The sequence below is a fragment of the Microbacterium sp. genome, assembly GCF_047607465.1.
Lineage (GTDB): Bacteria > Actinomycetota > Actinomycetes > Actinomycetales > Microbacteriaceae > Microbacterium.
Window position 1 is genome coordinate 1 of the sequence record NZ_JASGCY010000015.1, and the last position, 49,599, is coordinate 49,599.

A 49,599-nucleotide genomic window follows, 5' to 3' on the forward strand; every position below is an offset into this window, starting at 1 on the left:
GACGCCCCACCTGGCAGACGTCGCTCAGGTGGGGCGTCGCGGCGCAGATGGGGCGTCGGCAGCTCGGGGCGGGGGCGAGGGGGCGAGGGGGCGAGGGGGCGAGGGGGAGGGATGCGCGAAGGCCGCCGCCCGGAGGGGCGACGGCCTTCGTGAGGACGCGGTCTTACTTGACGGCAGCCTTGAGCTTGGAACCAGCGGTCACCTTGACGCGCTTGCCGGCCGGGATCTTGATCTCGGCGCCGGTCTGCGGGTTGCGGCCGGTACGAGCGGCGGTGGCGACCTGCTCGAACGAGATCCAGCCCGGGATCGAGACCTTGCTGCCCTTGGCAACGGCGTCGGAGACAGTGCCGAACAGGGCGTCGAGGACACCGGAGACGGTGGCCTGGCTCTGGCCGGTGGCGGAAGCGATGCTCGCGACGAGCTCGGTCTTGGTGATGGACTTGTCAGCCATGTCATCCTCCAGCGACGAGGATTTCGTCGCATTGTCGTGTGGGTCGGAGCGGATGCCCCTGGTCGAGTGACCGCCTTGAATGTACCAACGACCACCCGCATTTCCGCGTCATTTCGCGGGTTTTGGTGTTTTGGGCGGCGTGTCGCGTCACATTCGTCACTCCCGTCACAGATTCGGGGCGTCGCGGGCGCGTCCCGGAGGAGACCGAACGGCATGAAGGAGCGGATGCTGGAGTCGTTGCCTTCCGCGCGCGAGAAGTCCTGCAGAGCGCCCGCGGCGCCCCGGGGACGCGAAAGGGGCGGGGCTCCGAAGAACCCCGCCCCTTTCAGGGACTGCTTACCAGCTCGACTTGGTCACGCCGGGCAGCTCGCCGCGGTGCGCCATGTCACGGAAGCGGACACGCGAGATGCCGAACTTCGTGAGGACACCACGGGGGCGACCGTCGATGACGTCGCGCGAACGCACGCGAGCCGGCGACGCGTTGCGCGGCAGCTTCTGCAGACCGACGCGTGCGGCCTCGCGGGCCTCGTCGGTGGCGTTCGGGTCGACCAGGGTCTTCTTCAGCTCAGCGCGGCGCTCCGCGTAGCGCTCGACGATGACCTTGCGCTGCTCGTTGCGAGCGATCTTGCTCTTCTTAGCCATGGATCAACGCTCCTCTCGGAATTCGACGTGCTGACGGATGACCGGGTCGTACTTCTTGAGCACGAGACGGTCGGGGGTGTTGCGGCGGTTCTTCTTGGTCACGTAGGTGTACCCCGTGCCCGCGGTCGAACGCAGCTTAATGATCGGACGGATGTCCTGTGCCTTCTTGGCCATTAGAGCTTCACACCCTTCGCCTTGAGGTCGGCGACGACCTTCTCGATGCCGCGCGCGTCGATCACCTTGATGCCCTTGGCGGACACGTTGAGCGTGATCTTGCGACCGAGCGACGGAACGTAGTAGGTCTTCTTCTGCACGTTCGGGTCGAAGCGGCGCTTCGTCCGGCGGTGCGAGTGCGAAACGTTGTGACCGAAGCCGGGAACAGCACCGGTCACCTGGCACACTGCTGCCATGATGTGACTCCTTCTATACCGTGAGGCCGGACGGCCTCACCCAAGATCCCTTGTCTGCGCGCCACCGCTCCCTCCGATCGCTCGGCCGAAAGGGTGGCACACGAACTGCGCACAGGAGCGTGCGCAGACAATCGACAAGCCTAGCACAGCCCTCCGGAAGGGACCGAACGCCCAGTTGAGCGGGATTCAGTTGAGCGTGATGTTGTCGAGTTCCGCGTAGCCGGTGCCGCCAGGGAAGTACGGCGACCCCTTCGCGAGCCGGATCACGTTGTACCCCGCGTTCAGGTTGACGGACACCGTCGTCGAGGCGAACTGACCCCACCCTCCGGTCGGCGCGTACGACACGCTCGACCACGCGGAGCCGTTGTAGGCGAGACCGTGCGTCGAGGTCGCCCCCGTGCCGTTGGCGTAGCGGATGCTCATCGCATAGGTCTTCGTCGTCGGCACGTTGACGATGAAGTCGACGAACGAGGCGTTGCGCGCATTGCCGGTGCCGTCGATCTGGCCGACGTACCACCCATTGCCCGCATTGGCCGAGGCGAAGCGGTTGGCGTTCACGACAGTCGCGTTCTCGGCCTCATAGACCTTCTGCCAACTCGAGGTCGGTCCCGCCGCCGGCGTCACGACGATCTCGTAGGCGCCGAGGTAGTCCTGGTTCTCGATCGGCACCGTGATCGATCCGTTCGCGACCGCGTAGGTGGTGCTCGAGAGCTGTGTCGGCGCCTGGACGTTCGCGTGGCGACCCGAGTTCGGCGTGTAGTTCACAGTCACCTTGACGCTCGAGCCGAAGCCGCCCAGCCCCTTCACCTGCACGTGATTGGTGCCGTAGACGCCACCGACGATGGCGGTGACGATCTTCCGACTCGAATCGTAGGAGGCGAGCCCGTCGAAGTCACCTGAGGCGGTGGTCTGCACCATGTTCCCTGACATGTCGCCGTACCACTTGTAGGTCCAGTAGCTGCCGGTCGGCTGGTTGTTGTGGAACAGTCCGCCGATCGTTCCAGGCTCGTACCAGTAGGCGCGCTCGGCATCCTTGATGCCCGTTCGCTCGAACTGGGCGAGGTAGTGCACCTGGACGCTGGGAATATCGACCTGGTTCGGCGAGCCGTACTCGTTGATCGAGATGGGCCGTGGCGAGATCCCCAGCGACTGCTCGATCGCCCGGTAGTCGGCGACGTGCTCGTCGATGCTCGCCCAGGTGCCGTCCTCGAGCTCATGCCAGCAAGCGACATCGGGTACCGTGTTCGACGCCTTGGCCGCAGTCATGAAGCTGAGCATCCAATTGTGGTCGTACAGCGCATAGCTCGGGCCCACGATCGGGGTGATCGAATCGAGCGATCGCACCTTGTTGAACGTGCGCGCCCAGCCGGAGGTGAAACTGCCGGCCTTCGCGGTGTCCCAGGTCCAGTCCGGTTCGTTCCACAGCTCCCAGCCGTTGATGCTCGTGGTCGAGGCGGCGTTCAGGCGTGCCGTCACCATCGTGGTGATCTTCGACTCCCAGTCGGCCCAGCTCACCCACTTGTAGGGGAAGTCCTTGTAGATGTCGGGCATCCGCACGTAGCTCTGCGCGCCCGCACCGATCGTCGAAGGCGCCACGACGAGCACATCGCCGCTCGGAACCGTCGCGCCATTGCCGAGCTGCTGCACCCCGGGTGCCGGCTGCGTGAGCTGGTTGAGATGCAGCGGCTTGAGCAGTGCCGGATCGGGTGTGGTCGTCGTCGCCAGGGCGTAGAGCCCGCCCGCTCCCACGTGGGTGACGGGGCGGATGGCGACGGATGCATCGATCACAAGCGTGTTGTTCGCCGCCGTGGCGCTCGTGGTGGGCACGAACGCGGCGATGAGCGCCGCCATCGCCACGAGGGCGACGGGGATCCTGCGGTTTCTCATGAAAAGCTCCCTTGCTTTCCGATGGTGATGCGCCTCGCCGGGGTGGCCGGTGCAGACCCGGCGGGGGCCGGGACGTCTCGTCAGCGCGCGGTCGGGATCCAGACGCGCATGGTCGAGGGCCCGCGATTCGCCCAGTCGGCATAAGGGCGCAGACGCGCAGGGACGGGGCCGTCGGGCGCCGTCGCCAGGTCGGAGTCGACACGGATGCGCAGCGTGGCCTGCGCACCGTCGTCGGTCGCGACGAGCGGCGCATCCGCGTCGAGCTCGACGTGCTCGACATCGACGCCGACCGGTAGATCGACGTCTTCCAGGGCGAGCACGAGGGGTCCCCGTTCGACCGCCAACTGGCCGCGAACGGCATCCACGCGCGGGTGCGGGGCCGTGAGCCGCGGCTCGAGAGGTAGGGTCAGGACGAGTTCGTCACCCGGCGCGAAGATGCGGCGCGTGACGGCGAGGCCGGGGGACGCCGGTGCCGCACCCCCGCCCGCGTCGAGCGTGGCGCCGGTGGCCCAGCCGGGCACGCGCACGCCGATGCCGACCTCGACGTCCGGCGCCTCGAGCACGGTGATGCGCACGACACCGTCGCGCGGGTACGCGGTCTCAACGCGCACGGCGAGTATGCCGGCATCCAGTTCGGCCCTCAGTTCGCATTCGACGAGCTGATGCAGGTGAACACCAGCGCCGTCGGTCGTCGCGACGTAGCCGGCGAGCGAGGCGAGAGTGCGCGCGACGTTGGTCGGGCAGCAGGAGACCTCGAACCAGGGCGCGCGCATGCTCGCCTCGGCACGCTCGCTCAGCTCGTCGTCGGCGTTCGGATGCGTGCACGTGCGCTGGTGAAGCGTGTTGGCGTAGTAGAACGCGCGGCCGTCGTGGCGCGGTGAGACGAGAACGGCGTTGAGCAGGGTGCGCTCGATCTGATCGGCGTAGCCTTCGTCGGCGGTGCGCAGCAGCAGGCGCCAAGCGACCATGAGCGAGCCGATCGCCGCGCAGGTCTCGGCGTAGGCGCGGTCGGCCGGCAGCTCGTAGTCGTCGCCGAACTCCTCGTTCTGGTGGTGCGACCCGACGCCTCCGGTGAGGTAGCTTCGGCGCTCGATCGTGCGACGGTACTGAGCCTCGACGGCGTCGGCGAGCCGGTCGTCGCCCGTCTCGTCTGCCACGTCGAGCGCACCCGCCGCGAGGTACATCGCACGAACGGCATGGCCGCGGAGCACGCTCGCCTCCCGCACCGGCATGTCATCGAGGAAGTAGTCGCTGCCCTGGAAGAGGGTCGTGCCGAGGGTGCGGCGTCCGCGGCGCTCGACGAACAGCCGGGCGAGTTCGATCCAGCGCCGGTCCGCCGTGGCCCGTCCGAACTCGGCGAGCGCGACCTCGATCTCGGGGTGACCGCAGATCGCATCCCGCCCCTCTGGGCCGAACTCGGTCCACAGATGCTCAGCCAGGCGGCGGGCCACGGCCGGCAGCTCGTCGTCGTACCCCGTGCGCAGCCGGGCCACGGCCGCCTGCAGCAGGTGGCCGTGGCAGTAGAGCTCGTGCCCCCACTCGAGGTCGCTGTAGCGCGGGCGCTGTCCTGGGTGGCCGAAGCTCGTGTGCAGGTAGCCGTCGGAGTCCTGGGCGGCGGCGACCCGGTCGACGAGCCCGGCATAGCGCTCCGCGAGGGGGGCGGCAGGGCGGCGACCGAGCTCCCACGCCATGGCCTCGAGCAGCTTGTAGACCTCGGAGTCGACGAACTCGATGCCCTCGTGGTCACCGGATGCCGTGCCGGCTATGCGGTCGAAGTTGCGGATCCAGCCGATGCGGTCCATCCAGCCGAGGCAGTGGTCGATGACGGCGTCTGCGCCCAGCTCCTGCAGCGCTCCCCAGGAGCCCCCCGTGATGCGCACCTCGTCGAGGCCGAGGGGGCGGAGGGCGCCGCGGGAGGGGGCGACCGGCCCGCTCGCGGTGCGGCGGACGACGGTGTCGGGGAACTCGTTCACGGGTGCCTATCGATCGAATGCTGATTCGTGACCGGGAGGACTTGCGAAGGTCGAACCGGTTCGATTATGGTAGCGTCCGAACGAAGGGTCTTCAACCCCGATTCCGTCTGAGATTCGACATATGAGTCGCATTCGACGACAAAAACGGGCAAACTTCCCTTCAGAAGCATCCAAAAGTGTTCGAACCGGTTCGAAGGAGAACGAGCGTGACAACCATCGGCGACGTGGCGAAGGCTGCAGGAGTCTCCCGCAGCACCGTCTCCTACGCGCTGTCGGGCAAGCGCACGATCTCGGACGAGACCCGCGAACGCATCGAGCTCGCCATCCGCGACCTCGGCTTCACGCCCAACGCCGGCGCCCGCGCGCTCGCGACGAGCCAGACGATGGTCATCGGGCTGCTCGTGCAGTTCTTCCGCGACGAGTTCTCGCCCGCCATGCTGCAGTACGTCCTGCCGATCTCAGACGCCGCCCGCGAAGCCGGCTACGACATCCTCATGGTCACCGAGGACGACGGACCCCGCGCGCTGCGCCGCATCACCGATTCCGGCATGGTCGACGGCCTGGTGCTGCTCAACGTCGCCCACGACGACCCCCGCGTGCCGCCGCTACGTGCCGCCCGTCAGCCGGGGGCTCTGGTCGGACTCCCGCGCGACACCGACGGTCTCGACGTCTTCGATCTGGACTTCGGCGAGGCCGCCCGCATGCTCGTCGACCATCTGCAGGAACGCGGTCACCGCGAGATCGTGCTCATCTCGCCGAACGAGCACGTCATCACACGCGGAGGCGCCTACGCGTGGCGCTTCCGCGATGCCGCCCTCGAGCGCGCCGCCCGCTACGGCCTGCGGATCCACCCGTACTACGGCGACACCGAGCAGCCCGCGATCACCGAGACGTGGAACCGCATCCTCGACGAACGCCCCACCGCCACCGCGGTGATCGTGCACAACGACGCGATGGTCGCGGCCCTGCCGCCCGTGCTGAACGCGCGCGGCGTCGAGGTGCCGCGCGACCTCTCGGTCGTCGGCATCTTCTCCGAGGACTTCGGCCGACTGTTCTCGCTGCCCTACACGGCCATCGAAACGTCGCCGGACAAACTGGGGCGCGCTGCGGTCCAGGCACTCGTGCAGCGGATGCAGGGCGGCGACGGCGTTGGCGATCCCGTCGTCCGGTTCATCGCACCCGAACTGACAGATCGAGGCAGCACCCGCTGACTCGCGCTCGTGCGGGCGGCGTGTCCGTCGGCGCGCTCATCGAACCGGTTCAACAATCACCATCCGCACATCGATACCGAATCAATCAATCCCGAATCAACAACACACCGCACCACACCGCACCATTCAGAGAGGAATACCGTGGACAAGAACCGCACGGCCCGCATCATCGGCGCCACCGTGCTCGGCAGCGTCTTCGTCGCCACCGCGCTCACCGGATGCTCCAGCACGCCGAGCGACGACAGCTCGTCGGGCTCGACCGAGTACACCCTGTGGGACCCGTACCCCGACCGTGATGCCTCATCGGACTGGGCGAAGGCGATCGACGCCTGCGCCGCCGAGATCGGCATCACGATCAAGCGCAACGCCGGCAACACGGGCGATACCGTCAAGGACCTGACGACCGCCGCTGCGGGCAAGCTGCCCGACATCGCGATGGTCGACAACCCCAAGGTCTCCACGCTCGCCGACGCCGGCCTGCTCACGACGACCGACGACAACGGTCTGGACGTGTCCGACATCCAGGAGAACATCCTGACCGCCGGTCAGATCGACGGGAAGACTTACGGCGTCCCCGTTGGTGCCAACACCCTCGGCCTGTACTACAACCCCGAGGTGCTGGAGGCGGCCGGCGTCGACATCGCCTCCGTCACCGATGGCGCCTCGCTCACGGCGGCGCTCGAGAAGATCGTCGCATCCGGCAAGAAGGGAATCACCTTCTCCGCCGTCGGCACCGAGGAGGGCTCGTTCCAGTTCCTGCCGTGGTTCTGGGGTGAGGGCGCCGACCTCACCGCGCTCGACTCCAGCGAGGCGGAGTCGGGCCTGGCGCTGTGGACCGACTGGGTCACGAATGGGCTCGCCCCGCAGTCCGTGCTGCAGAACACGCAGGGCACGAGCTGGGACGAGTTCCTCACCGGCGAGTTCGGCTTCGCCGAGAACGGATCCTGGTTCAAGTCCGCTGCGGACGAGGCCGGATACCAGGTCATCCAGATCCCGGGCGCGGATGGCAAGGCGGCGCCTGCACCCACGGGCGGCGAGTTCATCACCATCCCGATCCAGAAGGACACCGCGCGCTATGCGACGTCCGTCAAGATCGTGAAGTGCCTCACCGAGGGCAACACCGGCGCCGACTCGCTCGGCTACATCGCACCGACCGCCGAAGGACAGAAGGCCCAGCTCGCGGCCGACCCGAGCCTCGAGTTCTGGGTCACCGCCGTCGGCGACGCGAAGCCCCGCACGGCCGACAACCTCGGCATCTCCTACGGGATCATCTCCGAGCAGCTCTACACCGCGATCCAGAACGCGCTCTCCGGCGGGTCAAGCCCCGCCGACGCCCTTGCGGCAGCGCAGAAGGCCGCATCAGAGAAGCTCGGCTGACCCGTTCGGCCCGTACCCACGCCACCCCTGAAGGACGCACCATGACAGCGATGCAGACAGCACCTCGAACCGGTGCGGGCGAGGGTACGGGCCGAACCCGGCGGGCGGTGTCGGCATCCGACGTCACCCGCCGGGCCGAGCGCGATCCACGCCGCCGCAAGCGGCACCTGCGCGAAAAGCTGATCGCCTGGGGGTTCATCGCCCCCGTCGCGATCTACATGATCGTGTTCTACGCGTACCCGCTGGTGCGCAACCTCGACCTGAGCCTGCGCGACTACACGCTCGCGTCGTTCATCACGGGCGAGGCCCCGTTCGTCGGCATCGCCAACTACCTCGAGGTGATGCGCAGCGCGACCTTCTGGCCCGCCCTCGGGAACACCGCCGTCTTCACCCTCGGCTCGATCGTCGTGCAGTTCGCACTCGGGCTCGCGCTTGCGCTGTTCTTCTACCGCCGCTTCCCCCTCGCCACGACCCTGCGCGCGCTCTTCCTCGTCCCATGGCTGCTGCCGCTGCTCGTGTCGGCGTCGATCTGGGGGTGGATGCTCAACTCCGACTCCGGCGTCGTCAACGCCGCCCTCGCCGTGTTCGGCATCCCCCAGGTCAACTGGCTCACCTCGCCGCAGACCTCCATGATCGGCGTGCTCATCGCCAACATCTGGATCGGCATCCCCTTCAACCTCGTCATCATATATTCGGGCCTGCAGAACATACCCGCCGAGGTCTACGAGGCCTCCGCGCTCGACGGGGCGAACGCGTGGCAGACCTTCTGGCGCATCACCTTCCCGATGCTGCGTCCCGTCTCGGCGATCACTCTCCTGCTCGGCCTGATCTACACGCTCAAGGTCTTCGACATCATCTGGATCATGACCCGCGGCGGGCCGGGCAGCTCATCGACGACCTTCGCGATCTGGTCGTACCAGCTCGGCTTCGGCGGCGGCTCACCGGATCTCAGCCCCGCGGCGGCGGTCGGCAATCTGCTCATCGTCATCGCCTTCATCTTCGGCATCATCTACATCCGCACCCAGCGCAGCACGGAGGACGAGTCGTGAATTCCCGCATGAAGCGCATCCTGACGAGCCTCGTCGGCGTCGTCCTCACCGCGATCATGCTCTTCCCGCTCTACTGGATGATCAACGTCTCGCTCACCCAGCCCGATCGGCTGCGCAAAGACCCGCCCGACCTCTTCCCGGTCGATCCCACCTTCGACGGCTACGCGCGAGTCCTCCAGGACCAGCTGCCGTACCTGTTCACGAGTCTCGTCGTCGGCCTCGGCACGGTCGTGCTCACACTCGCGCTCTCGGCACCCGCAGCGTACGCGCTCGCCAAGCTCCGGCCCCGCGGCGGACGGGTGGTCGATTTCATCATGCTCATCGCGCAGATGATCCCCGGCATCATCATGGCGATGGGGTTCTACCTCATCTTCTTCAACTGGGGTCTGCTCGATTCGGTGCCTGGTCTCATCCTGGCCGACTCGACGCTCGCCGTGCCGTTCGGGGTGCTCATCTTCACGGCCTTCATGTCCGGCATCCCCGACGAGCTCATATCGGCGGCGAAGATCGACGGCGCGAACGCCTGGCGCACCTTCCGCTCGGTCGTGCTGCCCATCAGCCGCAACTCAGTCGTGACGGTGTCGCTGTTCACGTTCCTGTGGTCGTGGTCCGATTTCCTCTTCGCCTCGACGGTCAACCGAGGGGGAGAGCTGCAGCCCATCACGATCGGCATCTACCGCTATATCGGCAACAACACGCAGGACTGGAACGCGATCATGGCGACCGCGGTCGTCGCCTCGATTCCTGCGGCCGTGCTGCTCGTGATCGCCCAGCGCTACGTCGCGGCCGGCGTCACGGCGGGTGCGGTGAAATAGCGGCGCGCAGGGATCAGTAGTTCGGCGCGGTGGCGCACCAGGACGCGTCGAAGCCGGTGAGGGCCACGAGCTCCTCCCCCGTGCGCAGATCGAACAGGTGGGTCTCGATCTTCTGCGGCAGCGGGAGCACGAGCTGGTCGTAGGCGTTGTTCACGAGGTCGGGGGCGATCGCCACCGCGGCGTACTGCCCGCTGGGCGACGCGCACGCCTGCAGGATCGAGTCGCTCGATCCGACCTGCACGAGAGAGGTCGCAGCGCCGTCGTCGTCGACGCGGATGATCGCCTGGCCGGCCGGGAACCCGGTCTCGTCGAGCGAGACGACATGGCGGAGGGTGCCGCCGGGGAACGGAACGATCGAGATCGCGCTGCCGTAGTCGGGGTCGGATGCGGCGAGCGGCTGCTCCGCGCCGTCGGTGAGGTTCAGCTCGACGACGCTGCCGTCGACGCGCTCGATGACCGCGGTGTACGTGCCGCGCGAGACGCCCTGGATGTTCGCGGCGAGCCCGAGGGACTGCACGTCGCCGCCGGCGGAGTGGTCGATGAGCGACAGCGCGCCGTTGAAGTCGATGAACAGCATGGCGGCCGAGTCCGGGACGAACTGCCAGACGAGAACGCTGGTCTGCTCGCCGCCGACCTCGGCGATCTTCGGCTCGTCGGCGCCGGAGAGCGACTGGGTCACGAGCACGCTGGCGCGTCCGGAGTCCTCGGTGATCTTCTCGTCCGAGAACGTGTATCCGACGAGGCCGCCGCGCTCGGACACCTGGATCGAGCCGATAAAGCCGGGGCCGGGGAGGGGGAGCTCACGCGGATCGCTGCCGTCGAGCCCCATGACGAGGAGCTTCGACAGGTCGTCCTCCTCGGTCGAGACGACGAGCTGCGTCGACGTCGCCCGGAAGTCGTCGATCCTGTCGGCGCTGTACACCGCGACCGCCTTCTCGCCGCTGAGGTCGGTGAGGAAGATCGTGTCCGCACCCTCGGCATCGCGCCGAAGGAGGAACATCGTGGAGGCCGGGGTGGTGAAACTGGTGGTCAGCGTCGCGCTCGGGCCTCCCCCGTTTCCCTGGGCGCCGGCGATCGTGATGGTGTACTCCGTCGCATCATCGAGGGGGACGGTGAAGCGGATGCCGACGCCCCGGCCGGCCGCGTCGAGGGTGAACGGCACCGCGGGCTCGACAGTGACCTGCGAGGGGTCGATCGCGGCGAGCGACCGGTTCGCGGTGAGGATCACCCGGCTGCCGCTGGACTCGATCGCCTGGCTCGCGTCGACCTGCACGCTCGTGATGCGGGGTCCCTGCGTGAGGCTGGCGAATCCGAGGGCGGCGCCGGCGAGCACGAGCACGCCGATGACCGCGAGCAGTGTGAGGCCGAAACGCCGCGGGCGAGGATGCTCGTCCTTGTCGGCGCGGCGCGGCGCGGCGTCGTCGGATGCGGGGGATGCGGGGGCGCCCGCGGATGCGGCGGCACTCTCGGATGCGGGGGATCCGTCGAATGCCGTGGCGGCGCCGACGGGGAGGCCGGCGAGCGGGACGTCGTTGCGCGGGGTCGCGGGGGCGGCGGATGCGGTGGCGGGAGCTGCAGCGGATGTCGGGGTTGGGGCCGGAGATGCCGGGCTCGACGCCGAGGCCGGGGATGCTGCGGTCGATGCCACCGCCGGGGATGCGTCGGCCGACGATGCCGGGGGCGAGGATGCCGAGGTCGAGGATGCCGGGCTCGACGCCGAGGCCGAGGATGCTGAGGCCGTGTGACGCGCAGCCGTTCCGGCGGCGCGGGCCACGCGCGGCGGAACCCGCGGAGTCGAGGGGGCTGCGGCCTGGCGCGCCGCCTCCTCCGCTGCTGCCGCGGCCTCGAACATGGCCGCGCGTATCGCCGCCTCGCGCGGGTCGACGGGCTCGCCGACAGGCACGTCTGCGGACGCGGCAACAGACTCGGCAACGGGTGCGGCAACGGACTCGTCAGCGGCGTCAGCCCCCGACGTGACAGGGAGTTCCGTGACAGCGGGTTCCAGGTTGGCAGCGGCCTCGGCGGCGCGCAATTCGGCGCGCGTGCGGGGGACGGGGGTCTCGTCAGTACTCATACGGATCCCCCGGCTCGGCGACGGCCTCGACCGTGGTCGGTTCGATGTGCAGGGCTCCGTCGGCATCCGCTCTGACGGTTCCGGTGACGCTCACCCACTGTCCCGTCTCGTACTCGCCCGCATCGATCGCGACCGGCAGGCTCGCGGGCTGGGCGTCGATGACGCAGTGCATGATGACGAGGCGGGTGAGGTCGACGCCGTCGTCGGCGGGAGTGATGAAGCCGGTCAGCGTGACGGCCGTGCCGTCGTAGGCCGTCGTGTTCGTCGACGTCGCGAAGACACTGGCCCAGTCGCCGACGCCGAAGGTCGACGTGTCCGCGACACCGAGGGTGATGTCATCCGCTCCGACGAAGAGCGCCGACGACTCCCCTGCCCGGGACATCGCGAGCTCCACCGACAACGAGGCGGGCGGCAGCACGAGGGCTGCCGCGACGACGCCAGAGGCGATCACGCCTCCGGCGACCGTCGCGGCGGTCGCCAGGGCGCCGGACTCGGCGTGACCGTGCTCGTGACCGTGCCCGTGCTCGTGCTCGTGGCCCTCCTCGGCGCCGAGCGGCAGCGTGCACGACCAGATCGCGCCCAGGAGCGTCACCACCGCCGCGGTGCACGCGAACCACACCGACTCGGGGCTGATGTAGAGGGTGAGCTGCCCGGCGAGGCCGAGCACGAGGATCACGACCGACACCGCCGCGGCGAGGCCGATGCCCAGCCAGCGCGATCCGAGACAGCGCAGCCGCTCAGCCAAAGACGTTCACCCCGATCCCGATCGCGAAGGCCGCCAGCAGCACGACGGAGACGATGCCGACCAGGGCCCGCGTGGTGAAGGTGGTGCGCAGCAGCGCGATCATCTTCACGTCGACGAGGGGTCCCGTCAGCAGGAACGCCACGACGGCGCCCGACGAGAACGTCGAGGCGAACGTCAACGCCACGAAGGCGTCGACGTTCGAGCAGACCGCGACGATGATCGCGAGGGCCATGAGCGCGAGGACGGACAGCACGGGGTTGGAGCCGATCGCCAGCAGCACGTCACGCGGGATCAGCACCTGCACGGCTCCGGCGAGCGCCGAGCCGATCACGAGTGCGGGCATCACCGCGCGCAGCTCCGCGAGGAACTGCGCGAGGCTTCGGCGCACTGGTGTGCCCGGCTCGTGATTCACACGCTCGCAGGTGTCGGCGAACCGCTGGGTCAGCAGCGCGTCGGGGGACGGATGCCGGCTGTAGATCCATCCGATGAGATTCGCGATGAGGTAGCCCCCGACGAGACGGGCGACGAGGATGCCCTCGTCGAAGCCGAACGCCGCGTGCGTGGTGAGGATCACGATCGGGTTCACGATGGGCGCGGCGATGAGGAAGGTGAGCGCCTCGGCGGGGGCGAGACCGCGCATCATGAGACCGCGCGCGAAGGGCACGTTTCCGCACTCGCACACCGGGATCAGCATGCCCAGCAGCGACAGCACCGCCCTGCGCGCCCACGCTCGCTTCGGCAGCCAGCGGTGGATGACGTCGGCCGGCAGCCACACCTGCACGATGATCGACAGCAGCACCCCGAGAACAACGAACGGCAGCGCCTCGATGAGCACGCTCAGCGCGAGAGTTAAGCCGTCGGAGAAGCGGTGTGGGAGATCGGCCGTGTACAGCAACGGCAGGAAACGGTCGATGAGGAACAGCGCCGCGACGATCGCGACCCCGATCGCCGCGCCGATCCAGGGGCTGCGCCGGGTTCCCGAGCCGGTCGCCCGCCGGGGCCCGCTCTCCGAGCGCTCGAGAACCGGGTGATGCGAGGTCGCCGGATCCGCAGAAGACCTCACGCGCCCGCTTCCTCGGCGTCCTGTGCGCGCGTCGCCGTGCACTCGGCGCACAGGCCGAAGATGTCGACGACGTGCTCGGCCTGGGTGAACCCGTGCTGCGCGGCGGTGCGGTGCGCCCACTGCTCGACGTCCTTGGCCTCGATCTCGACGGTGAGCCCGCAGGTGCGGCAGATGAGGTGGTGGTGATGTCCCTGGGTCGAGCAGGCGCGGTAGAGCGCCTCCCCGTCTGGACTCTGCAGCGAGTCGGCGTCGCCGGAGGCGGCGAGGCCTGCGAGCGCGCGGTAGACGGTGGCGAGGCCGATGCCGGTGTTGTCCTCGCGGAGCCCCGCGTGCAGGGTCTGCGCGCTCACGAATCCGCGCGCGTCGGCGAGCGCTTCGCGCACGCGCTCGCGCTGCCAGGTGTTCCGCTGAGCCATGCGACGAGTCTAATCGCCGGGGTCCTTCCCCGGGCTGAGAGCCTGGTGCAGGGGCTTCCGCAGGTGCGGGTGCGCAGCGGCATCCGCTGTTCAGGGGTGCGCGATGCGCACGACCCGTTCGCGACGCGCGCCGACCGCGCGGCAGACGAGGTAGATCACGAACGAGATGGAGGTGATATACGGGCTCACCGGCAGCGTCCCCATGATCGCGAGCAGGATGCCGCCCACCGCCGAGGCGATGCCGAAGACGGCTGCGAACACCGGGACGGCGACCGGCCCCGCGGTGAGGCGCAGCGCCGCCGCGGCCGGCGTCACCACGAGCGCCATCACGAGCAGCGCGCCGATGATGTGCACGGCGACGGCGACGACGAGGCCCAGCAGCAGCATGAACGCGAAGGAGACGCCGACCACCGGCACGCCCCGCGCCGCCGCCGACTGCGGGTCGAGCGAGTCGAAGCGCAGCGGGCGCCAGATCAGCAGCAATCCGAAGAGCACGACGGCGCAGATGCCGGCGAGCCAGCCCAGCTGCGCCGACTGCACCGACACGATCTGTCCGGTCAGCAGGCTGAAGCGTCCTGCGGCCCTGCCGTTGTAGAGCGAGAGGAAGAGGATGCCGAGCCCCAGGCCGAACGGCATCAGCACGCCGATGATCGAGTTGCGCTCGCGCGCCCGCGCCCCGAGCCAGCCGATGAGCGCCGCCGCCAGGAGCGAGCCGACGAGGGAACCAGCGACGACGTCGGCACCGATGAGGAGGGCCGCCGCCGCGCCGGCGAAGGAGAGCTCGCTGATGCCGTGCACGGCGAACGCCATGTCGCGCTGCATGACGAACACCCCGATGAGACCGCCGACGAGGCCGAGGATCGCGCCGGCCCACACCGAGTTCGACACGAGCTCGAGGATCTCGCCGTACTGCGAGAGACCGCCGAACATGGCGGATCCGATGTCGTCGAGGTTCACGCCGCGTCCCCCGACTCGTGATGATGGTGGTGCGCCGCCTGCTCGGCATCCGGCGCGCCGACGACGACGAGCCGCCCCCCGGCCTCGAGCACGAAGACCGGAGCGCCGTAGAGCGCGGAGAGGACCTCGCCGGTCAGCACCTCCTGCGGGGTGCCGAGGGTGAACTGCCCGTTCGCGAGATAGAGGATGCGGTCCACGATCTCGAGCACGGGGTTGATGTCGTGGGTGACCAGCAGCACGCCGGCGCCGGTGCGCCGATGCGCGTCGATGAGGCCGACGACCGCCTGCTGATTGGCGAGGTCGAGGCTGGTGAGAGGCTCGTCGCACAGGAGCAGACGGGGGTTCCCGGCGAGGGCCTGACCCACGCGCAGCCGCTGCTGCTCGCCGCCGGAGAGCAGGCCGACAGGCTTGTCCGCGAAGGCGCGGGCGCCGACGGCGTCGATCAGTGCGTCGACGCGCACCCGATCGCCGCGACGCGGGAACGGGAACCCGAAACGGTGGCCGTCGACGCCGAGGGCGACGAGGTCGCGCCCCCGCATCGACGTCTCGGACGGCAGCGGGCGCGCCTGCGGGAGATAGCCGATCTCGCGGTTGCCGTGCCCGCGCACGGCACGGCCGAGGGCCGTGATGCTGCCGGCCGACAGCTGCTGCAGGCCGAGGATGGCGCGCAGCAGCGTCGTCTTGCCCGAGCCGCTCGGGCCGAGCACCGCGACGAGCTCGCCGGGCGCGACGTCGAGGTCGAGGCCGTGCCACAGTTCGCGGTCGTCGCGGCGGATCGCGGCGCCGCGGATCTGCAGCGGCGGAGCGAGCGCGTCAGAGGTCACCTGTCGAGATTACCGGCGAGCACCGCGATGTTGTCCTGCATCCAGCTGATGTAGGTGTCGCCATCAGGGACGAGTTCGGTGACCTCCTGCACGGCGGTGCCTGCGGCCTCCGCCGCGTCGATCACCTGCGTCGTCTCGGCGCCGCCGGTCTGCGCATTGGCGAAGAGCACCTTGATATCGCCGGCCTCGATCAGGTCGAGAGACTCGAGCAGGGTCGCCGGCGGGACGTCCTGACCCTCCTCGACCGCCTCGCTGAAGGCCTCGGGGGTGACGTTGACGAGGCCTGCGGCCTCGGCGAGGTACAGCGGCACCGGCTCGGTGACGAAGATCTTGTCTCCATCGTGCGCGGCCTTGATCTCGGCGAGCGAGTCCTCGAGGCCGGTCAGCTCCGCCTGGAAGGCAGCGAGATTCTCCTCGTAGTCGGCTCGGTTCGCGGCGTCGAGCTCGATGAGCTCCTCGGCGATCGCCTCGGCGACATGCTGGATCGTGTGCGGGTCGTACCAGACGTGCTCGTTGAAGCCCTCGATGTGGTCGTGACCCTCGTGGCCGTCTTCGTCGGCGTGCTCGGTCTCGTCGTGCTCGGCGTCGGTGTCCTCGGCCTCGTCCTCGTCCTCGTCAGTGTCGTCGTCGTGCGGCTCGGCGGTCTCGTCGGTCTCAGCGTCGGCGTCGTCCTCATCGTGGTCGTGCGCCTCGGAGCCTGGGAAGTCGTCCGAGTACTCGACGGCCGTGACGACATCCGCATCGGAGCCGCTCGCGTCGCGCAGCGTCTCGATGAACGCGTCGTAGCCGCCGCCGTTCTCGATGATCAGCTGCGCGTTCTTGACGGTGAGCTGATCGGATGCCGACGCCTCGTATTCGTGCGGATCCTGTGCGAGCGACGCGATGATCGAGGACACCTCGACGTGATCGCCGCCGATCTGCGCGGCGATGTCGCCGTACACGTTCGTGGAGGCCACCACGCGGATGCCGTCGCCCCCGGCATCCGCGCCCCCCTCTCCCGTACCGTCCGCATCGTTCGTGCCGCTGGCGCAGCCGGACAGCGCGAGGACGGCGACGGAGGCGAGGGCGAAAGCGGATGCGGTCCTGTTCATGCCCCCAGCCTAAACGCGAATGAGAACCATTATCAAATCGGATGGCGGGAGGGCGACGTGTTTTCGACCTTCTCCGCCAGCCCACTTGCACGGTCGGGGTACGGATGCACGACCGAAACCGCGTTCCGGTCGTGCATCCGTACCCCGCTCGTGCATCTGTGCCCCGGGAATGTCACGGGGCCGAGGGTCGGGCGGGGCGACGTCAGACGAGGGATGCCGGCGCGATCCAGACCGTCGACTCCGCGGGCACGGCGCCGTCGACCACGGAACCGAGCACGACGTCGGCGGCATCCGCCCCGAGGTCGAACGGCTCGGCGCCGAAGTTCGTCACGACCTGCCAGCCGTTCGGCCGCGCGAAGCGCAGCACGTCGTCGCGCCCGGTCTCGATCCACTCGAGACCCTCCGGCCCCTGCAGCTCACGCCTGAGGCGCAGCGCCGCGCGGTACAGCGAGAGCGTCGACGCCTCGTCCGCGGCCTCGACCTCGACCGCGCTGGCGGCGAACCACTCCGGCTGCGGCAGGTGCGGCGCGGCCGCGCCGAACCCCAGCGATGGGCCATCGGCGCTCCAGGGCAGCGGCACGCGGCATCCGTCCCTGCCGTACTGCTCCTGGTTCGTGCGGAAGAAGGTCGGGTCCTGGCGCTGCTCCGGCGCGATCTCGGCCACCTCGTGCAGGCCGAGCTCCTCGCCCTGGTAGAGGTAGGCCGAACCGGGAAGGCCGAGCATGAACAGCGTGGCGGCGTGCGCACGGCGCAGGCCCCCGTCGCGGTCGAGGGCCGACGGGTCGGCACCCGCCTCGAGCCAGCCGCCGCCGTGCCGACCCGGCACCTCGCCCTCCGGCACGGGCAGCGAGAGCCCGTAGCGCGTCGGGTGACGGAACACGTCATGGTTCGAGAGCACCCAGGTGCTCGACGAGCCCGACTCCGCGGCGAGTGCGAGATTGTGGGCGACGACGTCGCGGAACTGCCGCGCGTCGAAGTGCGCCATCAGCAGATCGAAGTTGAACGACTGGCCCAGGCTCTCGGGGGCCGCGTACTTGGGCACCCGGTCGGAGGCGACCCACGCCTCGGCGACGGCCGTACGGGGCGGGTCGTACGAGTCGAACACCTCGCGCCATTCGGCGTAGATCTCGTGCACGTCGTCGCGGTCGAGCAGCGGGTGGTTGCCGTCGATCGGGATCAGGGCGAGCTCATCGCGGCTGGGCAGCGGCTCGGTGAGATCCTTCGTGAGCATGTGGGCCACGTCGATGCGGAATCCGTCGACCCCGCGATCAGACCAGAACCGCAGCGTCTTCACGAAGTCGGCGCGCACCTCGGGGTGGTCCCAGTTGAGGTCGGGCTGCTCGATGGCGAAGCTGTGCAGATACCACTGGCCGTCCTCGACCCGCTCCCAGGCCGAGCCGCCGAACATCGACACCCAGTCGGTGGGCGGCAGCTCGCCGTTCTCGCCTGTGCCCTCGCGGAAGATGTAGCGCTCACGGGCGGCGGAGCCTCGGCCTGCGGCCAGCGCCTCCTGGAACCAGGCGTGCAGGTCCGAGGTGTGGTTCGGGACGATGTCGACGACGACCTTGATGCCGCGCGCATGCAGGTCCTCGACCATCGTGTCGAAGTCGGCGAGGGTGCCGAGCCGCGGGTCGACGTCGCGGTAGTCGGCGACGTCGTAGCCGCCGTCGGCGAGGGCCGACGGGTAGAAGGGGCTGAGCCACACGGCGTCGATGCCGAGGTCGGCGAGATAGTCGACGCGGGAGAGGATGCCGGGGATGTCGCCGAGCCCGTCGCCGTTCGCGTCGGCGAAGCTCCGAGGATAGATCTGGTAGACGGCGGCCTGTCGCCACCATGCGGGAGCTTCGCTCGTCGTGGGATCGACGGAGGTGGCCATCAGTTTCCTTTCCGGAGGTCGTGACGTCATGAGTTGATTTTGTGACGAAATCAATTATAGGGCGCCCGTCCGCGACGGGCGCCCCTGGCGTGGCCTCAGCCCTTGACCGCGCCCTGCGTGACGCCCTCCATCACCCAGCGCTGGGTGAACAGGTACGCGACGATGGCCGGCGCCATAGCCATGAGGTACGAGGCGAACGACACGTTGTAGTTACTCGCGAACTGCGACTGGAACAGGTTCTGCCGGACCGGCAGAGTCTGCAGCGCCGGATCGGAGATGATGAGCGACGGCATCATGAAGTCGTTCCACGCGTACAGGAACGCGAAGATGCCCACCGTTGCGCTCATCGGAGCGAGCAAGGGGAAGATGATCTGCCAGAAGGTCTGCCAGGTCGTCGCCCCATCGATCCGAGAACTCTCCTCAAGCTCCAGCGGAATCGACCGCAGGAACGCCGTGAACAACAGCACGCTGAAACTCAGCTGGAACATCGTGGCGAGCAGGATCACGCCGAACGGATTGTCCAGATGCGCCCACCCTGTCAGCTGGATCTGCGGCAGGGCAACCACCGGGAACGGAATGAACATCGCCGCCAGCAGATAGAAGAACGACCAACGGAACAGTCGGCGCTCCCAGTTGCGAACAATGGCGTACGAGGCGAAACCCGCGAGCACGATGGTCAGCACGACCGTGCCTGCCGTGACCAGCAGTGAGATGCCGGCGCCCACAGGCCATTTCGTCAGGGTCCACGCCTGCACGAAACCGTCGATCGAGAACGGCGCCGGAAGCGAGAACGCATTGCCATCGACCGCTTGGCTCGTCGTCTTGAAGGCCATCGAGACGGTCACGTACAGCGGAAGCAGCACGGTCACAGCGCACAAGATCAGGATGATCGTTCCCGACCAGTTGACCCGCTCCATCGTGAACTTCGGGGGCTTCGGCGCACGACTACCCAGAATGACCGCCTGCGTGGAGTCCGTGGTGACAGGGACGTGAGTCGACATCAGAGTGCGTTCCTTCCGCGGTTCGCCGAGAGCTGGATCAGGGCGATGATGATGGCGACGATGAAGAACAGGGTCGCATTGGCCATCTGATAGGCGTAGTCGCCGCCGTTGAACCCCGTGATGATCGTCATGGCGACGCTGCGCGTCGCAGTGCCGGGGCCGCCGTTAGTGAGACCGATGATGATGTCGTACGCATTCAGGAAGCCCTTGAATCCAAGAATGATGTTGATCACCACGTAACCGGCGACCAAAGGCACTGTGATGCGGGTGAGCTGCTGGAACTTTGTCGCCCCGTCGATGTCGGCTGCCTCGTAGACATCGCCCGGCACCGAGAGGAGTCCGGCGATGTAGATGAGCAGAGTGCCGGGAATGGCCTGCCACGCGGTCACGATGACGATCGCGATCCACGCGAAATCGGGGCTGGCGAGGATGCTGGTCTGCAGCCACTCGATCCCGGTCGCGGCCCCGAATGCGGGGAGCGAGTTGGAGAACAGGAAGTTGAAGACGTAGGCGATGATGATGCCGGAGATCACCATCGGGATCACGAAGATCGCTCGAAGACCCGTCTTGAATCGGATGCGGGAGGTGAGCCCGACCGCGAGCATGAACGCAACGATGTTGACCACGATGACCGTGGCGAGCGAGAACCCGAAGGTGAACAGGTAGCTCTGCAGCACCGCCGGGTCGCTGAAGATCGCGATGTAGTTCGTCAGTCCGCTGAAGTTCCACGTACCGATGCCGATGGAGTCCGTGAAGCTGAAGAAGATGCCCATCACCGCTGGCACGGTGATGGCGAGCGTGAACAGTATCAGGGTGGGGATCAGGAACAGATAGTAGATCGGCTCGACCCGGGCAGTGCTGCGCCGGATCTTCTTGTCGCCACCGGTGACGATGGTCGTCGTCGTGCTCATTCTGCGTTCTCCTTCTGCACGGGGGCGCGGAAGGCGAGACGCGCCCAGTCTGCGTCCAAGGTCGCAAGATTCGACTCCACGCTCCCGCCGAGCGCCATCAACTGCGCATAGCTGAACACCGGGATGGTCTTGGACACCAGCACCGAAGGGCCCTGATAGATCTTGCCGTCGTTGATGTAGGGGATCATCCCCTCGATCCGTGGATCATCGGGTTCAGCCGCGCTCTTGGTCGGCGTGAATCCGAGTTGCGAAGCGTTGTAGGCCTCGATGTTCTCCGGCTCGAAGAGATACTCGAGGAAGTCTCTTGCGGCCTCTTTGTGGGTCGAAGCGTCGGGGATCATCGCGGCAAGATCCAGGTTGACGCGCACTTTGAGGTCGCCTTCGTCATCCGTCATCGGCAGCGGGAAAGTGCCGAGATCGAGATCGGGCGAAGTCTTCGCGATCTCGCTGAACGCCCACGGGCCCTGCAGATACATCGCGGCCTTGCCCTGGGCGAAGGCGAGGTTGCCGTCGCCGTAGCCGCGGCTGGCGGCATCCGCGTTGGTGTATTCCAAGAGCTGCTGCATCTTGTCCATCGGCTCGGCGAAATCGTTCGAGAACGATGTTTCGCTGTCAGCGCTGACATCTGCCCCCTCGGCTGCGAGCTTGTCGAAGAAGTCGAGGACATCGATCGATCCACCGATCGAATAGTCGTACCAGCCTTGACCGACTGTCCAATCGTCTTTGAGCGTGGCATAGAACGGGGTGACCCCGGCCGCCTGCAGAGTGTCGCAGACGTCGAGCAGCTCATCCCAGGTGGTCGGCACCTCAAGGTCGTTGGCCTCGAAGATCTCCTTGTTGTAGATCACCGACGCAGCCATCACCGAATAGGGCAACGCGCTCTGGCGACCTTCACACTTGCCGTACTGGTCGAGAAGAGGCTGATAGTCCTCGTTCATCTCAGATGCCGCCGTCGTCCCGCTGAGATCGCTGAGCGTGCAGCGGGCGACGAAGCGAGCGACCTCCATGTTGTAGTTGGCGAGCATCAGATCGGGTGGGTTTCCGCGAACGAAGCTCGCCGAGACCACGTCGACACCCGAGGTGTCGATCACGACGTTCACCTCGTTCTGCGAGGCGTTGTACTGCGAAACGAGGTCGGTCATGAACTCGATGGCCTCGCGCTTGCTGAACGTGAAACGGATCGTCTCCCTGCCGTCGCCCGCCGAGCATCCGGCCAGGAGCGAACCGCCGAGAGCCAGCACCGCCCCGACGGCGAGCGCCCGCCTGGCGCGTGTCATTTTTCGAGACACCGTTGTCCTTCCGTAGGAGGCGAACTAAATCTAGTCGCCAAATCAACTCCATCAGACGGTACCCTCTCGAAAGAGGAAGGGTCAAGGGGTGTGACGAAGATGCGCAAGGGGGAAGCCGGCCGCGCCAGCACCGACGCGGTGCTGGCGTTCTGCTGGAGTGCCCGCGTGCTCACCGCCACCGACGCCATGGAGGCCACCGGTCTCACCCGCTCGACCGTGATCGACGCGATCGACGAGCTCGTCGAGGCCGGTGTGCTGCGGGAGCTCCCCAACGCGCGCGCGGCCGGCGAGTACCGCAGCGGCCGCCCCGCCCGCCGTTTCGAAGTGCGCACCGATTTCGGCATCGTCGTGGGTCTCGACGCCGGCAACGCCCACATCGCCGTGACGGTGGCCGACCCGTTCGACCGCGTGCTCGCGCACCGTCGCATCGAGATCGGACGCAGCCGGTCCGCGCGCGCGCACCGGCGGATCATTCTCGACCTGCTGAATGAGACCCTCGCATCGGCAGGCGAGACGAGGGAGCGCATCCTGGCCGTGTGCGCCGGCGTCGCCGCTCCCGTCGACCGCCAGGGCTTCTCGCCCCCGCATCCCGAGCTCTTCTGGGAGCGCACGAATCCCGACCTCATCGAACTGCTCGCCGACTGGGCGCCGGTCGTCGAGGTCAAGAACGATGCGCAGCTCGCCGCGGCCGCAGAGGGCGCCGAGGGCGCAGCGATCGGATGCCAGGACTACGTCGCCCTGCTCGCCGGCGAGCGCTTCGGCTCCGGCGTCGTCGTCGACGGGCATCTGCTGCACGGCGCGCACGGCGGTGTCGGTGAGGGCGTCGTCTTCGACCACGTCGTCGGTGTCGGGAGCGCCTTCGGCCTGCGCTACGGCATCGAGCGTCAGGTGCGTGCGGCGCTGGAGGCCGGCGAGATCTCCCCCGACGGGGCGCTGGCCGCCCTTGCATCCGAGGAGGACATCCCGCCGCAAGCCGTCCTCGAACTCGCGTCAGCCGGCGACGCCGACGCGCTGCTCGTGGCCGAGCGGGTCGGGTCGGCCCTCGCCACCGTGATCGGCGTGCTCGGCAGCACATTCGACCCCGACCGCGTCATCGTGTGCGGGGCGATCGCCGAGGGGATCGAGCCCGTGCTCGCCGCCGCCCGGCGCCTGCTCCCCGAGAGGCTGCACCTGCCCGCACCCGAACTGATCGCCTCGACGCTGGGCGCCGACGTCGTCAGCCGCGGAGCGATCGCCACCGCGCGGGAGGCGGCGCGCACCCGCACCGTGCCGATGCGGGTACGAGCCGGGCTGCAGGCGGGATCGGCCGCGCTCGCGTGAGATCGCGGCCGGAGGCTGTCGGCGAAGGAGACGGCTGCCGGTTCACCGTGCCGACCTCCCGGCCTGCCCGTTCCGGCAGCCGCCCTGCCCGTTCCAGTACCCGCCCTGCCCGTTCCGGTACCCGCCCCGCCCGTTCCGGTCGCGATCTGTGCCGTTCTGGGCGCGTCAGAGCGGCACGAAGTGCGACCGGAACGACAGACGACCCGGGCTCAGCGGCACAGAGTGCGACCGGAACGACGCTTCGGGACCGTGGGATGAACGGAGCACGGCATGAACGGAGCACGGCATGAACGGGCCACGGGATCGCGCGAGCTCAGAACCACGTGACCACGAGCCCCCGGATCCCCGGATCCCCGGAACTCAGTCGACGAGCAGCGCCGGCTCCTCGAGCACGGATGCCACGTCGGCGACGAAGCGGCTCATGCCGTCGCCGTCGATCACGCGGTGGTCGAAGGATCCGGCCACCGTGGTCACCCAGCGGGGACGCACCTCGCCGTCGACGACCCACGGCTTCTGGCTGATCGTTCCCATGGCGACGATCCCCGACTCCCCGGGGTTGATGATCGGGGTGCCCGCGTCCATGCCGAAGACGCCGATGTTCGTGATGGTGATCGTGCCGCCCTGCTGATCGGCGGGGCTCGTCTTGCCCTCGCGCGCGGTGAGGGTGAGCCGGTTCAGGGCACGGGCGAGGTCGCGCATCCCGAGGTCCTGCGCGTCCTTGATGTTCGGCACGAGGAGCCCCCGCGGGGTCGCCGCCGCGATGCCGAGGTTCACGTAGTGGCGCACGAGGATCTCGTCGCCGTCTTCGCTCTCGACCCACGCCGCGTTCACCATCGGCGTGCGCCGCGCCGCCCAGATCACCGCGCGAGCCATGATCAGCAGAGGGGATACCCGGATGTCGGCGTACTCGGGTGCGGCCTTGAGCCGCCGGACGAGCTCCATCGTGCGGGTGGCGTCGATCTCCTTCCAGATCGTCACGTGCGGCGCGGAGTACGCGCTCTGCACCATCGCCGACGACGTCGCCTTGCGCACGCCCTTCACCGGGATCGACTCGGTGCGGCCGTCGCCGGCCGCCTGATCGGATCGGACGGCCGAGACGCCCCTGGCGAGACCGGGTGCGGTCGGATGCGGAGCCGGCACCTTCTCCTCGCGCACGGCGCCCCACTCCGGCGTCTGGATGTTGCGGAAGACGCTCGCCTGGTCGGCGTGCTTCACGACGTCGTCGCGGGTCACCTCGCCGTCGGCGCCGGTGGGCGCGACCTCGGTGAGATCGACGCCGAGATCGCGCGCGAGCTTGCGAATCGGCGGCTTCGCGATCACGCCGACCGACGAGCGTACAGGGCGCACGGCCGGGCGCTTGCGCCGCGAGGTGGCGCCGCCCCCTGTCCCGTAGCCGACGAGCACCGATCCTCCGCCTTCCTCAGCGGCCGGCGCCGGCGAAGCCGCACCCGAACCCGCCGCACCCGGACCCGCAGCACCTGACGAGGGGCTCGCCGCTGGTGCGGTGAACGTGATGATGGGCGTGCCGACCTCGACGGTCGTGCCCTCGGCCACGAGCAGCTCGCCGACGACGCCGGCGTACGGCGACGGCAGCTCGACGAGCGACTTGGCCGTCTCGATCTCGCAGATCACATCGTTGACCGCCACGGTGTCGCCGGGGGCGACCCTCCAGGTGACGATCTCGGCCTCGGTCAATCCCTCGCCGACATCGGGGAGGGTGAAGTTCTGCATGCTCATGGGCGGGATCCCTTCAGAACGATCAGTAGGCCAGCGAACGGTCGACGGCTTCGAGGATGCGGTCGGCGTCCGGCAGGTAGACGCCCTCGAGCTTCGCGGGCGGGAAGGGGGTGTCATACCCCGACACCCGCAGCACCGGTGCCTCGAGGGCGTAGAAGGCGCGCTCCATGACGGTCGCGGCGATCTCGCTGCCGAGGCTCGTGAAGCCCTGCGCCTCCTGCGCGTAGACCATGCGACCGGTCTTGCGCGCCGACTGGAGGATCGGCTCGTAGTCGACCGGCGACAGCGATCGCACGTCGACGACCTCGCAGCTCGTGCCCTCGCCCTCGGCGAGCGCCGCGGCCTGCAGCAAGGTCGTGACCATGGCCCCGTGGCCGACGAGGGTCACATCGGTGCCCTTGCGCACGACGCGGGAGGCGTGCAGCGGCAGCGCCGAGGCCTCGAGGTCGACCTCGCCCTTCTGCCAGTAGCGGCTCTTGGGTTCCATGAAGATCACCGGGTCGTTCGAGCGGATCGCCTCCTGGATCATCCAGTACGCGTCGTTCGGCGTCGACGGCGAGACCACGCGCAGACCAGGGGTGTGCGTGAAGTACGCCTCGGGGCTCTCCTGGTGGTGCTCGACGGCGCCGATGTGGCCGCCGTAGGGGATGCGGATCACGATCGGCAGGCTCAGCCGCCCTTCGTGCCGGTTGGTGAGCTTGGCGAGCTGCGTGGTGATCTGGTCGAAGGCGGGGAAGACGAACCCGTCGAACTGGATCTCGATCACCGGACGGAACCCGATCATCGCGAGCCCGATCGCTGTGCCAACGATCCCCGACTCGGCGAGCGGCGTGTCGAGAACCCGGCGGTCGCCGAAGTCGCGCAGCAGATGCTCGGTGACGCGGAACACGCCGCCGAGCTTGCCGATGTCCTCGCCCATCACGAGCACGCGGGGGTCGTCCTGCATGGCCGTGCGCAGACCCGCGTTGAGGGCCTTCGCGAACGGCATCGTCTCGACGGTCATGCGCCGCGCCCTCCGTTGGTCGCGGCCGCTTCGCCGGTGGTCTCGAACGACGCCTCGTAGGCGGCGCGCCATGCCTTCTGCTCGTCGATGAGCGGATGCGGCTCGCTGTACACGTGATCGAAGATCGCATCCGGCGAGGGCAGGCCCAGCTCCACGGTGCGCGAGCGCAGGTCCTCCGCGGCATCCGCCGCCTCGGCATCCACCTCGTCGAAGAAGGATGCCGACGCCCCCCGCGATGCGAGGAAGGCGCGCATGCGCGCGATCGGGTCGCGCCGCGCCCACGACTCCTCCTCGTCGGAGCCGCGGTACTTGGTGGGGTCGTCGCTCGTGGTGTGCGCGCCGAGCCGGTAGGTGACCGCCTCGATCGCACGCGGGCCGCCGCCTGCGCGCGCCTCGTCGAGAGCGACTCGGGAGACGGCGTAGCTGGCGAGGACGTCGTTGCCGTCGACACGGACGCCGGGGATGCCGTAGCCGGCGCTGCGCTCGACGAGCGGCACGCGCGACTGGGTCGATACGGGCACCGAGATCGCCCAGTGGTTGTTCTGCAGGAAGAAGACGGTCGGCGCCTGATAGCTCGCGGCGAAGACCATGGCCTCGTGCACGTCGCCCTGGCTGGAGGCGCCGTCGCCGTAGTAGACGATGACGGCCTCGTCGTGTTCGGGGTCGCCGGTGCCGCAGCGTCCGTCGAAGGCGAGGCCCATGCCGTAGCCGGCGGCGTGCAGGGTCTGCGAGCCGAGCACGAGCGTGTAGAGGCGGGTGTTGCCGTTGGCGGGATCGCTCGGATCCCATCCGCCGTGGGAGACGCCGCGCATGAGCTTGATGATGCTGATCGGGTCGACGCCGCGGATGCGGGTGACGGCATGCTCGCGGTACGACGGGAAGATCGTGTCCTGCGGGCGTGCGGCGCGGGCCGAGCCCACCTGGGCGGCCTCCTGCCCTCGGCTCGGCGGCCACAGCGCCAGCTGCCCCTGCCGCTGCAGGTTGGTGGCCTGGGTGTCGATGGCGCGGATGACCACCATGTCGCGGTAGAACTGCTCGAGCTCCGCGTCGGCGATCCTCTCGATGAGGGGGACGTACTGCTCGGCGGCGTCGGTCGGGGCGAAGCGTCCGGCGTCGTCGAGGACGCGTACGAGTGGCGTGTCGGGAGTGCTCACGAACCCCACCGTACCGCCGCGCGCATTCCTGGTCACGTATACCTAGGATGCCCTCGTATCTCTCGGGAAGTCGAAGAAACGGCCGATCAGCGCAGGGAGGTGCGGTGCTCGACGGAGCGTGCGCCCCACCATGCCATCACGACGATCAGGGCTGCGCTCGTGAACACGAATCCGAGGCCGAGCACCTGTGGCGGCTGTCCGCTCGCAGCGGCCGGATCGCCTTCGTGCAGTGCGGCGATGAAGGCGTCCAGCATCCCGCGCGGCACCAGCGTGCCGGCATCCGGTCCGACCATGACGAGACCCAACGGCACGAACATGATCGCGGCGAACGTGACCACCTGCATGACGAGGTAGACGACCACCGCACCGATCAGCGGAGCACCGAACCCCAGATGGTTGTACCGCTCCTGCGCGCCGATCGACATGAGCCCCGCACCCGCGACGACCAGGTAGACGATCTGCAGCAGCAATGAGGACGCGGCGAACCACACCATCCAGGGCTCGACCATGCCGAGTCCCGTGCGCAGGAACTCGAACGGCTCGAGGCCCTCCGAGAGCGCGAAGGCGACGGCGGCGCCGACGAGCGCGATCGCGCTCAGCGCAGCGGCGGCGATCGCGATGACGAGGCCGTGGAGCACCTTGGCGATGAACAGGGTGCGTCCGTGCACGGGGAGGGTCATCGTGAAGTACCCCTCGCGCCCGTACATCGTGCGCCAGTAGTTCGCGACCAGCAGCCCGAGCACGATGACGGTCAGCGCGATGGCGGCGGCGATGCCGACAACCAGGCCGATGCCGCCGATCACCGGTATCCGCAGCACGGTCAGGGTGAGCGAGACGACGGTGACGAGCAGCGTGATGCCGACGACGGCGAACAGGCTCTTCCTGATCGCGCGGAAGTCCTGCGCGATGAGCGTGGCGATCATGACGTGTACACCTTCCGGAACAGGGCGTCGAGGCTGGTGCCGTGCTCGGCGCGGAGCTCGTCGGCCCCGCCCTGCAGCAGCACCGTCCCGGCGCGGAGGAACAGCACGGAGTCGACGATCTGCTCGACGTCCTGGATCAGGTGCGTCGAGATGAGCAGCAGGGCGTCTTCGTCGAAGTTGGAGAGGATGCCGCGCAGGATGACGTCGCGCGAGGCCGGGTCGACGCCGGAGATCGGTTCGTCGAGCAGATACACGCGGGCGCGCCTGGACATCGCGAGCGAGATCTGCAGCTTCTCGCGCATGCCCTTCGACATCTCCTTGAGGGTGCGGTCCCACGGCAGGGCGAAGAAGTCGACCATCTGCCGCGCCTTCTCCGCGTCGAAATCGGCGAAGAAGCGCGCAAACAGATCGATGGAGTCGGCGGCGCGGTGCGCGTCGGGGAGGAAGGAGGCATCGGGGAGGAACGACACCGACGCCTTCGATTCCGGTCCAGGCGCGTACCCCGCGATCCGTACGCTGCCCTCCCACTCGGCGAGGACGCCGACGAGGATCTTCAGCAGCGTGGTCTTGCCCGAGCCGCTGTCACCCATCAGCCCGACGATCTGACCAGGAGCGAGGGCCAGGTCCAGGCCCTCGAGGGCGGGCCGGCCGCGGTAGGACCTGGTGAGGCCGGTGACCTCGATCGCGAGCGGCGTGTTCATGGCGCTTCCCTTCCGGTCGTCTCCTGCGGCTCCCCCAGCGAAGGGGCGTCGTCGTGCAGATCCCAGCGCCGCGCGAGCAGGTCGGCGGCTTCGGCGAGCGTCATCCCGATACCCCGCGCCTCGGCGGCGAACCTGTCGGCCGTGGCCTCGGCGAGCGCAGTGCGACCGCCGGTGACCGCACTCTCGTCGGCGGTCACGAAGCGACCGGCCGTGCGCTCCGTGGCGGTGAGGCCGAGCCGGTCGATCTCGCCGAGCGCCTTCTGCACGGTGTTCGGGTTGACGCCGAGCTCGAGAGCGAGCTCGCGCACCGATGGCACCCTGGCCCCCGGCGCCCACACGCCGGTGACGATGCGCCGACGGAACTCGTCGACGAGCTGCGCCCAGATGGGGCGGGAGTCATCGATCTGCATGCGTCTTACTGTATTAAGACAGTGATACAGATGTCCAGAGGCGTCGCGAGATCACCCGGAGCCTTCGGGCGGCCGGGCGGAAAGGAGCCGCCGGCTCAGCACAGGGTCGCGGCCACCTCGAGCACGCGGTCCACCGACGCCTCCTCACCGATGGAGATGCGGATGCCGTCGCCGGCGAAGGGCCGGACGATGAGGTCCTCGTCGGCGAAGACGGCAGCAGCGGCATCCGTCCCGTCGCCGGTGGGGAGCCAGACGAAGTTGCCCTGCGCATCGGGCACGTCCCAACCCTGCGCGCGGAGCCCTGTGACGAGACGGGTGCGGCGCTTGATGAGCACGGCGACCCGTTCGAGCAGTTCGGCCTCGGCGTCGAGGCTGGCGATGCCGGCGCTCTCGGCGGCCGCGGTCACCGAGAGCGGGATGCCGGTGGTGCGCGCGGCGTCGAGGACCTTCTCGTGGCCGATCGCGTAGCCGACGCGGAGCCCCGCCAGCCCGTAGGCCTTCGAGAACGTGCGCAGCACGACGACGTTCGGATGCCGCTCGTAGACGCGTTCGGCGAGACCGTCGACGGCGTCGGGTGCGGTGACGAACTCGGCGTAGGCCTCGTCGAGGATGATGAGCACGTCAGCGGGGATGCGGTCGGCGAAGGCGGCGAACTCGGCGCTGGTGACGATGGGCCCGGTGGGGTTGTTCGGGGTGCACACGATGATCGCGCGGGTGCGTTCGGTCACGGCATCCGCCATCGCGTCGAGATCGTGCCGGGCGTCGGCGGTCAGCGGGACCTGGACGCCGACGGCCCCGGCGACCAGCGGCAGGCTCGGGTACGCCTCGAAGGAGCGCCAGGCGTAGACGACCTCGTCGCCGACGGATGCCGTGGCCAGGATCAGTTGATGCAGGATCGCGACGCTGCCCGAGGCGACGTGCACCTGATCGGGGTCGACGCCGTAGCGCGCGCCGAGACGGGCGCGCAGTCGGCCTGCTGTCGCGTCGGGGTAGCGGTTGATCGGCGTCGTGTCCTGCAGAGCCTCCAGCACCGACGGGAGAGGTGCGAAGGGGTTCTCGTTGCTGGAGAGCTTGAACGCATCGGGCCCGGCCTGCCGTCCCTGCCGATAGGGGGCGAGAGCAGCGATGGCTGGGCGGATGCGGGGCAGGATCGGCTCGGTCACGATGACGAGTCTATGGATTCGGCGATCATCCTGGTGATGAGTGCGATCATGAGCCCCTTCTCCTTCGGGGCGCTCATCGCGACGAGCAGCGTGAGCGCGGCGAGCGCGTTGTTATTGATGGCGTTGTCGCTTGTACCCTCCAGAACGCCGTTGCGACTGAGGAACGTCACGAAGAGCGCTGCGCCGCTGCGTTTGTTGCCGTCCGAGAGCGGATGGTCCTTCACGATGAGATAGAGCAGATTTGCTGCCTTCTCCTCGACCGTCGGATAGAGCTCCTCCCCGGCGAACCCCTGATAGATCGTCCCGATCACACCGGCCAGTGCGTCTCCACGTTCCTGACCGAACAGACGGTCGGATTCGAAGTCATCCCTCACCTGTGCGATGACGTCGCGTGCTTCATCCAGCGTCAACGTCCAGGCGGGCACACGACCGCGAACAGTACCCAGATCTCCCTCGTCGTAGTCGCGCAACAGCCTCAGACCGGGGAGGTAACCAGCGACCACATCAGCGACACCCGAGACGAGTTGGTCCGTCGAACGCGCCATGATCTTCACGATCGTTCCGAGCTCGTCGAGGCGGCGTTCGTCAAGGGCCGCGCCCTCGAGAACGTAACGCCGCAGCACCTCGGAAGCCCAGCGTCGGAAGTGCACGCCTTCGGGGGATTTCACGCGGTATCCGACCGAGAGGATCATGTCGAGGTTGTAGTGCTCGACCTTTCGTTCCACCCGCCGATCGCCCTCGATCCCAACTGTCGCAAATTTTGCGACAGTTGGGATCCCGTTCAGCTCCTCCCTCAAGGCGTTGCCCACGTGCTTGCCGATGGTCTTGACATCACGGCCGAAGAGAGTCGCGAGCTGCTGTCGTGTCAGCCACACCGTTGTTCCGTCCGTGCGCACCTCGAGGCTCGTCACGCCATCGGGGGTCGTGTACAGCTCCACCTGCGTCGTCTGCTCGAGATCCATGGCATCACGCTAACGGCACAGTCGGACATCCGCTGCAGGTTGTGCTCCTCCTCGCCGGTGCCACCCGCTGACATCTCCGCCGCGGCGTGTGACACTGGGAGCACTATGCGCTTCGTCATCAGAGTCGTCGTGAACGCCTTCGCCCTGTGGGTGGTGCGGCTGATCCCCGCCCTGCAGGTGTCGGTGACCCCGTTCGCGCCCGGCGAGACCCTGCAGCTCGTGCTCACCCTGCTGGCGGTGGCCGCGATCTTCGCCCTCGTGAACACGATCATCGGCACGGTGGTGAAGATCATCGCTTTCCCGCTCTACATCCTCACCTTCGGCCTCATCGGGTTCGTCATCAACGGGTTCCTGCTCTGGCTCACCGCGTGGATCACCCAGTCGTTCGGCTGGGGTCTCACCGTCGGCCACTTCTGGTGGGGTGTCCTCGCCGCCCTGCTCATCTCGATCATCAACGGCGTCTTCGGCTTCATCCTGCGGCCGCAGTCGAAGCGCGCGCGGCGCGACTGAGTCCCGGCCCGATCCTCTGCCCCGCGGTTCACTCCGCTGGCAGCCGCACCGGGAACAGCACCCGCAGAGAGAACCAGTTCTCGTCGGAGGCGACCGAGACGACCCCGTCGTACGCGGCCGCGGCCGTCTCGATGTTGCGGAGGCCATACCCGTGCCCGCGGCCGCGCTGCCGGGTCACGATCCGATCCCCGTCGCGCAGGAGCGTGCCGTCGAAGGTGTTCTCGACCCGCACCATCGTGAAGTCGTCCTGGGAGAACACGGCGAAGCGGATCTGCCTGAGCTGATCCGGCGCCAGGGTCGATGCTCCCTCGATGGCGTTGTCGAGCGCGTTCCCGATGAGCGAGGTCAGCTCCAGCGGGCGCATGAACGACAGGAGCCTGCCGTCCGCGACGACGGAGACCTCGATGCCGCGCTCACCCGCCCTGGAGAGCTTCGCCGTCATGATCGCGTCGAGCACGTGGTTGCCGGTGTCGACCACTGCACCGTACCGGCGGATCGAGTCCTCGAGATCGTCGAGCATGCGCGAACGCGCCGAAGCGTCCTGCTCCGACCGGATCGCCTCGAGGTGGTGCTTCATGTCGTGATGCTTGCGGTTGACCTCGTCGATGGCGCGCCGGGTGATCTCGTACTGATCGTGCTGGCTGCGCAGCAGCTGGGCCATCGCCTCGGCGTCGCGCCTGGCGACCGCCTCGTGGTGCACGCGCAGCTGCACGTGCAGGGCGATGCACCCGCAGAGGTCGACCAGCGTGCGGATGTAGAGGATCTCGCTGCCGAACCTGCCGCTGAAGGGCGTATCAACACTCACGAAGCTGAGGTTCGAGATCCCGAAGGTCGCGATCGCGATCGCAACGGAGCCGACCAGCAGCGCACCGCTCGCATCCAGCCGCGCACTCCGGTTGAACTGGTGCCGCTCCATCAGCGCGACCGCTCCGAGCACGACCCCGTAGACGACCAGCGCGCCCAGGGCCTGGACGGCGCCGTCGACCCTTCCCGCGTAGAACCTGTCGAGCTGCCAGTAGACGGATGCTGCGAGCTCGGCGAGGACGAAGGCGCGCGCAGCGATGAACCCCGCCCCGCGCGCCGTGGTGTCGAGCCCGAGATGGACGAAGCCGAACATCGCGGCGGCCGCCACCGACATCCCCGGGATCCACCACGCGATCGGGAGCGTCCCCGCCCAGGTCTGCACCGCGAGCAGCACCACCAGTCCCAGCACCGCGATGCCGATCGTCGGCAGCAGCGAGAACCGGCGCCGGGCGATGAGGAGGTACACCAGGCACGCCCCCCATTCCGCGATGGCCGTGAGGTAGCGGGGTATCTCGGCGAGGACCGGTCCGACGACGTCGTTCACGCCGAGATTCCGCGAGAGCCCACGTGCTCGGCGAGGGCGGCGAGGAACTCCCGCTTGCGCGGGCGGCTGATCGGCAGCAGGCCTCCCCCTCGGATGCGGCAGTCGTTCCCCTCGATGCCCGTGACATGCCGGAGGTTCACCAACAGCCCGCTGTGGCAGCGCAGGAATCCCTTGTCCGCGAGCTCCGACTCCATTGCCTTCACGGTGGTGGCGATGCTGAACACGGTGTCCAGGGTGTGCAGGTCGATGCGGTGGCGCATCGATTCGATGTAGCGGATGTCGTCAACGGCGATCCGGTGGCGGGCGCCGTCGGTGGCGGTGAACAGGATCTCGCGGCGGGTCTGCCTGCGCAGTCTGACGAGGATGCGGTCCATCTCGTGCTCGAACGAGGTGTAAGAGACGGGCTTGAGCAGATAGCTCAGAGCGTCGACCTCGTACCCGCTGACGGCGTAGTGGGGCGATGCCGTGACGAACACGACGATGACCTCCGAATCGACCTCGCGGATCCGCCGCGCCGCCGTCATGCCATCGACCCGCGGCATCTGCACATCGAGGAACAGCACGTCCCAGTCGGGGCGGTACTCCGCCAGCACGTCGGCGCCGTCTCGGAACGCCCCGATGTGAAAACGCTCGCCGCTCGTGCGCTGATAGCGGTCGAGGTGCGAGAGCAGCCGTTCGACCGCTGCGGCGTCATCCTCGACGATCCCGATCCGAATCATTCCCGCACCTCCACGGTCGGTCAGCTGAACCCGACCACCCTGCGCGCCACATGGTAGGCGAAGCTCGTGGCCCGCCGACCGGCCTGCCCGGGAAGGTTGCTCGTCGTCCCGATCAGCGTGCGCCGCATCTGGGAGTAGAGCCAGGGGCTCTCCGCCTTGACCTCGCGCCAGAACTCGTCACGCTGCGCGAGGTGGTCGGGGGTGCCGGCGCGGGCGAGTGTCGCGCTGGTGACGGCGCACACCCCCTCCACGTAGTGCACGAGTGCGCGGTAGAGCTGGACGGGCACGGCGCCTCGCAAGACATCGGCCTGCGAGGGCAGCGCGGCCAGAGCCATCCGGTTCACTTTGAGCTGCTGATCGACCCGCTTGACCATCACCTCGGGCGCCACCGACTGGCCCTCACGGCCGATGTAGTACCGGTAGAGCGGGACGGGCAGATAGCGCATGCGCCGCACGTGCACGAGCGGCGTGACGACGAAGAGGTTGTCGACGTAGAACGTGTGCTCTGGCAGGCGCAGCCCGCTGTCGCGCACCACGCTCGTGCGGAAGACGATCGCGTGCATCATAAGCACCTGCCGACGGGCGAAGCGCTGGGTCTGCTCCCATCCGAACACGCGCCCTGAAGGGAACACGGTGTCGAATCGCGCGACCTTCGGCGACTTCCCCACGCGTTCGTGAACGAAGTCCGTGAAGACCGCGTCGACGTCGGCGGAGTCTGCGAGCACGTCGATCAGCATCCGCAACGACGGCGCGTCCAGCCAGTCATCGGCATCCAGCACCTTGACGAACTCGCCGCGCGCCGCAGCGAGACCGGCGTTGATCGCACCGCCGTGACCGCGATTGTCCTGGTGGATCACCCGCACCGTCTCGGGATGCTGTGCCGCCCAGGCGTCGGCGATCTGGGCCGTTCGGTCGGCCGAGCCATCGTCGACGATGACGATCTCGATTCGATTCGTTCCGGCGATCGCCCCCATCGCACGGTTCAGGTAGGCCTCGGCGTTGTAGGCGGGGATGATGATCGTGAGCAGCGGCACACCATAGAGCATGCCGGAAGATGGGGTCATTTCTCTCCTTTCTGCTCCACGATCTCACCCGTGACCGGCACCTGGCGGAAGATGACCTTGAAGATCGGGTAGAACACCCAGAAGGAGATCGCCGAGTTGATGATCATCGTGATGACGTCGGCGACGACTGAACCTGTCGCGCCCCAGCCGGCGGTGTCCATGAAGAAGGCGTAGATCGGCGCCTTGTAGAACCCCTGTGCGGCCGCGGCGATGAAGGTGATCGCCACGTAGGCGATGGCGTACCAGAACGCCGCGACCCAGATCGAGGTGTTCGATTTGAAGGTGATGTTGCGCTGCAGGAAGAAGTTGATGATCTGGGCGATGAGGAGGGTGATCTGCACGGCGAGGAAGTAGGCGAGTCCGCCGCCGCCTGAGGGCAGCGGTCCCGCCGCGTAGTCGAACATGAAGTACTGGCTGCCGTCGACGTTGGAGCCCACCGGCAGGACCTGGAAGCTCACGTCGGTCATCGCCGTGAACGAGGTGAACGCCCAGCGGAAGATCGGCATGAGCACCAGCTGCAGCACGGTGACGCCGTTGGAGAGCACGAAGAACAGCAGGAACCTCGACAGCTCGGGCCGTCGCTCCTGGAACCGGGTCCACCAGTGCGTGATCGCGGTGAACATCATGCACTCCTTCCGGCGGCGGCGTCGAACGCCTTCTTCGTCGCCCTCTCCTCGCGGCGTCCGGCGATATACGCGCCGACGACGCGGCCCAGACCGCGGACGCTCTGGCCGTTCACCAGGGTGAGGACGGCAGCGGTGAGCCGGCTCGTCGCGAGCCCCCCGCTCATCTTGGAGATCACCCGGAACGGTCCGTTCAGCAGGAACAGGATGTTCAGGTCGGGGGTGCCCGCCGCCTCGGCCTTGCGGCGACGGGAGTCCAGGAGGCGGAACACGGTGCGTGCCATGGCGCTGCGCGCGCAGGCCATCCGGTCCATGGGATCGTTGACGCCCAGCGGCCCCGTCCCCCACGAGGAGTCGGGGATCGGCCGCCGCAGCACCGCGGCGAAGGCGGCATCGTCCAGGGTGCGCAAGTCTGTGCGAGCGGCGCGAGGAACAGCGGATGCTGTGAGCGTCACGCCGGTCCGTGTCACCGTCGCGCGCAGCGGAAGATCGTGCAGGTGGCCGCCGACGGCGATCTCGTACTCGCCGGCCTCCACCTGCCAGAAGTCGCTCCCGACATCGAAGAAGCGGAACGTCCGCTCATCGAACGGGATGCTCACACGGCGGGACGCACCAGGCTCGAGCCGCACCTTCGCGTAGCCCTTGAGCTCGCGCACTGGTCGCCGCACGCCGCTGTCGCCCCTGCGGCCGACGTAAAGCTGGACGACGTCGCTTCCGGCGCGTTCCCCGGTGTTGGCGACCGTGACCTGTGCACCGCTGTCGTCCACGACGAGGTCGCGGTACTCGAAGCGGGTGTAGCTGAGCCCGTAGCCGAAGGGGAAGGCGACGGGGACTCCGGCGGTCTCGTAGTACCGGTAGCCGATGAACGGTCCTTCGCGATACTCCGCCGTACGCGCGCGGCTCGGGAAGGCCCCGGCGGTCGGAGTGTCGGCCAGGGCGACCGGCATCGTCTCCGCGAGGCGCCCTGCCGGATCGGCGGCGCCGGTGAGGACGTCTGCGATCGCCTCGGCGCCGGCCTGTCCGCCGAGGTAGGCGTGCAGGAGGGCTGCGGCATCCGCTGCCCACGGCGTCTCGACGGCGCCGCCGGCGCTGAGCACGACCACCGTCTTCGCGTTGACGCGGCGGATCGCGGCCAGCAGACGCACCTGCTCGTCGGGGAGCGCGAGCGTCGAGCGATCGAGCCCCTCGGACTCGGCGATCTCCGGGAGCCCGAGGGCGAGCACGACGACGTCGGCGCGCGCTGCGAGGGCGACAGCCTCGTCGATCAGCGCGGGATCGGGCCTGCCGTCTCGCCGGAAGCCCTGCGCCACGCCCGCGAGGGCCACCGTCGTCGAGGCCGCCAGCGTCTCGGCGAGCGTCGGCACGCGCGTCGCGTTGACCAGGGAGGAGCCGGCGCCCTGGTAGCGAGGGGCCGTCGCGAAGGCGCCGACGAGCGCGATCGACGTCCCCTCCGGGAACGGAAGGATGCCGTCCTCGTTGCGCAGCAGCACCGCCGACTCCGCCGCCGCCCGGCGCGCCAGCGCGTGATGGGCGTCGAGGTCGACGCTCGCGCGCCCATGGGCCGTGACGTGACGGACCAGGTCGATCAGCTCCGCCACCCTGGCGTCGAGGTCCGCGACCGGCAGGGAGCCGGACTCGACGGCCTCGACGATGGCCCGTGCCGAGTCGAAGCCGGGCGAGGGCATCTCGAGGGTTCCGCCTGCACGCACCGCCGCGACGGGGTCGTTGCCGCCGCCCCAGTCGGAGACCACGGCGCCGTCGAAGCCCCACTCCTCGCGGAGGACCTCGGTGAGCAGGTGCGGGTTCTCGTGCGCGTACACGCCGTTGACGAGGTTGTAGGACGACATGATCGCCCAGGGAGAGGCCTCGCGGACGACGATCTCGAACGCCGTGAGGTAGATCTCGCGCAGGGTGCGCTCATCGACCACGCTGTCGCTGACCATGCGTCGCAGCTCCTGGCTGTTGACGGCGAAGTGCTTGGGCGTCGCCGCCACCCCCGCCGACTGGATGCCGCGGATGTACGCGGCGGCGAGCCGCCCCGACAGTTCAGGGTCCTCGGAGAAGTACTCGAAGTTGCGGCCGCCGAGCGGGCTGCGCTTGATGTTCAGCCCGGGGCCGAGGAGCACCCCGACCCCCTGGGCCGAGGCCTCAGCGCCCAGCGCGGCACCGATCTGCTCGGCCAGCTCGTCGTCCCAGCTCCCCGCCAGCGTTGCAGCGGTGGGGAAGCAGGTCGCAGGCTCCGAGCCGTTGATGCCGAGATGATCTGCCGACCCGACCTGCTTGCGCACGCCGTGCGGGCCGTCCGCGAGCCAGACGGCGGGCAGGCCGATGCGCTCGATCGCGCGGGTCTGCCAGGTGTCGGCGCCGCTGAGCAGCGCCGCCTTCTCCAGCAGCGTCAGCTCGCCGACGAGGGTTGCGGTGTCTTTCACGTTCTTGTCTCTCCAACGCTGTTGCGTCATCGCCTGCGGCAGGGGGATGCCGGCTCGCCGAGTCTCAGCATCCCCCTGCCCTGCCGTTTCACGCCGCCTGCGGTCGGTCCTGACGCTGACGGATCAGCCGGCGGGTGACGAAGAAGACGATCGCAAGCAACGCGATGCCCAGCACGACGTCGAGGACGACGAGCCCCCACATCCACGGCGGCGTCACGGACACGAGCTCGCCGCCCGCTGACAGCCCGTTCATGGCGTTGCTGTTCACGATCGCGTACGCGATGTTGTGAGCGGCGTTCACGATGCCGGTCTGCACCGTCGGTGTGACCTCATCGTCGGGCAGCTTCCACCGTTCAGCGTCGGTGTTGAGCCACAGGTCGGTCCCGGCGGCAAGCCCTTCGCGAAGGTCCTCGTAGGCGAACACATCGAAGGAGGCCTGGTCGGTCTCGACGACGCCGTTGAATCCCCACTCGCCGCGGAGGGTGTCGGTGATGAGCCCGGCATGCCCACCCGTCCAGCGCGGACCGATCCGGTTCATCGAGACCATCACTCCTCGCGCATCCGCCTCGCGCACGGTGATCTCGAAGGGCTCGAGGTACAGCTCGCGAATCGACTGCTCGTTCGCGAGCATCGATCCGCCGATGCGGTTGACCTCCTGGTCGTTGAGCGCGAAGTGCTTGACGAAGACGATCACGCCCTTGTTCTGCGCACCCGCGACCATCGCCGCACCGATCCGCCCTGACAGGAGCGACGACTCCGACGGGTACTCGAAGTTGCGGCCGCTGTAGGGAGTGCGGTGGATGTTGATCGACGGTGCGTACCACCCCGCGTATCCGAGCGAGAGGCTGTCCTCGCCGATCGCATCGCCCATGCGCTCGGCTAGTTCATCGTTCCACGACGATGCGAGCACGATCGCGGGAGGGTAGGCCATACCGTTCTCGCCACCCGTGAGGGTTGCCGAGAAACCGGCAGGACCGTCCTTCAGCGTGGTGCCTGGCAGCTGGATCGACTCGACGGCGCGCGTCGCGTAGCCTCCGATGCGAACCAGCTCTTCGAGCTCACTCAGGCTCGCCTGGCCCAGCAGCGCGTCCCAGGCCGGGCTGTCGTAGTCTTCGCCGATGAGCATGGCGGCGTTGAGCTCGCCGTAGGTCTCATCGACCGTGTCGAAGACCGGGGCTTCGGCATCCTCGTCCTCGACGTTCAGGATGTCGAGAGCGTCGACGAACTCCTGCGGCGCCGTCCAGCTGCCGTCCGCGTATGTCGTCGGCCACGTCCCCTCCCAGTCCGAGCGGCTCAGGTAGGCGAACCCGGAGTCCCAGGTGCTGAGGTCGACGTCGTCGAAGGCGTTCACGATCGGGGTGCCCGTCGCGGCGGACGTCGCGTACGTCGTCGTGTCGAGAGCGTCGATCGTGAACCCGTGCACGAAGGCGGCATCTCCGTCGGCGTCCATCCCGTCCGCCGTCGTGAATCCCTTGGCGGCGAGAACGTTGTTCACCGCGGAGTGCGCGTCGTCTGCGGCGGTCAGGTAGTAGTCGCCCGCGTCGACGATGTAGGTTCCCGCGCCGTGAGCGTCGTACGCCCGCAGCGACTCCTTCGGCACCTCGATGGAGACCGTCTCGGTGGCGCCGGGCTCCAGCTCCGGCGTCTTCGCATATCCGACGAGCGCGACGGCGGCCTTCTCGATGCCGTTCTCACGGTCGTAGTCGGTGTACGGCGACTGCAGGTACACCTGGACGATGTCCTTGCCTGCACGCTCCCCCGTGTTCTCGACCGTGACGTCGACGACGTAGGCGTCATCGCCCTCGGAGACCGAGTAGCCGCTCCACTCGAACGAGGTGTAGGAGGATCCGAATCCGAACGGGTACTGGATCGCGCTCTCGTAGTCGAAGTCGCCCGCGCCGGAGGTTCCGAGCACCACATCCTCGTACCGCGTCTCGTAGTACGCGTACCCGACGTAGATCCCCTCGGCGTACGCGAGGTAGCCGTTGCCCATGAAGACGTCGCTGTTGGCGATCGAGTAGCTGCCGAAGTTCGCCATCGCAGGCGCGCTCAGGGAGTCGGATGCGTAGGTGTCGACGAGGGCGCCTGACGGATTCACCGCACCGCTGAGCACTTCGCCCACGGCGATCGCCCCGCGCTCGCCGAGAGAGCCGACCCACAGCGCTGCGTCGACCTGGAGCTCGGCGAGGAACCCGAGCTCGAGCGGGTTGGACGTGTTCAGCACGACGATGACATCGTCGAAGTTCTCGGAGGCCAGCGCGATCATGTCGCGCTCATCGGCAGAGAGCTGGAGGTAGGTCGACCCGTCGGCGGCCGGCGTGGACGAGAGATCCGCCGTCTCCCCGCCGGAGCGGCCGATCACGACGACAGCCGCGTCGCTGTAGTCAGCGAAGCTGGAGATGACATCGTCCGTGTACACGCTGCGCGGCACCTCGTTCACGGCGTACTCGCCCTTCCCGTAGACATCGGGAGTGGTCTTGCGGTACTCGGAACCAGCGCCGGTCTCGTAGAAGTCCCAGAGCGTCGGGTTGACGGTGAAGCCGGCCTGCTCCAGGCCCTCGCCGAGCGTGACCGCCTTGCTGGCATCGACCGATCCGGCCCCGCCGCCGCCGTACACCGGGTCGACAGCGTCCTGGCCGAACACGGTGATGCGGGCGCTGTCGGCGAGAGGGAGGCTCCCCGAGTTCTGCAGGAGCGTGATCCCCTCGCGAGAGATGTCGGTCGACACCGTCTCGAGGTATTCCTGGCGCTCCTCATCGTCGGAGAAGCTGCTGGAGAAGTGCTCTGTCTCCTCGCCCTCTGCCGACTCGACCTGTTGCGTCGGCTGTCCGAGATAGACGGAGATGAGGTCGAAGTACCTGTTGGCGAAGTAGTTGCCGACGATGAGGACGACCGCCAGAAGTGCAGCGATGATGTAGACGATCACCGCTGTCACAGTCGACAGACGCCGCTTCGCGCCCGCCTTCGGCGACGGGGATGCCGCGCGCGAACTGCTCATGTTGCTCCTTTGCTGAGAGGCAGGCCGGGGCCGATCGCCACCCGCCGCCATTCAGCCTGACCGACGCGGCGTCGCGAATGCGGCCGCGTTCGACAGTCTGTCGATTCGGGCGCACAACCTGTCAGGATCGCGCGCAGTCAGGATCGCGCGCGCACCTCGGCTCCGGCCCGTGCAGCCGCCCCTCATCCTGTGCGCTCGGCGTGGTACTCGGTGCGCTCGATCTCCACCGCCTTATCCAGCCCCGCCCAGAGCTCGTCGAGCGCCTCCACCCGCGGATCGCCCGAGTCCTCGGCCAGCTGCGCCGTCTCGATGTAGCTGTCGAGGAAGTGCGACTTCACCCACAGGTCCTGCAGTCCGAGGGCCGGATCGCCCTCGCGCGTGACCGTGAAGCTGTCCGGCGACCCGCTGCCGCCGGCCGACCCGCCGCCGGAGAGGCTGTTCACGACGTCGTCGGTGTGCCGCAGCTGCACGAGCAGCTGATCGTCGCGCAGCGACGGCTCGACGGGACTGCCAGCGGTGATCTGCACCTTCACGTCGTACACGCTCTCCAGCGAGAGGTAGGCGGCGATCATGCCGGCCTGGGAGTGGCCGACGACATCGACCTCGTCGCCCGGCCGCGCACCCGCCGCCGCCAGCGCGTCCAGCGTCGCCTGATAGGAGGCGGACATGCGCCCGGTGTACAGCTCGATGTTCGACTGCATGTCCCACGGCTCGGGGCCTCCGGCGCCTGGCGCCTGCGTGCCCTGCACGTAGGCGACGAACCGGTGCTCGCCGTCGGGCATCGTGTATCTCTCGACCGCGATCTGGGCACCGTCCGTCACCGGGATCCGCTCGAGCGCGACCGCGATGCTGTCCGGTGACGACAGCGGCCGCGAGGTCTTCACCGGGCAGATCTGCACCTCGTGGTGCACGCGGGTGAAACCGCCCGGCCAGACCGTGCGGAACGGCAGGTTCGTGCCGGTGAAGCGCGCCAGTCCGAACAGCATGCTCACGAGTTCTGGCACGAACTGGCCGTCGAGACCCTCGAACCGCCGCTGCTCCCAGCCCGCGACGAGCATCGTCGACATGTCGACGATGCGCGGATCGGACGCGACGAGCGCGTCCATGCGCCGTTGCATCGCCTCGGCGGCCGCCCGGTCGCGCAGCGCCAGGGCGTCGGCGGCGACCCTGAGCTCGGTGTACTCGTACACGTCGGCCATGAGCCGCGTGCCGCGCACGGCCTCTTCGCACAGGTCCTGCATGCGGGCGGCGGCATCGGCGCTCGCCCAGAGCGCCACCGTGTCGACCTGCGCGCTGAGCCCAGGCACCTCGACGATGTGTCTGTGCGCGTTGCGCGCCGCAGACGCCGCCGCCGCGAACTCGTCGCCGAGGCCGACCATCCGGGCGGCCACGTCGCGCAGCTCCTCCGGGTCGACGACGATCGCCCCGCCGTGGGAGATGTCGATCTCGCCGCTCATAGCGCCCCCCGATCGAGCTCCCAGGCCCGGCTGCTGAGCCGGCTCGCCTCCAGCCCCGCCTCGGTCTGCAGCTGCACCAGCCTGCTGTTGAGCATGCGTACGCCGTCAGCGGCCCACTGGGTGTCTGCGGTGAGGCCGATCAGTCGTGCCCCCGCCGCGTTCATGGCGGCGATGGCGTCGTCGACGGCCGCGCACGCCTGCAACCACCGCCACGCGTCCTGCGATGTCCCGGTCCCTGCGATCGTGAATGAGTACATGCCGACAGCATCCGCCTTTCCCGCAGCTCCCGCTCGCCCGAAGCCGCAGGATCCGCGGGTTATGTGCAAACCCCGCGATCAACCCGGGCTGTGCAGGAAGAGAGCCGACGGGCAGAATGGGTGGGTGACGTCTCCGGATCCCTTCCGCGTGCTCTTCGTCTGCACGGGGAACATCTGCCGCTCGCCGATGGCGGAGGTGGTCTTCCGCGATCTCGCGGTGCGGCAGGGGCTCGGCGCGCGCATCGTCTCGCGCAGCGCCGGCACCGGGGACTGGCATCTGGGCGAGCGCGCCGACGAGCGCACCCTCGACGCCCTCGCCCGCCGAGGCTACGACGGCTCGCAGCACCGTGCGAAGCAGTTCACCTTCGGCTCCTTCGCCGAGAACGACCTCATCGTCGCACTCGATCGCACCCATGAGCGCAACCTCCGCGAGTGGGCCCGCAATGACGACGAGGAGGGCAAGGTCACGCTGCTGCTCTCGTTCGACCCGCTCGCGCAGACACTGGACGTCCCCGACCCCTACTACGCCGGCACGGAGATGTTCGATGCCGTGCTCGGTATGATCGAGACGGCGACCCGCGGCCTGTTCCGTCAGCTGGAACCTGCCCTCCGCGCCCCTCGCACGCCCCGCCCCTAGGGGCCCGATCAGGAGGACTCCCCTGACTTCCCACCCCTCGCTCCCGCCGCAGCCCCTGAGCCCGCTCGACGGCCGCTACCGCGCCGCTGTCACCGGTCTCGCCAACTACCTCTCCGAGGCGGGCCTGAACCGCGCCCGCGTCGAGGTCGAGGTGGAGTGGCTCATCGCCCTCACCGACCGCTCGCTGTTCGAGACGGCGCCGCTGACGGATGCCGACAAGGAGAGCCTGCGCGCCCTCTACCGCGACTTCGGCCAGGCGGAGATCGATTGGCTCGCCGAGAAGGAGGCCGTCACGCAGCACGACGTGAAGGCGATCGAGTACCTCGTGCGCGACCGCCTGTCGACGCTGGGCCTGGACCGCATCGCCGAGCTCACGCACTTCGCCTGCACGAGCGAGGACATCAACTCCGCCTCCTACGCGCTCACCGTGAAGCGCGCCGTCGACGAGGTCTGGCTGCCGGCCCTGGACGCAGTGATCGCGAAGCTGCGCGAGCTGGCTGTCGAGCACGCCGACGCCGCGATGCTCTCACGCACCCACGGGCAGCCGGCGACCCCGTCGACCATGGGCAAGGAGCTCGCGGTCTTCGCGTGGCGCCTCGAGCGCGTGCGCAGTCAGATCGCGGCATCCGACTACCTCGCGAAGTTCTCCGGCGCGACGGGCACCTGGTCGGCCCACCTCGCCGCCGAGCCGTCGGTGGACTGGCCGGCGCTGACCCGCGCCTACATCGAAGGCCTCGGGCTGGGGTTCAACCCCCTCACCACGCAGATCGAGTCGCACGACTGGCAGGTCGAGCTGTACGACCGGGTGCGTCACGCCGGCGGCATCCTGCACAACCTCGCCACCGACATCTGGACCTACATCTCGCTCGGCTACTTCGCGCAGATCCCCGTGGCCGGTGCCACCGGGTCCTCGACGATGCCGCACAAGATCAACCCGATCCGCTTCGAGAACGCCGAGGCGAACCTCGAGATCGCCGGAGCCCTGCTGAACTCGCTGTCGCAGACGCTGGTGACCTCGCGGATGCAGCGCGACCTCACCGACTCGACGACGCAGCGCAACATCGGCGTCGCCTTCGGGCACTCGCTGCTGGCGCTGGACAACCTGCGCCGCGGCCTGAACGCGATCTCGCTGTCGCGCGACGTGCTGCTCGCCGACCTCGACGTGAACTGGGAAGTGCTCGCCGAGGCGATCCAGACCGTCATCCGCGCCGAGGTCACCGCCGGGCGCTCGACGATCCAGGACCCGTACGCGCTGCTCAAGGAGCTCACCCGCGGCCACCGTGTCGGCGCAGAGGACCTCGCGGCGTTCGTCGAGGGGCTCGAGATCGGGGATGCCGCGAAGCAGCGCCTGCTCGCTCTCACCCCCGCGACCTACACCGGCATCGCCGAGCAGCTCGCGCGCTGACGCCTACGGCGCCCGCGGAACGTCGGGGGCCTCGGGGGCGTCGCCCTCCGCGGGCTCGGGGGCGTAGAGCACCGGACGGTCGACGGTCTTGGTGATCGTGGTCGGGTCGACGGCGAGGATGAGCATCGACAGCAGCAGCAGCGTCACGATGAACGCGCCGCCGCCGACGACGAGGCCGAGGGCGATCGGGGTGAGCCCCTCGTACGAGCCGTTGGCGATCGCCAGGTTCACGCGAGTCGTGAAAGCACCCGTCGACACGAAGGTCACCACGCTCGCGAAGACGCCGCAGGCCAGGGCGATGCCCAGCAGGTGCAGGGGGCGCAGGATGTCGCGCCTGGTCGGCTTCTCGTCGCTCATCGCTCTCCTGGCCGGGCGTGCCCGGTCGCCGGCAGGTCCTGCGCTGACCCGGCGGCAACGGCATCCGCCGTCTTCGGGGTGAGCCCGGCGATGCCGAGGAAGACGGCGACGATGGCGGCGTAGCCGCCGAAGAAGCCGACGCCGAGGATGATGCCGGTCAGCTCGAACGCGCCGGCCCCCTTGATCGCGTACGCCTGCGAGAATCCGGCCGGGATAGCCAGCAGCGCGGCGCCCAGCAGGATGCCGAGCGCGCCGACCGTGATCGCGTCGCGCGCCGTCGGGGAGCCGGTACCGCGCGCGCGCAGCCCGGCGATGAGCTCGACGACGCCGGTGCCCAGTGCCCACGCGACGACCACGACGAAGTAGAGGTCATCGGTGCGCCAGGCGGGCACGCCCGCGGCCATTCCGGTGACGAAGCCGACGGCGGCGAGCAGCACGTACGGCCAGCGGGAGCGGGCAGGCAGCACGAGCCAGGCCGACAGGGCGAGCACGAGCGCGGTGGTCAGGGCGAAACCGCTGAACACCGCGAGACCCACGCCGGAGGAGTGATCGGTCGAGAAGGTGATCATGATCGCGGCAACGGCGGCGAACAGCGCGCGCACGATCTGAACGTGGCGCACGGTGAACGCGCGGGCGGGAGCAGACATGATTCTCCAGTCTACGCGCGGGCCCGCCGACCTGAGGACGTTCGTGGGGCCTGGGCTGATCTCCCCAGATCGACCGCCAGGCCCCACGAGTCACGCAGTTGAGGGGGCATCACTGCGTCAGACCGGCGTCCGGGCGCCGATCAAGCGACCCGCAGCGCTCACCGCCATTCCCTGCGGTCCCGTGCGTGGTCGTATGCTTAAGGATAGAGCGAGTTCTTTCACATACCTCGGAGGGCAGTGTGACGGTCTCCGAACGGGCACACCGGTCGGCGCGCACCGATCCGGTCGCGACGACTCTGCGCGAGGGCATCGATGCTCGCGGCGTCACGCTCTCCTGGTTGCACACGCAGCTCTCGCAACGCGGCACCCCCGTGTCGATGGCGACTCTCAGCTACTGGCGCTCCGGTGCGCGGCGCCCCGAGGGCACCCAGTCGATGACGGCACTGGCCGTCATCGAGGAGGTGCTGCGCCTCGATGCGGGCAGTCTCACCGGCGCCGTCGTCGGCACGAACCGCACCGGGCCGCTCGGCCCGATCCGGTTCCCCCTCGAGACCGATGAGCTCGAACGCAAAGTGGCCGAGACGTTCAGGGCGCTCGGTGCCGCCTACCCCGGCACGACCCGCGAGATCACGACGCACTCGGTCACCGACGTCGGGCCCGACGGCGCTGTCGTGCGCTGTGTCGGCCGCAGCGTCCTGCAGTCGACGACGGGCACGACGACGGCGATCCCCTTCCTGCACATCACCCCCGGCGAGGCGGCAGCGGCTCCGGTGCTGTCAGCCGTATCGGGCGGGCGCATCGCAATGCGGTATTCGCACCCGGACGGCGAGGTGCACGGCGCGCTGTTCGAACTGGAGCAGCCGCTGGAAGCCCCCGCCACCACCGTCATCGAATCGATGGCCGAACAGGCAGGGAATGCCCCGCCAACGATGGAAACCGGCCACGCCGTCGGACGCCCGTGCCGGGAGCTGCTGCTGTGGACGAGGTTCCACCCCGACGCCCTCCCCGATTGGATCGAGGAGAAGGTGGACACGCCGCAGGGCGTCCAGTTCACGCCGTTGCACCTCAACGGGAGCTCGGCCGTGCACCGCCTGCACCACAACTTCGGACCCGGCGCGGTGCAGATCAGCTGGGGCTACGGCGAACGCCCCGCTCAGCCGGACTGATCCCCCGTCGCCACCGGACGCCCAGGGGTGTTCGACCACTGGCTCCAAGAGCCGGGGAACACCTTGACGTCCAGACCGACCTCCGCCGCGATCAGGGCCGTGTGCGCCGCGGTCACGCCGGATCCGCAGTAGGCGGCGGCAGCCACCCCCGGCACGACCCCGGTGTCGGCGAACGCGGCGCGCACGGTGTCGTGATCGAGGATGCGCCCGGCGTCGTCGAGATGCCGCACGGTGGGCAGGTTCCGCGCGCCGGGGATGTGACCGGCCACCGGGTCGAGCGGCTCGGTCTCGCCGCGGTAGCGCTCGGGCGCGCGCACGTCCAGCAGCACCCCGGATGCCGGCAGCGCCGCCGCCTCGTCGATCGAGATCGCGTCAGCGCCGATCTCGGCGAATACGACGTCTCCTGGTGCGGGGGCGGCGTCTGCGGTCACGACGTCGAAACCGGCTGCGATCCACGAGCGGATGCCGCCGTCGAGCACCTTCACGTCGACGCCGGCCTGACGCAGCAGCCACCAGGCACGGGCCGCCGGGACGCCCTTCGCGTCGTCGTAGACGACGACGGCGTCGCCCTGCCGCACGCCCCAGCGACGGGCCGCCTGCTGCAGGGCGAGCGTCGACGGGAGCGGATGCCGGCCATCGGCGGGGGCGCCGTGGGCGGAGAGCTCGAGGTCGAGGGGCACGTAGACGGCTCCCGGCACGTGGCCCGCGAGATACGCGTCCCTGCCGTCCGGCTGCTCGAGCCGCCAGCGCACATCGAGGACGCGCACCGGCGCGCCCTCGTCGAGCAGGGTCTTCAGGGCGTCGGCGCTCACGAACTGGCTCATGGCTCCGAGGCTAGCGCCCGGTATCCTCGAGCGTGCCCACTCGCCTGCATCTTCTGCGCTTTCGCCCCCAGGAGATGGCGCTCATCGCGATCACCGCGGTCTGGGGCAGCTCGTTCCTGCTCGTGCACTGGGCGATGCGGCATGCAGGACCGTGGTTCTTCGTCGGCATCCGCTTCCTGATCGCCGGGGTCATCGCCGCCATCGTCTTCCGCCGGGCGCTGCGCGGCATGCGGTGGAGCGACATCGGCGCCGGCGCGGCCATCGGCGTCATGATCTGCGGCGGGTACGGGCTGCAGACGATGGGCATGCAGACGATCGATTCGAGCACGTCGGCGTTCATCACCGCGATGTACGTGCCGCTGGTCCCCATCGCGCAGTGGGCAGTGCTGCGCAGACGACCCCCCGCGATGGCGTTCGTCGGCGCCGGCCTCGCCTGCGCGGGGCTGCTGCTCATCGCCGGGCCTGACGCGGTGTTCTCCCTCGCGCTCGGCCCCGGTGAGACGGCGACGCTGATCGGCACGCTCCCCATGGTCGGCGAGATCATCCTCATCAGCGTGTTCGCAGCGCGCGGCGTCGATCTCGGGCGCGTCACCGTCGTCCAGCTGCTCGTCGCAGGGCTGCTCGGCATCCTCACCATGCCCGTCGTCGGCGAGAGCGTGCCCGCGTTCCACTGGGCGTGGGCGGGCGCGGCGGTCGGGCTGGGCACGGCGAGCTGGCTCATCCAGTTGACGATGAACTGGGCGCAGAAGTCGGTCTCGCCGACACGCGCGACGATCATCTACGCCGGGGAGCCGGTGTGGGCGGGGGTCGTCGGCCGCATCGCCGGAGAGCGTCTGCCGGTGCTCGCGCTGGCCGGCGGCGGGCTCGTCGTGCTCGGCATGCTCGCCAGCGAGCTGCGGCTCGTCCGCACCCGACCGGGGGAATAGCGCCGCCCGCGCGGCGTTGCATCCGTCATGATCGAAACCCCGACCATCACCCCGGCCGTCGTCGCCCCCGCCACCGAGCGGACGCGCGTGCGCGTGCCGATGCGGTTCGCCGACGGGTACTCCGCCGTCGCAGACGTCGCCACCTTCCACGCCCTCGCCGACGGCCGCGAGCACCTGCTGCTCGGCCTCGGCGACTGGCGCGGAGCGCTGGAGCGCGCGGCGGCCGGCGGCGAGGCACCGCTCGTGCGACCGCACAGCGAATGCCTCACCGGCGACGTGTTCGGCTCGCAGCGCTGCGACTGCGGCCCGCAGCTGCGCGAGGCGGTCGAGCGCATCGCCGACGAAGGCGGGTTCCTGCTGTACCTGCGCCAGGAGGGCCGCGGCATCGGGCTGTACGCGAAACTCGACGCCTATGCGCTGCAGGATGCGGGCCTGGACACCTACGAGGCCAACCTCGCCCTCGGCCACGACGAGGACGAGCGCGACTACACGGCCGCGGCGCAGATGCTCCGCGCGGCGGGTGCCGACAGCATCCGCCTGCTCAGCAACAACCCCGACAAGGCGACGCAGCTCGCCGATCTCGGCATCAGGGTGACCGAGCGGGTCCCCACCGGCGTGCACCTGTCCGAGGCGAACACGCGCTATCTGCACACCAAGCGCGACCGCACCGCGCACACGCTCGATCTGACGGCCTGAATCAGGGCGCTCCCGCCGGGAGACCCGGTGGTGGCGGCGTCAGGCGGTGCGGGCCGTGCTCGGGGCGGTGCGGGCCGTGCTCTGGCGCGCGAGGCCCGCGC

Annotated in this window: 47 protein-coding genes; 11 read left to right on the forward strand and 36 right to left on the reverse strand. The window is 68.8% G+C overall.

Going from position 1 to position 49,599, the window contains the following annotated elements:
- Positions 1-163: 163 nt before the first annotated feature.
- The 6 genes from QM568_RS01530 to QM568_RS01555 all read right to left on the reverse strand — a co-directional run bounded on the left by QM568_RS01530 (position 164) and on the right by QM568_RS01555 (position 5,363).
- The gene (locus tag QM568_RS01530) at positions 164-451 is read right to left on the reverse strand and encodes an HU family DNA-binding protein (protein WP_067348124.1); all 288 of its coding nucleotides are present in this window, start codon (positions 449-451) and stop codon (positions 164-166) included.
- Positions 452-787: 336 nt separating this feature from the next.
- Positions 788-1,093, reverse strand: coding sequence for a 30S ribosomal protein S14 (rpsN, locus tag QM568_RS01535; protein ID WP_017829734.1), 306 nt, complete (start codon positions 1,091-1,093; stop codon positions 788-790).
- A 3-nt stretch (positions 1,094-1,096) separates the two neighbouring features.
- Positions 1,097-1,267 (reverse strand): 50S ribosomal protein L33, encoded by a 171-nt coding sequence (rpmG, locus tag QM568_RS01540; RefSeq protein WP_045257250.1) that lies wholly within the window; start codon positions 1,265-1,267, stop codon positions 1,097-1,099.
- Positions 1,267-1,503 carry a 50S ribosomal protein L28 gene (gene rpmB / locus QM568_RS01545; protein WP_120226966.1) on the reverse strand — a complete coding sequence of 79 codons (237 nt, stop codon included), beginning with the start codon at positions 1,501-1,503 and terminating at the stop codon, positions 1,267-1,269. Before rpmB ends, rpmG begins: the two co-directional genes overlap by 1 nt.
- 186 nt (positions 1,504-1,689) lie before the next feature.
- A complete protein-coding gene (locus QM568_RS01550) occupies positions 1,690-3,390 on the reverse strand; it encodes a hypothetical protein (RefSeq protein WP_415135114.1) in 1,701 nt (566 codons plus the stop codon).
- 80 nt (positions 3,391-3,470) lie between these two features.
- Positions 3,471-5,363, reverse strand: coding sequence for a glycoside hydrolase family 127 protein (locus tag QM568_RS01555; protein ID WP_415135116.1), 1,893 nt, complete (start codon positions 5,361-5,363; stop codon positions 3,471-3,473).
- Positions 5,364-5,569: 206 nt separating this feature from the next.
- Between QM568_RS01555 and QM568_RS01560 the strand changes: the two genes are divergently transcribed.
- From QM568_RS01560 to QM568_RS01575, 4 genes are all read left to right on the forward strand, one after another.
- Complete coding sequence (locus tag QM568_RS01560) at positions 5,570-6,574, forward strand: LacI family DNA-binding transcriptional regulator (RefSeq protein WP_415135118.1); 1,005 nt, start codon at positions 5,570-5,572, stop codon at positions 6,572-6,574.
- A gap of 141 nt (positions 6,575-6,715) precedes the next feature.
- Positions 6,716-7,951 carry a sugar ABC transporter substrate-binding protein gene (locus QM568_RS01565; RefSeq protein ID WP_415135120.1) on the forward strand — a complete coding sequence of 412 codons (1,236 nt, stop codon included), beginning with the start codon at positions 6,716-6,718 and terminating at the stop codon, positions 7,949-7,951.
- Positions 7,952-7,992: 41 nt separating this feature from the next.
- On the forward strand, positions 7,993-9,000 hold the full coding sequence (locus tag QM568_RS01570; protein ID WP_415135122.1) for a carbohydrate ABC transporter permease: 1,008 nt from the start codon (positions 7,993-7,995) through the stop codon (positions 8,998-9,000).
- An 8-nt stretch (positions 9,001-9,008) separates the two neighbouring features.
- Complete coding sequence (locus QM568_RS01575) at positions 9,009-9,815, forward strand: carbohydrate ABC transporter permease (protein WP_415135124.1); 807 nt, start codon at positions 9,009-9,011, stop codon at positions 9,813-9,815.
- 13 nt (positions 9,816-9,828) lie between these two features.
- Here the strand turns inward: QM568_RS01575 and QM568_RS01580 are convergent, their stop codons facing one another.
- The 11 genes from QM568_RS01580 to QM568_RS01630 form a co-directional block, all read right to left on the reverse strand.
- Positions 9,829-11,889, reverse strand: coding sequence for an Ig-like domain-containing protein (locus tag QM568_RS01580; RefSeq protein WP_415135126.1), 2,061 nt, complete (start codon positions 11,887-11,889; stop codon positions 9,829-9,831).
- Positions 11,879-12,634, reverse strand: a complete 756-nt coding sequence (locus QM568_RS01585) for a TIGR03943 family putative permease subunit (RefSeq protein ID WP_415135128.1) — start codon at positions 12,632-12,634, stop codon at positions 11,879-11,881. The genes QM568_RS01580 and QM568_RS01585 overlap by 11 nt, the downstream gene beginning before the upstream one ends.
- The gene (locus QM568_RS01590) at positions 12,627-13,697 is read right to left on the reverse strand and encodes a permease (RefSeq protein WP_415135130.1); all 1,071 of its coding nucleotides are present in this window, start codon (positions 13,695-13,697) and stop codon (positions 12,627-12,629) included. Before QM568_RS01590 ends, QM568_RS01585 begins: the two co-directional genes overlap by 8 nt.
- Entirely contained in the window at positions 13,694-14,113 is a 420-nt protein-coding gene (locus QM568_RS01595) for a Fur family transcriptional regulator (RefSeq protein ID WP_415135132.1), read from the reverse strand. The genes QM568_RS01590 and QM568_RS01595 overlap by 4 nt, the downstream gene beginning before the upstream one ends.
- A 90-nt stretch (positions 14,114-14,203) precedes the next feature.
- Complete coding sequence (locus QM568_RS01600; RefSeq protein ID WP_415135134.1) at positions 14,204-15,070, reverse strand: metal ABC transporter permease; 867 nt, start codon at positions 15,068-15,070, stop codon at positions 14,204-14,206.
- Positions 15,067-15,894, reverse strand: a complete 828-nt coding sequence (locus QM568_RS01605; protein WP_415135136.1) for a metal ABC transporter ATP-binding protein — start codon at positions 15,892-15,894, stop codon at positions 15,067-15,069. Before QM568_RS01605 ends, QM568_RS01600 begins: the two co-directional genes overlap by 4 nt.
- Positions 15,891-16,985, reverse strand: coding sequence for a metal ABC transporter substrate-binding protein (locus tag QM568_RS01610; RefSeq protein ID WP_415135138.1), 1,095 nt, complete (start codon positions 16,983-16,985; stop codon positions 15,891-15,893). The genes QM568_RS01605 and QM568_RS01610 overlap by 4 nt, the downstream gene beginning before the upstream one ends.
- A 202-nt stretch (positions 16,986-17,187) precedes the next feature.
- A complete protein-coding gene (locus QM568_RS01615) occupies positions 17,188-18,861 on the reverse strand; it encodes a glycoside hydrolase family 13 protein (protein WP_415135140.1) in 1,674 nt (557 codons plus the stop codon).
- 95 nt (positions 18,862-18,956) lie between these two features.
- Complete coding sequence (locus QM568_RS01620; RefSeq protein ID WP_415135190.1) at positions 18,957-19,778, reverse strand: carbohydrate ABC transporter permease; 822 nt, start codon at positions 19,776-19,778, stop codon at positions 18,957-18,959.
- An 83-nt stretch (positions 19,779-19,861) separates the two neighbouring features.
- Positions 19,862-20,773, reverse strand: coding sequence for a carbohydrate ABC transporter permease (locus QM568_RS01625; RefSeq protein WP_415135142.1), 912 nt, complete (start codon positions 20,771-20,773; stop codon positions 19,862-19,864).
- Complete coding sequence (locus QM568_RS01630) at positions 20,770-22,050, reverse strand: ABC transporter substrate-binding protein (protein WP_415135144.1); 1,281 nt, start codon at positions 22,048-22,050, stop codon at positions 20,770-20,772. Before QM568_RS01630 ends, QM568_RS01625 begins: the two co-directional genes overlap by 4 nt.
- 111 nt (positions 22,051-22,161) lie before the next feature.
- On the opposite strand from QM568_RS01630, the gene QM568_RS01635 reads away from it, so the two are divergent.
- The gene (locus tag QM568_RS01635; RefSeq protein WP_415135192.1) at positions 22,162-23,382 is read left to right on the forward strand and encodes an ROK family protein; all 1,221 of its coding nucleotides are present in this window, start codon (positions 22,162-22,164) and stop codon (positions 23,380-23,382) included.
- Between the two features lie 360 nt (positions 23,383-23,742).
- Here QM568_RS01635 and QM568_RS01640 read toward each other — a convergent pair whose 3' ends face one another.
- The 8 genes from QM568_RS01640 to rhuM form a co-directional block, all read right to left on the reverse strand.
- On the reverse strand, positions 23,743-25,119 hold the full coding sequence (locus QM568_RS01640) for a dihydrolipoamide acetyltransferase family protein (protein ID WP_415135146.1): 1,377 nt from the start codon (positions 25,117-25,119) through the stop codon (positions 23,743-23,745).
- Between the two features lie 22 nt (positions 25,120-25,141).
- Positions 25,142-26,122 (reverse strand): alpha-ketoacid dehydrogenase subunit beta, encoded by a 981-nt coding sequence (locus QM568_RS01645; RefSeq protein ID WP_415135148.1) that lies wholly within the window; start codon positions 26,120-26,122, stop codon positions 25,142-25,144.
- Positions 26,119-27,276, reverse strand: coding sequence for a thiamine pyrophosphate-dependent dehydrogenase E1 component subunit alpha (locus tag QM568_RS01650; protein ID WP_415135150.1), 1,158 nt, complete (start codon positions 27,274-27,276; stop codon positions 26,119-26,121). The genes QM568_RS01645 and QM568_RS01650 overlap by 4 nt, the downstream gene beginning before the upstream one ends.
- Before the next feature lie 86 nt (positions 27,277-27,362).
- A complete protein-coding gene (locus tag QM568_RS01655; RefSeq protein WP_415135152.1) occupies positions 27,363-28,199 on the reverse strand; it encodes a hypothetical protein in 837 nt (278 codons plus the stop codon).
- Positions 28,196-28,900, reverse strand: coding sequence for an ABC transporter ATP-binding protein (locus QM568_RS01660; protein ID WP_415135154.1), 705 nt, complete (start codon positions 28,898-28,900; stop codon positions 28,196-28,198). The genes QM568_RS01655 and QM568_RS01660 overlap by 4 nt, the downstream gene beginning before the upstream one ends.
- Positions 28,897-29,310, reverse strand: a complete 414-nt coding sequence (locus tag QM568_RS01665) for a GntR family transcriptional regulator (RefSeq protein WP_415135156.1) — start codon at positions 29,308-29,310, stop codon at positions 28,897-28,899. Before QM568_RS01665 ends, QM568_RS01660 begins: the two co-directional genes overlap by 4 nt.
- A 95-nt stretch (positions 29,311-29,405) precedes the next feature.
- Positions 29,406-30,476 carry a histidinol-phosphate transaminase gene (locus QM568_RS01670; protein ID WP_415135194.1) on the reverse strand — a complete coding sequence of 357 codons (1,071 nt, stop codon included), beginning with the start codon at positions 30,474-30,476 and terminating at the stop codon, positions 29,406-29,408.
- Positions 30,470-31,435, reverse strand: coding sequence for a RhuM family protein (gene rhuM, locus QM568_RS01675; protein WP_415135158.1), 966 nt, complete (start codon positions 31,433-31,435; stop codon positions 30,470-30,472). Before rhuM ends, QM568_RS01670 begins: the two co-directional genes overlap by 7 nt.
- A gap of 105 nt (positions 31,436-31,540) precedes the next feature.
- On the opposite strand from rhuM, the gene QM568_RS01680 reads away from it, so the two are divergent.
- Complete coding sequence (locus QM568_RS01680; protein ID WP_415135160.1) at positions 31,541-31,945, forward strand: phage holin family protein; 405 nt, start codon at positions 31,541-31,543, stop codon at positions 31,943-31,945.
- Positions 31,946-31,973: 28 nt separating this feature from the next.
- Here the strand turns inward: QM568_RS01680 and QM568_RS01685 are convergent, their stop codons facing one another.
- The 8 genes from QM568_RS01685 to QM568_RS01720 all read right to left on the reverse strand — a co-directional run bounded on the left by QM568_RS01685 (position 31,974) and on the right by QM568_RS01720 (position 42,840).
- Positions 31,974-33,293 (reverse strand): ATP-binding protein, encoded by a 1,320-nt coding sequence (locus QM568_RS01685; RefSeq protein WP_415135162.1) that lies wholly within the window; start codon positions 33,291-33,293, stop codon positions 31,974-31,976.
- On the reverse strand, positions 33,290-34,012 hold the full coding sequence (locus QM568_RS01690) for a LytR/AlgR family response regulator transcription factor (protein ID WP_415135164.1): 723 nt from the start codon (positions 34,010-34,012) through the stop codon (positions 33,290-33,292). The genes QM568_RS01685 and QM568_RS01690 overlap by 4 nt, the downstream gene beginning before the upstream one ends.
- Before the next feature lie 20 nt (positions 34,013-34,032).
- Positions 34,033-35,076, reverse strand: a complete 1,044-nt coding sequence (locus QM568_RS01695) for a glycosyltransferase family 2 protein (protein ID WP_415135166.1) — start codon at positions 35,074-35,076, stop codon at positions 34,033-34,035.
- Entirely contained in the window at positions 35,073-35,699 is a 627-nt protein-coding gene (locus tag QM568_RS01700; protein WP_415135168.1) for a hypothetical protein, read from the reverse strand. Before QM568_RS01700 ends, QM568_RS01695 begins: the two co-directional genes overlap by 4 nt.
- Positions 35,699-38,128 carry a glycoside hydrolase family 3 C-terminal domain-containing protein gene (locus tag QM568_RS01705; RefSeq protein WP_415135170.1) on the reverse strand — a complete coding sequence of 810 codons (2,430 nt, stop codon included), beginning with the start codon at positions 38,126-38,128 and terminating at the stop codon, positions 35,699-35,701. Before QM568_RS01705 ends, QM568_RS01700 begins: the two co-directional genes overlap by 1 nt.
- 88 nt (positions 38,129-38,216) lie before the next feature.
- A complete protein-coding gene (locus tag QM568_RS01710) occupies positions 38,217-41,126 on the reverse strand; it encodes a glycoside hydrolase family 3 C-terminal domain-containing protein (protein ID WP_415135172.1) in 2,910 nt (969 codons plus the stop codon).
- A gap of 182 nt (positions 41,127-41,308) precedes the next feature.
- Entirely contained in the window at positions 41,309-42,583 is a 1,275-nt protein-coding gene (locus QM568_RS01715; protein ID WP_415135174.1) for a hypothetical protein, read from the reverse strand.
- The gene (locus QM568_RS01720) at positions 42,580-42,840 is read right to left on the reverse strand and encodes a hypothetical protein (protein WP_415135176.1); all 261 of its coding nucleotides are present in this window, start codon (positions 42,838-42,840) and stop codon (positions 42,580-42,582) included. The genes QM568_RS01715 and QM568_RS01720 overlap by 4 nt, the downstream gene beginning before the upstream one ends.
- 187 nt (positions 42,841-43,027) lie before the next feature.
- Here QM568_RS01720 and QM568_RS01725 point away from each other — a divergent pair, with 187 nt between their 5' ends.
- Together QM568_RS01725 and purB are read left to right on the forward strand one after the other, a co-directional pair.
- On the forward strand, positions 43,028-43,477 hold the full coding sequence (locus QM568_RS01725) for a low molecular weight protein-tyrosine-phosphatase (RefSeq protein WP_415135196.1): 450 nt from the start codon (positions 43,028-43,030) through the stop codon (positions 43,475-43,477).
- A gap of 22 nt (positions 43,478-43,499) precedes the next feature.
- Positions 43,500-44,882 (forward strand): adenylosuccinate lyase, encoded by a 1,383-nt coding sequence (purB, locus tag QM568_RS01730; protein WP_415135198.1) that lies wholly within the window; start codon positions 43,500-43,502, stop codon positions 44,880-44,882.
- Between the two features lie 3 nt (positions 44,883-44,885).
- Here purB and QM568_RS01735 read toward each other — a convergent pair whose 3' ends face one another.
- Together QM568_RS01735 and QM568_RS01740 are read right to left on the reverse strand one after the other, a co-directional pair.
- Positions 44,886-45,239, reverse strand: a complete 354-nt coding sequence (locus QM568_RS01735; RefSeq protein WP_415135178.1) for a hypothetical protein — start codon at positions 45,237-45,239, stop codon at positions 44,886-44,888.
- Positions 45,236-45,886, reverse strand: a complete 651-nt coding sequence (locus QM568_RS01740) for an acyl-CoA synthetase (protein WP_415135180.1) — start codon at positions 45,884-45,886, stop codon at positions 45,236-45,238. The genes QM568_RS01735 and QM568_RS01740 overlap by 4 nt, the downstream gene beginning before the upstream one ends.
- Before the next feature lie 239 nt (positions 45,887-46,125).
- Here QM568_RS01740 and QM568_RS01745 point away from each other — a divergent pair, with 239 nt between their 5' ends.
- Positions 46,126-47,052, forward strand: a complete 927-nt coding sequence (locus tag QM568_RS01745) for a hypothetical protein (RefSeq protein WP_415135182.1) — start codon at positions 46,126-46,128, stop codon at positions 47,050-47,052.
- Here the strand turns inward: QM568_RS01745 and QM568_RS01750 are convergent.
- Positions 47,040-47,876 (reverse strand): sulfurtransferase, encoded by an 837-nt coding sequence (locus QM568_RS01750; protein ID WP_415135184.1) that lies wholly within the window; start codon positions 47,874-47,876, stop codon positions 47,040-47,042. The genes QM568_RS01745 and QM568_RS01750 overlap by 13 nt on opposite strands.
- Before the next feature lie 32 nt (positions 47,877-47,908).
- Here QM568_RS01750 and QM568_RS01755 point away from each other — a divergent pair, with 32 nt between their 5' ends.
- Together QM568_RS01755 and QM568_RS01760 are read left to right on the forward strand one after the other, a co-directional pair.
- Positions 47,909-48,802, forward strand: a complete 894-nt coding sequence (locus QM568_RS01755; RefSeq protein ID WP_415135186.1) for a DMT family transporter — start codon at positions 47,909-47,911, stop codon at positions 48,800-48,802.
- A 27-nt stretch (positions 48,803-48,829) separates the two neighbouring features.
- Positions 48,830-49,498, forward strand: coding sequence for a GTP cyclohydrolase II (locus QM568_RS01760; protein WP_415135188.1), 669 nt, complete (start codon positions 48,830-48,832; stop codon positions 49,496-49,498).
- Positions 49,499-49,599: the final 101 nt, after the last annotated feature.

Bases quoted from the DNA above. Each gene is read 5' to 3' on its own strand.
- QM568_RS01615 (WP_415135140.1), bottom strand. From the start codon at position 18,861: ATGGCCACCTCCGTCGATCCCACGACGAGCGAAGCTCCCGCATGGTGG.
- QM568_RS01695 (WP_415135166.1), bottom strand. From the start codon at position 35,076: ATGACCCCATCTTCCGGCATGCTCTATGGTGTGCCGCTGCTCACGATC.
- QM568_RS01735 (WP_415135178.1), bottom strand. From the start codon at position 45,239: ATGAGCGACGAGAAGCCGACCAGGCGCGACATCCTGCGCCCCCTGCAC.
- QM568_RS01665 (WP_415135156.1), bottom strand. From the start codon at position 29,310: ATGCAGATCGATGACTCCCGCCCCATCTGGGCGCAGCTCGTCGACGAG.
- rpmG (WP_045257250.1), bottom strand. From the start codon at position 1,267: ATGGCCAAGAAGGCACAGGACATCCGTCCGATCATTAAGCTGCGTTCG.
- QM568_RS01760 (WP_415135188.1), top strand. From the start codon at position 48,830: ATGATCGAAACCCCGACCATCACCCCGGCCGTCGTCGCCCCCGCCACC.
- QM568_RS01660 (WP_415135154.1), bottom strand. From the start codon at position 28,900: ATGAACACGCCGCTCGCGATCGAGGTCACCGGCCTCACCAGGTCCTAC.
- QM568_RS01625 (WP_415135142.1), bottom strand. From the start codon at position 20,773: ATGAGCACGACGACGACCATCGTCACCGGTGGCGACAAGAAGATCCGG.
- rpmB (WP_120226966.1), bottom strand. From the start codon at position 1,503: ATGGCAGCAGTGTGCCAGGTGACCGGTGCTGTTCCCGGCTTCGGTCAC.
- QM568_RS01690 (WP_415135164.1), bottom strand. From the start codon at position 34,012: ATGATTCGGATCGGGATCGTCGAGGATGACGCCGCAGCGGTCGAACGG.
- QM568_RS01580 (WP_415135126.1), bottom strand. From the start codon at position 11,889: ATGAGTACTGACGAGACCCCCGTCCCCCGCACGCGCGCCGAATTGCGC.
- QM568_RS01655 (WP_415135152.1), bottom strand. From the start codon at position 28,199: ATGATCGCCACGCTCATCGCGCAGGACTTCCGCGCGATCAGGAAGAGC.
- QM568_RS01570 (WP_415135122.1), top strand. From the start codon at position 7,993: ATGACAGCGATGCAGACAGCACCTCGAACCGGTGCGGGCGAGGGTACG.
- QM568_RS01620 (WP_415135190.1), bottom strand. From the start codon at position 19,778: ATGGAGCGGGTCAACTGGTCGGGAACGATCATCCTGATCTTGTGCGCT.
- QM568_RS01640 (WP_415135146.1), bottom strand. From the start codon at position 25,119: ATGAGCATGCAGAACTTCACCCTCCCCGATGTCGGCGAGGGATTGACC.
- QM568_RS01630 (WP_415135144.1), bottom strand. From the start codon at position 22,050: ATGACACGCGCCAGGCGGGCGCTCGCCGTCGGGGCGGTGCTGGCTCTC.
- QM568_RS01550 (WP_415135114.1), bottom strand. From the start codon at position 3,390: ATGAGAAACCGCAGGATCCCCGTCGCCCTCGTGGCGATGGCGGCGCTC.
- rpsN (WP_017829734.1), bottom strand. From the start codon at position 1,093: ATGGCTAAGAAGAGCAAGATCGCTCGCAACGAGCAGCGCAAGGTCATC.
- QM568_RS01710 (WP_415135172.1), bottom strand. From the start codon at position 41,126: ATGAGCAGTTCGCGCGCGGCATCCCCGTCGCCGAAGGCGGGCGCGAAG.
- QM568_RS01575 (WP_415135124.1), top strand. From the start codon at position 9,009: ATGAAGCGCATCCTGACGAGCCTCGTCGGCGTCGTCCTCACCGCGATC.
- QM568_RS01635 (WP_415135192.1), top strand. From the start codon at position 22,162: ATGCGCAAGGGGGAAGCCGGCCGCGCCAGCACCGACGCGGTGCTGGCG.
- QM568_RS01700 (WP_415135168.1), bottom strand. From the start codon at position 35,699: ATGTTCACCGCGATCACGCACTGGTGGACCCGGTTCCAGGAGCGACGG.
- QM568_RS01530 (WP_067348124.1), bottom strand. From the start codon at position 451: ATGGCTGACAAGTCCATCACCAAGACCGAGCTCGTCGCGAGCATCGCT.
- QM568_RS01645 (WP_415135148.1), bottom strand. From the start codon at position 26,122: ATGACCGTCGAGACGATGCCGTTCGCGAAGGCCCTCAACGCGGGTCTG.
- QM568_RS01715 (WP_415135174.1), bottom strand. From the start codon at position 42,583: ATGAGCGGCGAGATCGACATCTCCCACGGCGGGGCGATCGTCGTCGAC.
- QM568_RS01720 (WP_415135176.1), bottom strand. From the start codon at position 42,840: ATGTACTCATTCACGATCGCAGGGACCGGGACATCGCAGGACGCGTGG.
- QM568_RS01725 (WP_415135196.1), top strand. From the start codon at position 43,028: ATGGCGGAGGTGGTCTTCCGCGATCTCGCGGTGCGGCAGGGGCTCGGC.
- rhuM (WP_415135158.1), bottom strand. From the start codon at position 31,435: ATGGATCTCGAGCAGACGACGCAGGTGGAGCTGTACACGACCCCCGAT.
- QM568_RS01750 (WP_415135184.1), bottom strand. From the start codon at position 47,876: ATGAGCCAGTTCGTGAGCGCCGACGCCCTGAAGACCCTGCTCGACGAG.
- QM568_RS01595 (WP_415135132.1), bottom strand. From the start codon at position 14,113: ATGGCTCAGCGGAACACCTGGCAGCGCGAGCGCGTGCGCGAAGCGCTC.
- QM568_RS01680 (WP_415135160.1), top strand. From the start codon at position 31,541: ATGCGCTTCGTCATCAGAGTCGTCGTGAACGCCTTCGCCCTGTGGGTG.
- QM568_RS01610 (WP_415135138.1), bottom strand. From the start codon at position 16,985: ATGAACAGGACCGCATCCGCTTTCGCCCTCGCCTCCGTCGCCGTCCTC.
- QM568_RS01740 (WP_415135180.1), bottom strand. From the start codon at position 45,886: ATGTCTGCTCCCGCCCGCGCGTTCACCGTGCGCCACGTTCAGATCGTG.